The organism is Luteimonas rhizosphaerae (assembly GCF_002849595.1).
In the GTDB taxonomy this organism is placed as follows: Bacteria; Pseudomonadota; Gammaproteobacteria; order Xanthomonadales; family Xanthomonadaceae; genus Luteimonas; species Luteimonas cellulosilyticus.
Map to the genome: position 1 here is coordinate 56,817 of NZ_NRQR01000022.1, position 52,090 is coordinate 108,906.

Annotated in this window: 46 protein-coding genes and 3 pseudogenes (1 of these 49 running past the window's edge); 29 read left to right on the top strand and 20 right to left on the bottom strand. The window is 71.7% G+C overall.

The annotated features are described in order from the left end of the window. Window positions 1-2,189, bottom strand: the 5' portion of a protein-coding gene (locus CJ022_RS11270) for a hypothetical protein (protein WP_101926751.1). Its footprint begins 403 nt before the window's first position; the window shows 2,189 of its 2,592 coding nt (coding positions 1-2,189); the start codon lies at window positions 2,187-2,189; its stop codon lies off the left edge, out of view. Between the two features lie 251 nt (window positions 2,190-2,440). Between CJ022_RS11270 and CJ022_RS11275 the strand changes: the two genes are divergently transcribed. The 6 genes from CJ022_RS11275 (at window position 2,441) to CJ022_RS11300 (ending at window position 6,708) form a co-directional block, all read left to right on the top strand. Further along, window positions 2,441-3,265 carry an ABC transporter ATP-binding protein gene (locus tag CJ022_RS11275; protein WP_101926752.1) on the top strand — a complete coding sequence of 275 codons (825 nt, stop codon included), beginning with the start codon at window positions 2,441-2,443 and terminating at the stop codon, window positions 3,263-3,265. After that, window positions 3,262-4,005 carry an MlaE family lipid ABC transporter permease subunit gene (locus tag CJ022_RS11280; RefSeq protein ID WP_101926753.1) on the top strand — a complete coding sequence of 248 codons (744 nt, stop codon included), beginning with the start codon at window positions 3,262-3,264 and terminating at the stop codon, window positions 4,003-4,005. Before CJ022_RS11275 ends, CJ022_RS11280 begins: the two co-directional genes overlap by 4 nt. 85 nt (window positions 4,006-4,090) lie before the next feature. Continuing rightward, the gene (mlaD, locus tag CJ022_RS11285) at window positions 4,091-4,639 is read left to right on the top strand and encodes an outer membrane lipid asymmetry maintenance protein MlaD (protein ID WP_101926754.1); all 549 of its coding nucleotides are present in this window, start codon (window positions 4,091-4,093) and stop codon (window positions 4,637-4,639) included. A gap of 11 nt (window positions 4,640-4,650) precedes the next feature. Next, window positions 4,651-5,298, top strand: coding sequence for an MlaC/ttg2D family ABC transporter substrate-binding protein (locus tag CJ022_RS11290; RefSeq protein ID WP_425490847.1), 648 nt, complete (start codon window positions 4,651-4,653; stop codon window positions 5,296-5,298). Further along, window positions 5,298-5,585 (top strand): STAS domain-containing protein, encoded by a 288-nt coding sequence (locus CJ022_RS11295; protein WP_101926756.1) that lies wholly within the window; start codon window positions 5,298-5,300, stop codon window positions 5,583-5,585. Before CJ022_RS11290 ends, CJ022_RS11295 begins: the two co-directional genes overlap by 1 nt. Before the next feature lie 40 nt (window positions 5,586-5,625). Next, a complete protein-coding gene (locus CJ022_RS11300) occupies window positions 5,626-6,708 on the top strand; it encodes an MlaA family lipoprotein (RefSeq protein WP_101926757.1) in 1,083 nt (360 codons plus the stop codon). Between the two features lie 139 nt (window positions 6,709-6,847). On the opposite strand, the gene CJ022_RS11305 is transcribed toward CJ022_RS11300, so the two are convergent. Beyond that, window positions 6,848-7,393: a glutathione peroxidase gene (locus CJ022_RS11305; RefSeq protein ID WP_101926758.1), complete on the bottom strand. Its 546-nt coding sequence runs from the start codon at window positions 7,391-7,393 to the stop codon at window positions 6,848-6,850. Window positions 7,394-7,490: 97 nt separating this feature from the next. Continuing rightward, window positions 7,491-8,921 carry a DNA recombination protein RmuC gene (rmuC, locus tag CJ022_RS11310; protein WP_101926759.1) on the bottom strand — a complete coding sequence of 477 codons (1,431 nt, stop codon included), beginning with the start codon at window positions 8,919-8,921 and terminating at the stop codon, window positions 7,491-7,493. Between the two features lie 61 nt (window positions 8,922-8,982). On the opposite strand from rmuC, the gene CJ022_RS16785 reads away from it, so the two are divergent. Genes CJ022_RS16785 through CJ022_RS11320 form a run of 3 tightly spaced genes read left to right on the top strand, consistent with a single transcriptional unit; the run spans window position 8,983 to window position 9,907 of the window. Further along, window positions 8,983-9,240 carry a hypothetical protein gene (locus CJ022_RS16785; RefSeq protein WP_143703944.1) on the top strand — a complete coding sequence of 86 codons (258 nt, stop codon included), beginning with the start codon at window positions 8,983-8,985 and terminating at the stop codon, window positions 9,238-9,240. Window positions 9,241-9,260: 20 nt separating this feature from the next. Then, window positions 9,261-9,509, top strand: coding sequence for a DUF1653 domain-containing protein (locus CJ022_RS11315; RefSeq protein WP_101926792.1), 249 nt, complete (start codon window positions 9,261-9,263; stop codon window positions 9,507-9,509). Further along, window positions 9,509-9,907, top strand: coding sequence for a VOC family protein (locus tag CJ022_RS11320; RefSeq protein WP_101926760.1), 399 nt, complete (start codon window positions 9,509-9,511; stop codon window positions 9,905-9,907). Before CJ022_RS11315 ends, CJ022_RS11320 begins: the two co-directional genes overlap by 1 nt. Before the next feature lie 46 nt (window positions 9,908-9,953). On the opposite strand, the gene CJ022_RS11325 is transcribed toward CJ022_RS11320, so the two are convergent. Next, entirely contained in the window at window positions 9,954-10,736 is a 783-nt protein-coding gene (locus tag CJ022_RS11325; RefSeq protein WP_143703945.1) for a hypothetical protein, read from the bottom strand. 247 nt (window positions 10,737-10,983) lie between these two features. Here CJ022_RS11325 and CJ022_RS11330 point away from each other — a divergent pair, with 247 nt between their 5' ends. Then, window positions 10,984-11,568 (top strand): sigma-70 family RNA polymerase sigma factor, encoded by a 585-nt coding sequence (locus CJ022_RS11330; protein ID WP_101926762.1) that lies wholly within the window; start codon window positions 10,984-10,986, stop codon window positions 11,566-11,568. Next, window positions 11,565-12,230, top strand: a complete 666-nt coding sequence (locus CJ022_RS11335; protein ID WP_101926763.1) for a ChrR family anti-sigma-E factor — start codon at window positions 11,565-11,567, stop codon at window positions 12,228-12,230. The genes CJ022_RS11330 and CJ022_RS11335 overlap by 4 nt, the downstream gene beginning before the upstream one ends. Window positions 12,231-12,242: 12 nt before the next feature. Here the strand turns inward: CJ022_RS11335 and CJ022_RS11340 are convergent, their stop codons facing one another. Continuing rightward, complete coding sequence (locus CJ022_RS11340) at window positions 12,243-13,391, bottom strand: aldo/keto reductase (RefSeq protein WP_101926764.1); 1,149 nt, start codon at window positions 13,389-13,391, stop codon at window positions 12,243-12,245. Between the two features lie 217 nt (window positions 13,392-13,608). Here CJ022_RS11340 and leuE point away from each other — a divergent pair, with 217 nt between their 5' ends. Further along, window positions 13,609-14,217, top strand: a complete 609-nt coding sequence (gene leuE, locus CJ022_RS11345) for a leucine efflux protein LeuE (protein ID WP_233198732.1) — start codon at window positions 13,609-13,611, stop codon at window positions 14,215-14,217. Between the two features lie 185 nt (window positions 14,218-14,402). Here leuE and CJ022_RS17545 read toward each other — a convergent pair whose 3' ends face one another. The 5 genes from CJ022_RS17545 to CJ022_RS11370 all read right to left on the bottom strand — a co-directional run bounded on the left by CJ022_RS17545 (window position 14,403) and on the right by CJ022_RS11370 (window position 21,731). Further along, window positions 14,403-15,530: an alpha/beta hydrolase family protein gene (locus CJ022_RS17545; protein ID WP_233198734.1), complete on the bottom strand. Its 1,128-nt coding sequence runs from the start codon at window positions 15,528-15,530 to the stop codon at window positions 14,403-14,405. Between the two features lie 808 nt (window positions 15,531-16,338). Then, window positions 16,339-17,322, bottom strand: a complete 984-nt coding sequence (locus tag CJ022_RS11355; protein ID WP_101926765.1) for an alpha/beta hydrolase — start codon at window positions 17,320-17,322, stop codon at window positions 16,339-16,341. After that, the gene (locus tag CJ022_RS11360; RefSeq protein WP_101926766.1) at window positions 17,319-17,951 is read right to left on the bottom strand and encodes an FMN-binding negative transcriptional regulator; all 633 of its coding nucleotides are present in this window, start codon (window positions 17,949-17,951) and stop codon (window positions 17,319-17,321) included. The genes CJ022_RS11355 and CJ022_RS11360 overlap by 4 nt, the downstream gene beginning before the upstream one ends. Beyond that, a complete protein-coding gene (locus tag CJ022_RS11365) occupies window positions 17,951-19,411 on the bottom strand; it encodes an amidase family protein (protein ID WP_158238407.1) in 1,461 nt (486 codons plus the stop codon). The genes CJ022_RS11360 and CJ022_RS11365 overlap by 1 nt, the downstream gene beginning before the upstream one ends. A gap of 76 nt (window positions 19,412-19,487) precedes the next feature. Then, window positions 19,488-21,731 carry a TonB-dependent receptor gene (locus CJ022_RS11370; RefSeq protein WP_101926768.1) on the bottom strand — a complete coding sequence of 748 codons (2,244 nt, stop codon included), beginning with the start codon at window positions 21,729-21,731 and terminating at the stop codon, window positions 19,488-19,490. Between the two features lie 305 nt (window positions 21,732-22,036). Here CJ022_RS11370 and CJ022_RS11375 point away from each other — a divergent pair, with 305 nt between their 5' ends. Then, the gene (locus tag CJ022_RS11375; RefSeq protein ID WP_101926769.1) at window positions 22,037-22,528 is read left to right on the top strand and encodes an Lrp/AsnC family transcriptional regulator; all 492 of its coding nucleotides are present in this window, start codon (window positions 22,037-22,039) and stop codon (window positions 22,526-22,528) included. A 113-nt stretch (window positions 22,529-22,641) separates the two neighbouring features. On the opposite strand, the gene CJ022_RS11380 is transcribed toward CJ022_RS11375, so the two are convergent. Both CJ022_RS11380 and CJ022_RS11385 read right to left on the bottom strand, forming a co-directional pair. Then, window positions 22,642-24,756: a gluconolaconase gene (locus tag CJ022_RS11380; RefSeq protein ID WP_101926794.1), complete on the bottom strand. Its 2,115-nt coding sequence runs from the start codon at window positions 24,754-24,756 to the stop codon at window positions 22,642-22,644. 109 nt (window positions 24,757-24,865) lie between these two features. Beyond that, window positions 24,866-26,035 (bottom strand): class I SAM-dependent rRNA methyltransferase, encoded by a 1,170-nt coding sequence (locus tag CJ022_RS11385; RefSeq protein WP_101926770.1) that lies wholly within the window; start codon window positions 26,033-26,035, stop codon window positions 24,866-24,868. 244 nt (window positions 26,036-26,279) lie between these two features. Between CJ022_RS11385 and CJ022_RS11390 the strand changes: the two genes are divergently transcribed. Continuing rightward, complete coding sequence (locus tag CJ022_RS11390; RefSeq protein WP_101926771.1) at window positions 26,280-27,239, top strand: TerC family protein; 960 nt, start codon at window positions 26,280-26,282, stop codon at window positions 27,237-27,239. Window positions 27,240-27,248: 9 nt separating this feature from the next. Here CJ022_RS11390 and CJ022_RS11395 read toward each other — a convergent pair whose 3' ends face one another. Next, window positions 27,249-28,457, bottom strand: a complete 1,209-nt coding sequence (locus CJ022_RS11395) for a GGDEF domain-containing protein (protein ID WP_143703946.1) — start codon at window positions 28,455-28,457, stop codon at window positions 27,249-27,251. Window positions 28,458-28,579: 122 nt separating this feature from the next. Here CJ022_RS11395 and CJ022_RS11400 point away from each other — a divergent pair, with 122 nt between their 5' ends. Together CJ022_RS11400 and CJ022_RS11405 are read left to right on the top strand one after the other, a co-directional pair. Next, window positions 28,580-29,398 (top strand): rhomboid family intramembrane serine protease, encoded by an 819-nt coding sequence (locus CJ022_RS11400; protein ID WP_101926773.1) that lies wholly within the window; start codon window positions 28,580-28,582, stop codon window positions 29,396-29,398. 303 nt (window positions 29,399-29,701) lie between these two features. Further along, a complete protein-coding gene (locus CJ022_RS11405; RefSeq protein WP_101926774.1) occupies window positions 29,702-30,301 on the top strand; it encodes a DUF4234 domain-containing protein in 600 nt (199 codons plus the stop codon). A 6-nt stretch (window positions 30,302-30,307) separates the two neighbouring features. On the opposite strand, the gene CJ022_RS11410 is transcribed toward CJ022_RS11405, so the two are convergent. Next, window positions 30,308-31,765 (bottom strand): glycine betaine ABC transporter substrate-binding protein, encoded by a 1,458-nt coding sequence (locus CJ022_RS11410; protein WP_101926795.1) that lies wholly within the window; start codon window positions 31,763-31,765, stop codon window positions 30,308-30,310. A 17-nt stretch (window positions 31,766-31,782) separates the two neighbouring features. Beyond that, window positions 31,783-32,520, bottom strand: coding sequence for an ATP-binding cassette domain-containing protein (locus CJ022_RS11415; protein WP_101926775.1), 738 nt, complete (start codon window positions 32,518-32,520; stop codon window positions 31,783-31,785). A 100-nt stretch (window positions 32,521-32,620) separates the two neighbouring features. Here CJ022_RS11415 and CJ022_RS11420 point away from each other — a divergent pair, with 100 nt between their 5' ends. The 5 genes from CJ022_RS11420 to CJ022_RS11440 all read left to right on the top strand — a co-directional run bounded on the left by CJ022_RS11420 (window position 32,621) and on the right by CJ022_RS11440 (window position 38,472). Further along, entirely contained in the window at window positions 32,621-34,333 is a 1,713-nt protein-coding gene (locus CJ022_RS11420) for a M28 family metallopeptidase (protein ID WP_101926776.1), read from the top strand. A 13-nt stretch (window positions 34,334-34,346) separates the two neighbouring features. After that, window positions 34,347-35,045, top strand: a complete 699-nt coding sequence (locus CJ022_RS11425; protein WP_101926777.1) for an AzlC family ABC transporter permease — start codon at window positions 34,347-34,349, stop codon at window positions 35,043-35,045. Further along, window positions 35,042-35,353 (top strand): AzlD domain-containing protein, encoded by a 312-nt coding sequence (locus CJ022_RS11430; RefSeq protein WP_101926778.1) that lies wholly within the window; start codon window positions 35,042-35,044, stop codon window positions 35,351-35,353. The genes CJ022_RS11425 and CJ022_RS11430 overlap by 4 nt, the downstream gene beginning before the upstream one ends. Before the next feature lie 83 nt (window positions 35,354-35,436). Continuing rightward, entirely contained in the window at window positions 35,437-36,471 is a 1,035-nt protein-coding gene (locus CJ022_RS11435) for a patatin-like phospholipase family protein (RefSeq protein WP_101926779.1), read from the top strand. A gap of 378 nt (window positions 36,472-36,849) precedes the next feature. Next, window positions 36,850-38,472 (top strand): mechanosensitive ion channel, encoded by a 1,623-nt coding sequence (locus CJ022_RS11440; RefSeq protein WP_101926780.1) that lies wholly within the window; start codon window positions 36,850-36,852, stop codon window positions 38,470-38,472. A gap of 349 nt (window positions 38,473-38,821) precedes the next feature. Here the strand turns inward: CJ022_RS11440 and CJ022_RS11445 are convergent, their stop codons facing one another. The 4 genes and pseudogenes from CJ022_RS11445 to coaBC all read right to left on the bottom strand — a co-directional run bounded on the left by CJ022_RS11445 (window position 38,822) and on the right by coaBC (window position 43,999). Then, window positions 38,822-39,682, bottom strand: a complete 861-nt coding sequence (locus CJ022_RS11445; RefSeq protein WP_101926781.1) for a DNA ligase — start codon at window positions 39,680-39,682, stop codon at window positions 38,822-38,824. A 297-nt stretch (window positions 39,683-39,979) separates the two neighbouring features. Continuing rightward, on the bottom strand, window positions 39,980-42,301 hold the full coding sequence (locus CJ022_RS11450; protein ID WP_101926782.1) for a phosphomannomutase/phosphoglucomutase: 2,322 nt from the start codon (window positions 42,299-42,301) through the stop codon (window positions 39,980-39,982). Between the two features lie 14 nt (window positions 42,302-42,315). Beyond that, window positions 42,316-42,783, bottom strand: a complete 468-nt coding sequence (gene dut, locus CJ022_RS11455) for a dUTP diphosphatase (RefSeq protein ID WP_101926783.1) — start codon at window positions 42,781-42,783, stop codon at window positions 42,316-42,318. Then, window positions 42,780-43,999 (bottom strand): annotated as a pseudogene (gene coaBC / locus CJ022_RS11460) (bifunctional phosphopantothenoylcysteine decarboxylase/phosphopantothenate--cysteine ligase CoaBC). Before coaBC ends, dut begins: the two are co-directional and overlap by 4 nt. 176 nt (window positions 44,000-44,175) lie before the next feature. On the opposite strand from coaBC, the gene radC reads away from it, so the two are divergent. The 8 genes and pseudogenes from radC (at window position 44,176) to CJ022_RS11500 (ending at window position 51,304) form a co-directional block, all read left to right on the top strand. Beyond that, window positions 44,176-44,850, top strand: a complete 675-nt coding sequence (gene radC, locus CJ022_RS11465; protein WP_101926784.1) for a RadC family protein — start codon at window positions 44,176-44,178, stop codon at window positions 44,848-44,850. A gap of 218 nt (window positions 44,851-45,068) precedes the next feature. Further along, window positions 45,069-46,747, top strand: a pseudogene (argS, locus tag CJ022_RS11470) (arginine--tRNA ligase). Next, window positions 46,747-47,481: pseudogene (locus CJ022_RS11475) on the top strand (SPOR domain-containing protein); the annotation flags it as partial. The pseudogenes argS and CJ022_RS11475, both read left to right, overlap by 1 nt. Window positions 47,482-47,992: 511 nt before the next feature. After that, window positions 47,993-48,370 carry a hypothetical protein gene (locus CJ022_RS11480; RefSeq protein WP_101926785.1) on the top strand — a complete coding sequence of 126 codons (378 nt, stop codon included), beginning with the start codon at window positions 47,993-47,995 and terminating at the stop codon, window positions 48,368-48,370. A gap of 42 nt (window positions 48,371-48,412) precedes the next feature. Beyond that, complete coding sequence (locus CJ022_RS11485; RefSeq protein ID WP_101926786.1) at window positions 48,413-48,976, top strand: methyltransferase family protein; 564 nt, start codon at window positions 48,413-48,415, stop codon at window positions 48,974-48,976. A 151-nt stretch (window positions 48,977-49,127) separates the two neighbouring features. Beyond that, window positions 49,128-49,898 carry a UPF0149 family protein gene (locus tag CJ022_RS17550; RefSeq protein ID WP_101926787.1) on the top strand — a complete coding sequence of 257 codons (771 nt, stop codon included), beginning with the start codon at window positions 49,128-49,130 and terminating at the stop codon, window positions 49,896-49,898. A gap of 117 nt (window positions 49,899-50,015) precedes the next feature. Next, on the top strand, window positions 50,016-50,768 hold the full coding sequence (locus CJ022_RS11495) for an SDR family NAD(P)-dependent oxidoreductase (protein ID WP_101926788.1): 753 nt from the start codon (window positions 50,016-50,018) through the stop codon (window positions 50,766-50,768). 83 nt (window positions 50,769-50,851) lie between these two features. Beyond that, window positions 50,852-51,304: an EF-hand domain-containing protein gene (locus CJ022_RS11500; RefSeq protein WP_101926789.1), complete on the top strand. Its 453-nt coding sequence runs from the start codon at window positions 50,852-50,854 to the stop codon at window positions 51,302-51,304. Between the two features lie 60 nt (window positions 51,305-51,364). On the opposite strand, the gene CJ022_RS11505 is transcribed toward CJ022_RS11500, so the two are convergent. Beyond that, window positions 51,365-52,090 (bottom strand): MBL fold metallo-hydrolase (locus CJ022_RS11505; protein ID WP_101926790.1); only part of this gene is annotated, 726 nt, incomplete at its 5' end.

Genomic DNA, 52,090 nt, shown 5'->3' on the forward strand with positions numbered 1-52,090 from the left:
TACGAGGAGATGCCCATCAGGTCCCAGGCGAAATTCGGATTGTCGGCGGCGAGCGCGGCTGCGAAGTCCGCGACGTCGTCGCCACTGATGCCGCAGGCCGCGGCGATGTCGGTGAACTTGCCGGCCAGGCCGGGCGCGCCGCCGATGTCGGGATAGGTCACCAGCAGCGACTGCAGCTGCTCGGGCGTGAGGTCGAGGGTCTCGGCCATCTCGAACAGCTGCGACGAGGAACTGATCATCTCGTCGATGATCGCCGCGTCCACGCCCGCGGCGGTCAGATATTTCTCCAGCGTTTCGCGGCGCTCGTGGCCGTTGATGACTTCGCCGGCGAACGACCCCGCCGCCGAGATCACCGCGCCGATGCCCGAGAGGAGGAAACCGGCGGGCGCGACCGGGGTGAATTCCAGCGCGCTGCCCATCACGCCGAGCACGTCGCCGACCATCGCGATCGCATAGCCGGGATTGCCGTCGGCGGCGTGGTTGAAGCTGTTGGCCAGCGAGGCGGAGTTGGCGATCAGGCCCAGGCCCGGCGCGAGCTTGGCGGCGAATCCGGCGGCGCCGGCGAAGCGTCCGGCGGCCTGTGCGGCCTCGCCGACCGCGGCCGTGCCGCCCATCGTGCCGGCGACCAGACGCGCCGCGTTCTCGCCCGACTGGGCGAAGCCCGCGACCATGTTGACGTAGTCCTCGTTGGTGCCGGCGTTGACCGCGCCGACGGCGCCCAGCAGGACGCCCGCACCGGCCACGGCGCGCATCATCGGCGAGACGGACTCGTACTGGTTGAGGTAGCCCTGCAGGGCCCGGACGTCGCCGGCGGCGGCCGCATCGAGCAGTTGCGAGCCGATGCGGAAATCGTCGACGCCGGCCTTCGCCGGCCACGCCTGGAGGAGGCTCTGGAACGCGGTCTGGAACTGCGCCGAGGCCGCCGACACGTCGCCGTTGTTGCGTTCGAGCAGCTGCGCCATCGCCGAGGACGCCGCGTCCTCGAGCACCGGACCCGAGAGTTCGTCGAAACCGGCGAAGGCTTCGGCCAGCGCCGAGGTCGGGCCGCCGGCGTTGATCTCGGTCAGCAGCGCGAGCACTTCCTCGCCGCGGCCGTCCTTCGCCAGCCCGGTCATCGCCTCGGCCACCTGTTCGGCCACGGCGGGATCGCGCACGGCCGCATCGAGCACGGCGTCGCGGTTCCCGGTGACGTGGTCGGCCAGCGCGGCCGTCGCCTCGGTCAGGCGTTCGTAGGTGCCGGCGTTCTCGGGGTCGGTGCGGAAGGCGGTGACGAAGGCCGCCTGCTGCTCGGGCGTCATCGGGCCGGCCTGTGCCAGCAGCCCGCCGAGCGTTTCGTCGAGCCTGGTGACGTCGTCGGCGGCGGCGGTGTAATCGCCGAGCACGCTGTCGAGATCGGCGGCGGTGGCGCGGGTGGCCTCCGTCGCGCCGACCTGGCCGATGCCGGCCCGTCCGGCGACGTCGGCCCAGCCGGCCGCCTGGTTGCCGAGCGTGCGCACGTCGGTCTCCGACAGCACGCCGCGGTCGACGGCCGCGCCGATCGCCAGCGCGAAGGCCTCGCGGCGGCCGTCGGCATCGAAGGAGGCGTTGGCATTGGTGACGACGTAACCGCCGTTGCCGTCCTGCTCGTAGAGCCCGCCGTACACCGGGCTGACCACCTGTTCGAGCACGCCGTCTTCCTTCGCCAGACGCACCAGTTCGGCGAGATACGCGGGATCGCCGGCGTTGGCGACCATCAGGTCGCCCAGCGCGTGCTGGGACAGGATCGCCTGGCCCTGGACGCGCTCGGCGTAGTCGCCGGCGGCGGCGTCGACCTGCTCGGTGGTGCTGCGGCCCGACGGTTCCGCGGTCGTGGTCGCCGGGCCGGCGCCCGCCTGCTGCTCGTAGGCCTCGCGCACGGTGGCGGGGCTGCGGGTCTGCACCGCCGCCAGCACCTCGTCGGCGCCGAACACCGGATCGAGCCGCTGCAGCTGCTCGGCATCGAGCCCGGCGGCCAGCGTGTTGAGCAGATCGCTGCGCGCGCCGACGCCCAGATCGGCGACCTCCGCCGTCAGCGTCGCCTGCTGCTCGGGCGTCATCGCGTCGATGCTGCGGCCCGCGGTGTAGGCGTCGGCCTGGGCCAGGCTGCTCGGCGTCGGCACGGGCGGAGGCGGCAGGGTGTAGGGATTGGTGGATTCGACCGGCATGCTCATCGCGGACTCCAGGGCGCGTCCGCGACACGCGGCGGCAATGGCGCTATCTAATGCGATGTCGCGGGCCGGCACAGCTGGGGCGCGCCCTAGCCGTGCCGGCCTCGGCGCCTCGCGCTCGCCCCGATCCGCCCGGCATGCAGCATCCCGACCCCGGGACAATTTCTGTACTGACCAGTACACCGTATGAGGTAGGATTCAGCGTGCGCCCGCCATGCTCGGCGGGTTTTCGCGCCTACCGACCTGCGTTGTCCATGACCGACTCCCTCGCCCCCGCCGTGCAGTTGCGCGATGTCCGCCTCGACCGTGGCGGCCGCACGATCGTGTCCGGCATCGATCTGTCGGTGCCGCGCGGCAGCGTGACCGCGGTGCTCGGTCCGTCGGGCAGCGGCAAGTCGACGCTGCTCTCGGCGCTGACCGGCGAACTGGTGCCGGCCACCGGCACGGTGGAGGTCTTCGGCGAGCGCGTGCCGCAACGCCAGCGCGCGCTGCTGACGCTGCGCAAGCGCATCGGCGTGCTCCTGCAGGGCAATGGCCTGCTGACCGACCTGACCGCGGCCGAGAACGTCGCGCTGCCGCTGCGCACGCATACCGACCTGCCGCGTCCGGTCATAGACCGGCTGGTGGCGATGAAGCTGCACGCCGTCGGCCTGCGCACGGCCGGCGACCTGTATCCGCGCGAGCTGTCGGGCGGCATGGCGCGTCGCGTCGCGCTGGCCCGCGCGCTGGCGCTGGATCCGCCGCTGATGATCTACGACGAGCCGCTGACGGGACTGGACCCGATCGCCTCGGGCGTGATCATGAGCCTGATCGGCCGGCTCAATGCGTCGCTCGGGCTGACCAGCATCATCGTCACCCACCATGTCCATGAGACGCTGCCGATCGCCGACCACGCGATCGTCATCGCCAATGGCGGGATCGTGTTCTCCGGCACGCCGGCCGCGCTCGAGGCCAGCACCGATCCCCTGGTGCAGCAGTTCCTGCGCGGCGAGCCGGACGGTCCGATCGCGTTCGACCGCGGCACCTACGACAGCGCCGGCCAGGCCGTCGCCGATCCCGCACTGGAGGCCGCCCGATGAGCGCCGCGATCCGTTCCCTCGGCCGCGCCGGCTTGTTCTCGCTGTCGGTGCTGCGCGCGTCGAAGCCGACCGCCGACCTGTTCTCCGAGCTGGTCCGCGAGATCTACAAGATCGGCGGCCGCAGCCTGCCGATCATCGCGGTCGGCGGTGCCTTCGTCGGCCTGTCGCTGACCCTGCTCGGCTATCGCGCGCTGGAGACCTACGGCGCCAGCAACCAGGTCAGCGTGCTGATCGGCCTGGGCCTGTACCGCGAACTGGCGCCGGTGCTGACCGCGCTGCTGTTCGTCGGCCGCGCCGGCAGCTCGATCGCCGCCGAACTCGGCCTGATGCGCGCGACCGACCAGATCACCGCGCTCGGCCTGATGGCCATCGATCCGGTCGCCAAGACCGTCGCGCCGCGCTTCTGGGCCGCGGTGATCTGCGTGCCGCTGCTGACCGCGCTGTTCTGCAGCCTGGCGCTGTCGGCGAGCTGGTTCCAGGCGGTGCAGGTGCTCGGCGTCGACAACGGCATGTTCTGGCAGACGATGCGCGACGCGGTGGATTTCCGCACCGACTTCATCACCGCGTTCCTGAAATCGGCTGTGTTCGGCGGCACCGCGGCGCTGGTCGCCTCGTACGTCGGGTACCACGCCGAACCGACGATCGAAGGCACCTCGATCGCGACGACCCGCGCGGTGGTCAACGCGTCGCTGCTCGTGCTGATGTTCAATTTCGTGATGTCCGCGTTCCTGTTCCGATGAGCCATCACCGCTGGTTCCGGAACCGGATGCGACGCTTTTCCCTGCAATGCCGCGTCCTGCGCGGTCCGCTCAAAGGTGACACCCCATGACAAGCGCCCGTGGTCCCCGTCTCGAGTTCGCCGTCGGCGCGTTCCTGCTGCTGGCGCTCGCGTCGCTGCTGGTGCTGGCGGTCGCGTCGACCAACGGCAACTTCAGCTTCACCCGCGCGTCGAGCTACGAGCTGACGGCACGTTTCAGCAACCTCGGCCAGCTGCGCCCCAACGCGCCGGTCAAGGTGGGCGGCGTGACCATCGGCCGGGTGTCGGACATCGACCTCGACCCGGTGAAGTTCGACTCGATCGTGTCCATGGCGATCGACGAGCGCTACAACGAGATCCCGGCCGACACCTCGGCGGCGATCCTCACCGGCGGCCTGCTCGGCGAAAGCTACGTCGGCCTGTCGGTCGGCGGCGATCTGGAATCGCTGCAGCCCGGCGAAGAGATCGCGTTCACCTCGCCCGCGGTCGACCTGATGCAGATGGTCGGTCGTTACATGTTCAGCGGTGCCGGCGATGCGGCCGACACCGATTCCTCGACGGATGCAGCCCCCGCGCCCGCCGATGCCCCCGCCCCAGACGAAGGAATGACCCCATGATCCGTACCTCCCTGTTCCGCAGCACCCTGTCGCTGGCGCTCGGCGCCGCGCTGCTCGTCGGCGTGCCGACCCTCGCCAGTGCCCAGCAGACCGCCGCGCCCGCCGCCCAGGCCGGCCAGCCGAGCCAGCTGGTGCTGGCCAACACCGAGCGCGTGCTGCGCACGCTGGAATCGCGCCGCGCCGAGTTCAGCCGCGACCGCGGCGCGCTGCAGACCTTCATCAACAGCGAATTCGACACGATGTTCGACCGCGACTACGCCGCCCGCCAGGTGCTGGGCCGCCACGGTCGCGGCGCGTCGGACGCCGACGTCAAGCTGTTCGGCGATGCGCTGGCCGAGAACCTGATGCGCCGCTACGGTTCGTCGCTGCTCGACTTCAACGCGCAGCTGCGCGTGCGCATCAAGTCCGAAGCACCGCTGCCGCGTGGCCTCGGCGTGCGCGTGTCGAGCGAGCTGCTGCGCAGCGGTGGCGAGCCGATCCCGGTCGACTACCTGATGCGCCAGAGCGGCGGCACCTGGAAGGTGTTCGACGTGATGGTCGAAGGCGTGTCGTTCGTGCGCACCTTCCGCGAGCAGTTCGACGGCGAGCTGCAGCGCAAGTCGATCCCCGAGGTCGCGCAGCAGCTGCGCAGCGGCCAGATCCAGGCGACCGCCGAGTAATGGCGGACGCGGCCGCCACGGTCCGGCGCAGCGGCGACGCCCTGGCGTTCGCCGGCGCCTTGACGCGTGACGCCGTGCGCCGGCTGTGGGCCGAGGCCGGCCCGCTGCGGGCCGGTGCGACGCGCCTCGACCTGACCGCGATCACCGCGATCGACAGCGCCGGCCTGGCCCTGCTCGGCGCCCTGTCCGACGACGGTCGCGTGGCCGTCGACGGCACGCCGCCCGGCCTCGCCGACCTGCGCAGCGCCTACCGGCTCGCCCCCTCGCTGGCCTTCGCGGCGGCGTAATCCACGTTCAATCGCCCGACCCCTACGGGACACCGCGCCAATGTCGACTCCTCTGCTCCTTCGCGTGACCCTGCCGCTGCTGGTGGCCGTGTTCGCGACCGCCTGCGCCGGCAATGGCGCCTCCCGCGACACCGCACCGACGCCGGTCGCGGTGTCGACGCCTGCCGACGTGCCAGCCGACCCGGCGACCGCGCCGGTCGCCGAGGGCGAGGCTGCCGCGATGACGCCGCCCGGACAGGACGCCGCGGTCGTCGAGGCCTTCGACGATGCGGCCCGGGTCGCCGGCGACGCCGCGCCCGCCAACGGCACGCCGACCCAGGAAGAAATGGACTACGCGGCCCTGTACGGCACCGACGTCTACGACCCGATCGCCGATCCCACGCTGCCGGACGCCGCGCGCACGCCACCCAGCTACGACCCGTGGGAGCCGTTGAACCGGCGCGTGTTCGCGTTCAACAGCGCCGTCGACCGCACCATCGCCACCCCACTGGCGCGCGCGTACGCGGCCGTGGTCCCGCGGCCGGTGCGTCTGGGCGTGGGCAACTTCTTCAGCAACCTCGGCCAGCCGGTCAGCGCGCTGAACGCGCTGCTGCAGGGACGGCCGAAGGCGGCGGGCCAGTCGCTCGGCCGCTTCGTCGTCAACAGCACGCTCGGCATCGGGGGCATCTTCGATCCCGCGACCGACGCGAACATTCCCAACCGGAGCGCCGATTTCGGCCAGACGCTCGGGGTCTGGGGCTGGCGCAATTCGCGCTATCTCGAGCTGCCGCTGTTCGGCCCGCGCACGCTGCGCGACGGCTTCGGCCTGGTCGGCGATGCGCCGCTGTCGCCGCTGCGCCAGGTCGGCGACGACGCGTGGCGTTTCGGTCTGCAGGGCCTCCAGCTGGTCGACCTGCGCACGCAGCTGTTCGCGCTCGACAGCATGCGCCAGGGCGCGGCCGACGAGTACGCGCTGATCCGCGATGCGTGGATGCAGCGCCGTGCGTACCAGATCGAATCGGTGCGCCGCCACGACGACGACGACACCGATTCCGATCTGCCGGACTACCTGTTCGAGGACGACGCGATGCCGTCGGTGCCGGTCGACGTGATGCCGATCGTGCCGCTGTCGCCGACGCCGTAACCTGCCGCGCCTCGCGTCCAGTCACGGCGCGGGATCAGAAGAAAAAAAGCCCCGCGGATGCGGGGCTTTTTTTGCGCGGGGTGGCGACGCGATCGGGCTTGCGTGCAGGCGCGCCCTGGCCGACGCCGCGACCGCCCACTCAGCCTGCGAGCGCGTCGTCCACCGCCGCGCGCAGCCGCGGATCGTCGGCGGTGACGTCCGGCGCGAACCGCGCGCGCACCGCGCCGTCGCGGCCGATCAGGAACTTCTCGAAATTCCACAGCACCGCCGGCGGCGGGTTCGGCGTCATGCCGTAGCCGGCCAGCTTCTCGCGCATGGGGCCGTCGCCGGTCGCCTCGGGCTGCGCGGTCGTCAGCGCCGCGTACAGGGGATGGATGTAGGCGCCGGTGACAGCGATCTTCGAGAACATCGGGAAGCTCACGTCGTAGGTCAGGCTGCAGAACTGCTGGATCTCGTCCTCGCTGCCCGGCTCCTGGTCGCCGAAATCGTTGGCCGGAAACCCCAGCACTTCCAGCCCGGCGTCGTGCTTGTCGCGATACAGGGCTTCGAGCCCCGCGTACTGCGGCGTCAGCCCGCACTTGGACGCGACGTTGACGACCAGCAGCACCTTGCCGGCGTGGTCGCGGAGGGTCGCGGGCTTGCCGTCGATGGTCTGCAGCGGAATCGTGGGAAGCGAAGCGGTCATCGTGGCGTGCTCGGTCGGGTGGAGGCCGGAGCATGCCACGCGACGGGTTGCCATCCCGACACGACCCGCGCACGCACGCGGAACACCGCGTTGCGCGTCACGGCGCCGGCGGCTCGTCCGGCAGCGCGTCGTCGAGCAGCGCCTGCGCCGCGTCGCCGGGCAGCGATTCCACGCCGCGCAGCTGGCGCTCGATCGCGCGCGTGCGCACGCCGGCCGCCTTGATGCTGTTCTGCACGGTGTCGAGCTGGCCGGTCGCCTTCTCCAGCACGGTCGCGAACTTGCCGAACTCGCTCTTGACCGCGCCCAGCACCTGCCAGACCTCGCTCGAGCGCTTCTCGATCGCCAGCGTGCGGAAGCCCATCTGCAGGCTGTTGAGCAGCGCGGTGAACGTCGTCGGGCCGGCCAGCACCACGCGGTGTTCGCGCTGCAGCAGGTCGACGAGGCCGGCGCGGCGGATGGTCTCCGCGTACAGGCCTTCGGTCGGCAGGAACATGACCGCGAAATCGGTCGTGTGCGGCGGACAGACGTACTTGTCGCTGATCGACTTGGCCTGCACGCGGATCGCGCGTTCGAGCTGCGCGGCGCAGGTCTTGACCGCGTCGGCGTCGCCCTTGTCCTGCGCGTCGAGCAGGCGCTCGTAATCCTCGCGCGGGAACTTGGCGTCGACCGGCAGCCACACCGGCACGTCGGCATCGCCGCGGCCCGGCAGGCGGATCGCGAAGTCCACGGCCTCACCGCTGCCCGGGCGCACGCGCACGCTCTTGGCGTACTGCTCTTGGGTCAGGGTCTGCTCGAGGATGTTCTCCAGCTGCACCTCGCCCCAGCCGCCGCGGTCCTTGACGTTGGTCAGCACGCGCTTGAGGTCGCCGACGCCGGTGGCCAGCTGCTGCATCTCGCCGAGCCCGCGCTGCACCTGTTCCAGCCGCTCGGACACCAGCTTGAACGACGCGCCGAGGCGCGTTTCCAGCGTCGTCTGCAGTTTCTCGTCGACGGTCGCGCGCATCTGCTCCAGCTTCGCGGCGTTGTCGGCCTGCAGCGCCTGCAGCTGCTGTTCGAGCGTCGCGCGCATCTCGCCGATCTTCTGCTCGTTGCGCTGGGTGAGTTCGTTGAGCCGTGCGCCGAGTGCATCGGCGAAACGCTGCTGCTGCTCCGCGCCTTCGGTGCGCGTCTTGCGCGCGTCTTCGGTCAGCGCTGCGCGCAGCACGTCTAGGCGCTCGTCGGTGGTGCGGGTGAACGCGTCGAGTCGGGCATCGGTGCGCGTGGTGAATTCGTCCAGCCGCTGGTCGGTGCGCGCGGCGACGGCCTGCAGCTGCACACCGAAGGCGTCGATGCGCTGGGCCTGCGAGGCAGCCGAGGCATCGAGTTGCTGGCGCAGTTCGCCGCGGCCGTCGCGCTGCTCCTCGCGCAGCACGCGCTCCAGCGCGTCGCTGCCCTGGCCGGGCCGGCGCAGCAGCAGGACGACGAGCAGCCCGGTCGCGATGGCGACGAGCAGGAGGATCAGGGCGAGCAGGACGAGCGTGGTATCCATCCGGTGATTCTAGCGGGCGCCGTCTCAGCGGCTGCGTCTGCATGCGAAACTCGCGTGCGGGATGGAACGACGACGCTGCGGCGCAACCGGTCGATCGACGAGGCGAAGCGCCGGCTCACCGCCCGATGGTGACGCTGGTCGCTGCCTGCTGCTGGTCGGCGCGGGCGTGCTGGCCGCGATCCATCTGTCCGCCACCGAGGGCGAGGCGCTCGATCTCGGCCGCATCGTCGGCGGCGCCGTGGTGGTGGTCGGTCTGCTCGTCTACGGTTTTGGCCTGCTGGTTTCAACGAACAGTCGCGCGCCGCGCGAACGCCGCTGATCTACCCTTGGGAGATGCCGATGTCCGATCTGCCTGCATTGCCCGTACTCGCGCCGGGCCGCTACCGTCATTACAAGGGGCGGGATTACGACGTCATCGGCGTGGCGTGGCACAGCGAGACGCTGGAACCGGTGGTCGTTTACCGGCCGCTGTATGGCGAAGGCGCGTTGTGGGTGCGGCCGCATGCGATGTTCGTCGGCGCCGTCGATGTCGACGGCGTCGAGGTGCCGCGCTTCGCGCCGGTCGCCCTCTCCACGGAGCGCACCTGATGCACGCCATGCCTTCGATCGCACTTCGCCAGGTCGCCGTGACCGTCTCGGACGTCGACGCGGTGCTCGGCTTCTATCGCGACGTGCTGGGACTCGACTTCCTGTTCCGCGCCGGACCCGGGCTCGCGTTCCTCGATGCGGGCGGTGTGCGCCTGATGCTCAGCACGCCGCAGGGCGCTGGCGAGGTCGGGCGCAACTCGGTGCTGTATTTCGGCGTGCACGACATCGTCGCGACGTTCGAGGCGTGCGTGACCCGCGGTGCGACTGCGGAACGCGTGCCCGCGCTCGCCGCGCAGAGGCCCGACCACGCGCTGTGGATCGGTTTCCTGCGTGATCCCGACGGCAACCTGGTCGGGTTGATGGAAGAAGTGCGCGGGAGCGTCCCGTCCGGCGGCTGACGCCCCGTCCTGCCAGCGCGCCGTGCGCGCTGGCAGGACGTCGACGTCAGAAGTCCCAGCGCGCCGAAAGGGTGAGCGGCACGGAGAACCGGCTGCCGGTGTCGTTGATCGACGCCAGGCCGAGCCCACCGATCGCGCTGTCGTCGTCCTTCAGATCGGCGATGTAGCGCACGCCGCTGGCCAGGGTGACGCTGAAGCGCTCGCTGACCGGCATGATCACGCCCGCATCCAGGCCGCCGGTGGCGACCCAGCCCGACTCGTAGAACGGGGCATCGGCGATGGTGATGCCCGCATCCGGGATCGAGAACGTCGCGCGGATCTCGTCGACGCGGACGGCGCCCGCGCGCGCGCCGACGAACGGGCGTGCATAGCCGGGCGTGCCGAAGTAGTAGCGGTACCCGAGCTCGGCCGACACCGCCATGTAGTCGCTGAAGGTGCCGAAGACCGGGAGCTCGGTGGCCAGCGCCGGCACGAAGGCCCCGCCCACCTGCACCGTCCCGTCGTCGGCCTCGGTCCGGCGCACCTGTCCGAACAGCTCGGAGCGGTCGTCGAACGCGTAGGCGAATTCCACGCCCACCGTGGGGGCCAGGTCGTAGATGCGGTCGTGCCCGCGGTCGCCGATGCGCAGTTCGGCATCGATGCCGGCCAGGGCGGGATTCAGCGGACCGAGGTCGGGGACCGCGGCGACGGCGCCGTCATGGACGTCGCCGCTCAGGGGCGCATCGACGCCCCCCAGCAGCGACAGCGAGAAGCGGCCGGCCTCGGGGCCGGCGGCGTGGGCCGAGCTGGCAACCAGTGCCACGACAGGAACAATGAGCCAAGTGCGCATTGGAATCTCCGGACAGGATGGGAGCGGGGGATACCGGCGTCCGACGACGTCGGTGATGGCTCTACGGCCGACGAACGGAATCGGATTCCGCAGACGCTGCCGCGCGCCCGGGGATCCAGCCGGCCCCGGACGGCGTAGATATCTGGGCGCCCTCCCGCGCCGCCATCCCGGTCCCGACACCGCCGCCATGACTCGCCTGCCGCGTCCCGCTCCCACGAAGGTCACGCCATTGCGCGACACTGTGCGTATGTCCTCTCCGAGCGAAGCCCAGCGGGATCTCCAGTACTGGTCCGACCAGATGGCGCAGGTGGCGGCCACCCAGGACCAGGACAGCTTCCTGCGCATCTACGACCACTTCGCGCCGCGCCTGAAGCGTTATCTGCTCGGCCTGGGCGCGAACTCGAACAAGGCCGAGGATCTGGTGCAGGACGCCATGCTGCGGGCGTGGCGCGGGGCGCGGCAGTTCGATGCCTCGCGTGCCTGCCTGGCGACGTGGCTGTTCCGCATCACCCGCAACCTCTACATCGACAGCGTGCGGCGCCGGGCCACGGTGGCCTATGGCGACGGCCTGCCCGAGGATTTCGAACTGGCGCTCGACCGGGAGGTGGACGAAGCCAGCGCCCCGGAGAGCTATGTCGACGAGGTGAGTCTGGGCCGGGCGATCGACGCGCTGCCCGCCACCCAGGCGCGCCTGGTGCGGATGTCCTTTCTCGAGGCGCGCAGCCACAGCGAGATCGCCCACGAACTGGGCATGCCGCTGGGCTCGGTGAAATCGACCCTGCGCCGCGCCTTCGCACGGTTGCGCAACCGGCTGTTGGAGGCCGATGCATGAGATCGCTACAGCACCACCCGGATCCGACCACCCTGCTCGCCTATGCCGCCGGGACCAGCCCGACCGCCTTCGCGGTCGTGGTGGCGGCCCACCTCGCGGCCTGCGCCGCGTGCCGGACCGCGGTGCGCGACGCCGAACGCACCGGGGCATGCCTGGTCGAGCAGCAGGAGGGCGCCGCGCTGTCGCCGGGCGCGCGCGACGCCCTCCGCGCACGCCTGGGCGATGCGCCGATGCTGCCGCGCCCGGCCGTGCGTGATGTCGCGCCGGCCCACGATCCCGATCTGCTGCCGGTCTCGCTGCAACCCTTCTTCGGCCCGCGCTACAGCACGCTGCGCTGGCGCCGCGTGGTGCCCGGCGTGCATTACCTGCGCGCCGAGTCGCCGGGCGAAGGCGGTGGGCTGATGCTGCTGCGTACCGCGCCGGGCCAGGGCATTCCCATGCACAGCCACGCCGGTCACGAAGTCACGATGATCCTGCGTGGCGCCTACGACGACGCACTCGGCCGTTTCGGCGCCGGCGACGTCGCCGACCTCGACGAGAGCGTCGAGCACCAGCCGGTCACCGCGCCTGGGGAGGCCTGCATCTGCGTGGCCGCCACGGAAGCGCCGATGCGCTTCCACGGCTGGATGGCGCGCGCGCTGCAGTCCGTGCTGCGGCTCTGACGCCGGGGCGGTTCAGGCCGCCGTCGGTACCGGCGCGTTCGCGGCGAGGATGCCGGCCTCGCGCAGGTCGGACCACACGCCGGCCGGGATCGCGACCGACATCGATTCGATGTTCGCGGCCACCTGCTCGGCATTGCGCGATCCCGGCACGATCGCCGAGACCACGTCCGGCGCGTTGGCGAACTGCAGTGCGACGGTGCGCAGGTCGACGCCGTGCGCGCGCACGATCTCCTGCGCCTTCGCACGCTTGGCCTCGGAATCCGGCGGCACCGGCTGCGCACCGTAGAGATAGCGGTCGCGGCCGGCGAGGAAGCCGGCCAGCAACGGCGAGCCGACGATGACCGAGATGTCCTTCGCGGCGAGCTTCGGGAAGGTGTCGTCGAGCGCGCGATGGTGGTCGAGCAGCGAGTACTGGCAGGCCAGCAGGAAGATGTCCGGATCGCTGACCTCGATCGCGCGCAGCGCCGGGTCCGGTGTGTTGACGCCCATGCCCCAGGCCTTGATCAGCCCTTCCTCGCGCATCCTGGTCAGCTCGACGAACGCGCCGGTGCGCGCGGTCTCGAAATACTCGGTCCAGTTCTCGCCCATGTCCGCGTTGTCGGGCGACAGGTCGTGGATCAGCACGATGTCGATCGCGTCGATGCCGAGACGCTGCAGGCTGTCCTCGATCGAGCGGCGCGTGCCCGCGGCGCTGTAGTCGTAGCGGTAGTCGAACGGCGGCGGATCCTTCCAGCTGACCTGGGGCGTGTCCTTCGTCGCGGTCAGCAGACGGCCGACCTTGGTCGAGATGACGTACTCGTCGCGCGGCTGCCGGTTGAGCACATGGCCGAAGCGGCGCTCGGAACGTCCGAGACCGTACCAGGGCGAGGTGTCGAACAGGCGCATGCCACCGTCCCACGCCGCCTGCAGCGTGGCCTCCGCATCCTCTTCGGACACCACCGCCCAGTTGTTGCCGAGCGGCGCACCGCCGAGGCCGACGCGGCCGGTCGGGCGCCAGCGGGGCCCACCGGACGGATTGGTCGGCAGGGGTGTGCGTCGGGTCGGGCCGCGTGTCGGCAGCACGTCGCCGGGCGTGGTCTGGGTGCGCGCGAGCAGCGGCGCGGCGGCCAGGGTCGCGGCGCCGAGCGCGGCGGCGGACAGGAAGGTGCGGCGTGAATGCATGGCGGCTCTCTTATCGGCGTGGGTGTGGGCGCGGACACCGAATCGCGACCGGCAACCGGTCCGCCTCGATGTCGCGAGGGTCCACCCTGCCAGCGGCTGCGGCTGGAGACCGTGAATCCTGGCGATGTGGATGCGCCGCAATACCGGACACTGCGTTGCGGCCTCGGCCCGCGCGTATCATCCGCGCTCGCTCGCAATGGGGACCGGCATGGCGTGGATGGGGATTTCCGATGTGCCCACGTTCGTGGTGTCGGTGCTGGTCTTTCTGGCGATTCCCGGTCCGGGCACCTTCGCGCTGCTGACGGCGACTGCGCGCGGTGGCGTGCGCGCCGGCTATGCGGCGTTCCTCGGCCTCGCACTCGGCGACCAGGTGCTGCTGTGGCTGGCCGCCGGTGGCGTGGCCGCCCTGCTCGCGGCCAATCCGATGCTGTTCCGCGGCGTGCAGTGGCTCGGCGCGGCGTATCTGGTGTGGATCGGCGTGCAACTGCTGCGCAGTCGCGGTGACGGCGCCGGCATGGTCGCCATGGGCCGCGGCCACTGGTTCCGCCAGGGCATGCTCATCACCCTGCTCAATCCGAAGGCCGTGCTGTTCTACATGGCGTTCTTTCCGCTGTTCATCGATCCGGCCCGGCACCGCGGCCTCGTGACGTTCGCGGCGATGTCGGTACTGATCTGCGTGCTCGCCCTGCTGTACTGCTCGCTGCTGATCCTCACCGGCCACGCGCTGCGCGCCCGCGTCGCGCGCGATCCGCGCATCGCGACCTGGCTGCGGCGGATCGCCGGCGCGTGCCTGGTCGGATTCGGCGTGCGGCTCGCGTTCAATTGAAACCGGCGCGGTGCAGCGATGTATCGACTCGCCATGCGGGGCCGCGCGCGAGCGCGCTGCTACAAAAGCCGGACGATCACGCAGGATCGAGCCTGTCGGAGCGCGCGCGATGCGTGCGGACGCTGACTCTGGTGAATTGCGCGGCAGGGTGATGCAGCCTGCCGCGTGATCTGCGCTGGACGCGTTCAACGCAAGCGGTGATCGAGCCAGTCGACGACGCGCTGCTGCAGGTCGATCCCGTGCGCCTGCTCGTGGAACCAGTGCGGCCCGCGCGGATACGTCACCAGTTCGACCGGCGTGCCGTTGAAGCGCAAGGCGCGATGGAACATCTGTGCCTGCGACAACGGCACGCGTGCATCGGCCTCGCCGTGCAGCAACAGCACCGGCACGCGCACATCCGCGGCGTGATGCACCGGCGACTGCGCGTCGTAGGTCCTGCGTTCGCGCAGCGGATCGCCGAAGTAGCCGGGCAGGTAATCCGGCACGTCGTTGGTCAGCGCCGCGCTGGCGAGGTCGAGCACGCCGGCACCGACGATCGCCGTGCGGAACCGGTCACTGCGCGCGACCGCCCACGCCGACAGATAACCGCCGTAACTCCAGCCGCCGATCGCGAGGCGCTTCGGGTCGACGACGCCTTCGGCTTCCAGCACGTCGACACCGTCGAGCACGTCCTGCAGCGGGCCGTCGCCCCAGTCGCCGCGGGCGAGTTCGGCGAACGCAGTGCCGTGGCCTTCGGAGCCGCGCGGATTCGGCAGCAGCACGGCGTACCCGCGCGAGGCGAGCAGCTGCGCCCACTCGTGCCACGAACCCTGCCAGCCCGACCACCACGCCCACGCCGGTCCGCCGTGGATCTGCACCAGCGTCGGCAATGGCGTCTGGCCGTCCCAGTCGGAAGGCGTGACCAGCAGGCCGCTGATCGCGCGGCCATCGCGCGACGACGCCCATTCGAGTTCGCGCACGCGGCCGAGCGCCCAGTCCGCGACCTGCGGCTGGTGATCGCTGCGCTGCGCGAGCCGGGTGCCATCCCAGGTCCAGACGTTGCCCGGGCTGTCGTCGCGCAAGCCGAGGTAGGCGACGCGGCCATCGGCGGATGCGGTGAAGCTGCGATACGGAATCTGCGGCTGCGCGAGTTCGATGGCCGTGCCGCTCGACGCATCGAGCCGCAACAGCGCACCGCGGATGCCGCGCTGGCCCTGGCCGAGCAGCGTGGTGTCGGTCTGCCAGCGCGCGAGCCACAACGTGCCGGGCCAGCTCTCGCCGAGCGCCACCTGCGTGCCGCGCGCGATGTCGTGGGCGATCGGCGTCGCGACCATGCCGTGCGTACCGAGCCGGCCGTACAGCAGCCGCGTGCCATCCGGCGACCCCTGCAGCGGATGCGCCGACTGTCGACATCCAGCAGCACCACCGCCGAGTCGTACCAGAAGTCGTTGAGCGTGGTGCCGGTCGAGCGGCGCAGCGCGAGCGTGCGGCCATCGGGCGACCAGGCGAGATCGTGGACCTGCAGCCCGGTCGGCGTCAGCACGCGCGCCGCGCCAGTTTCGAGGTCCTGCACCCAGACGCGCGAGAAGCGCGTGGGCTGTTCGACGACGACCGCATCGTCCTTGGCCGCCATGCGAGCGGCGTCTGCGTGCGACGGCGCGTCGGTCGCCAGCCAGGCGATGCGGCGGCCGTCGGCGGACAGATCGAACGTGGCGACATCGGTCGCGGCGCGGGTCAGCAGCGTGGCCGTATCGCCGTCGGCGTCGACGCGCCAGACCTGGGTCAGGCCGGGCGACTGACCGCCCGGCATCGGACGATCCGACAGGAACAGCAGCTGGCGGCCGTCGCGCGACCAGCGCGGTTGCCGGTCGCTGGCCTCGGCGGGCGCGGGGATCGCCCGCGGGGCTGCATCACCGTCGAATGCGACGCGCCACAACTGGGTGCGCGGCGGTTTGCCGTCCGCGCGCGGCGTGCCGACGGTGTAGGCGATCCGGCGGCCATCGGGGCTGATCTGCGGATCGTCGACTGCAAGCAGCGCGGCGATGTCCTGCGGCGTCGGCACATGCGCGCGCGTTGCGGGCACCTGCGCGGACGCGAGCGGCGCCAGCGACAGCAGGGCGCAGGACAGCAGCAGGGGGCGGATCATGCGGAAGCGTCCTGCGTCACGGCGAGATGGGTGCGCAGCCAGCGTGCGCCCCGCGCGAGCGCATCGGTGGCGATGTCCGAGATCGACATCGCCTCGATGAAGCTGTGCGGCGTGCGCGGGTAGGCATGCGCGTCGACCTCGACGCCGGCCGCGCGCAGCCGCGCCGTCATCGCCGCGCTCTGCGCCGCGAGCACGTCGCGCTCGCCCCACAGCAGCAGCGTCGGCGGCAGGTCGTGCATCGCGGCGTGTGCGGGCACGGCGTAGCCATCGCGGCAGGTGGCCGCGTCGGGCCCGAGATACGCGGTCCAGTAGGCCGCCATTTCGTCGGCGCTGAGCATGTCGTCGGCGGTGCCGAGTGTGCGCACCGAGTCGGCGTCGAGCGCGGTATCGAAGGCGCCGTAGAGCAGCAGCAGCGCCTCGATACCATCATGCGCGCCGACATCGCGCAGGCGCAGGGCGGTCGCGAGCGCGAGATTCGCACCGGCCGAATCGCCGCCCAGCGCCAGGCGTGACGCATCGATGCCGAAGGTGTCGGGCTGCTCCCGAAGTGCGCGGATCGCGGCGAGGCACTGCTCCAGCGCGACCGGATACGGATGCTCGGGGGCCAGCGCGTAGTCCACGCCGATGACGACCACGCCGGCGCGTTCGGCGAGTTCGCGCATCAGCCGGTCGTGCGTATCGAGACTGAAAAGACACCAGCCGCCGCCGTGCAGGTACACCAGCGCCGGCGCCTGCGCGGCGATCCCCTGCGGCCGATGCACGCGCACGTCGAAGCCGTCCGCGCCATGGGCGATCCGGTGCGTCGTGGTCGCTGCCATCTGCGGTCCGCCCGCGCGCCACGGCGTGCGCACAGTCTCCGCGATCGCGCGCTGCTGTGGCCAGTCGAGGCGGCGGCCGTCTGCGAGGCGCGCGCCCTCGCTGCAGACCGTGTGCACGAACGTGCGCAGCGCCGGATCCAATGCGTCGAGACTCGCGCTCATGCAGGGCGGTCCGCGTCGAAATCGCGCATCCAGGCGACGAGATCGTGTTCGCCGCCGCGGACCAGACCCGCGACCAGTTGCGCGAAATCGTGCGGGGCTTCGTCCTGGCCCAGTTTGAACGTGGCGCGGGTTTCGAGGATCCGACCCCGCAATGCGGTGACACCCTGCGCGAGCCGCGCGTAGCGTTCGCCCATTTCCGGCAGCGCCCACGCGTTCGGACGCCCGGCTTCCATCGACGTGACCAGGGCATCGAGTTCGTCGGCGATGTCGGCCTCGGTCTCGCTGCAGTCGACGTGCAGGGTGAACGCGGCGGCGGCGTAGTTCCAGCTCGGCGCCTGGGTGCGATCGTCGAGCCAGCTCGGCGACACATAGGCATGCGGTCCGATCACCAGCGCGTAGGCGATGGGATCGCGACGCAGACGCGCGATATGCGGATTGCGACGCGCGACGTGTCCGCGCAACGCGACCAGACGACCCTCGGCATCGATCTCGGTGCGCAACGGCAGCGGCGTGAACGCGGCATCGTCGCCGCCGGCGGAGACCAGCCATGCGAACGGCTGCGCGTCGATCAGGCGCCGCACGTCGCCGTCGTGGCGCGGGGCGTATCGGGAATCGCGGGCGTGGCCCATCAGCGTGTGTCCTGTGTGGCGGCCACCGAGACCGGCGGCCAACGGTCGCACCACGGCGCGGCCGTTTCCAGCTCGAAGGCGAGTGCGAGCAGCATGGCTTCGCGTCCGCGATCGGCGGCGAACTGCAGACCGATCGGCAGGCCGTCGCGGCTGTGCGCGAGCGGCAGCGAGATCGCCGGCGTGCCGGCCAGATTCTGCAGCGGTGTGTAGGAGATCCATTCGAACATCGCCGGCATCAGCGCATCGAAGTCGCGATCGGGCGCGAGCGTGCCGAGCGTCGGCGGCGGCGTGCGCAGCGTCGGGCACAGCAGCACGTCGTGGCGTGCGTGGAAGTCGGCGAACGCGGCAGGCAACGCCGCGACGGTCGCCCAGGCCTGTTCGAGTTCGGGCACGCCGCAGTGCGTGTCGTGCCAGTGCGCGAGGCCGCGCGTCCACGGCTCGAGCGCGCGTTCGGCGAAGGCCGCGCCGCCCTGCGCGACCGCGAGTTCGACCGCGTCCGCACCGAGCCGCGACCACAAGGTGTACAGCGCCGCCCACACCGCCTCGCCCGGCAGTGGCCAGGCGACCGGCTCGACGTGGTGGCCGAGCGATTCGCACAGACGCGCCGTGGCATCGAGCGCGGCGGCGACCTCGGGATCGGGCGCGAGCCCTGGCAACGCATCGACGACCAGACCGATGCGCAGGCGGCGCGCGTCCGGCCCGGTCACCGCGATGGGCGAATCCGGGTGCGCGGCGGCGAAGGCCCACGCGGTGTCGCGCACGCTGCGTGACATCAGGCTGTCGGCGACGATCAGATCCTCGATCGCATGACGCCCGCGCACCGGCACGCAGGCCCCGCGTCCGGGCTTGAGGCCGACGACGCCGCAGGCCGATGCGGGAATCCGGATCGACCCCGCCCCGTCACTGCCATGCGCCAGCGGTACGATGCCGGCCGCGAGCGCCGCGCCGGCGCCGCCGCTGGAACCGCCCGGTGAATGCGTCAGCGCCCACGGATTCGCGGTGACCGGGCCGAGCAGGGACTCGGTGGACCCCATCAGGCCGAATTCGGGCATCGCGCTCTTGCCGATCGCGACGAGACCGGCGGCCTCGAAACGGCGGACGAAGGGCGAGGCCTCATCCGCGGTCGCCAGCGTGCCGGTCCGGCTGCGCGAACCGCCACGCGTCGGCATGCCGGGCACGCGCAGCGAATCCTTCGGCAGCCACGGCACGCCGGCCAGCGGCGTGGCGGGATCGACGCCGGCAGCATCGAGCGCGCGCGCATGCTGCCGGGCCGCATCGAACGCGGCGTGGCTCAGCGCGCCGAGCACGGGATCGAAATGGCGGGCGCGGAGAATCGCCGCGTCGGTGAGGTCCAGCGCGCCCAGCTCGCCGCGGGCGCGCAGCGTGGCCTGGGCGTGGGCGTCCAGCTGGCCGAGCGCGAGCGCATCGGCGAGGCCGGCCGGGGAATCGAACACGGTCATGGGAACAGGCATCTCCGGCCGCAATGGCGGTCGTGGTCGGGCAGCCGGCGCGGGCCGGCGTGGGGATCGCGCGTCGTCAGTAGTGCCAGTGCACGGTCACGCCGACGGTGCGCGGCCGCACGATGCCCTGGCCGATGCCGTTGACCTCGGACACGCTGCGGGTGATGCCGCGGGTGTCACCGAGATTGCTGCCGAACAGGGTCAGGTCGGTGTTGCCGAACGACATGCGGTAGCGCAGGTCGACGGTGTTGTAGTTGCCCTGTTCGTTGCGCACCGCGCCCGGCACGGCGGAATTGAGATCGCTGATGCCGCTGCCGATGTACTGGTGGGCCAGCGTCAGCGTCGGCGAAAAGCGCGTGTCGAAGCGGTAGCTCAGCACGTTGCTGACGGTCCAGTCGGCCGAGCCCGGCAACTGCGAACCGGCGGGCGCGGTGCCGGCGAACAGGATGTCGAGATCCTCGTCGAGGCGCGCCTGCTGCCAGGTCGCGGCCAGCGTCCAGTCGAAGCTGTCGACCGGGCGCCAGGTGGTCGCCAGTTCGATGCCGCGGCTGTAGGCCTTGCCGCCGTTGCTGGCGTAGTTGAAGAAGTCCGGGGTCTGCAGGCGCAGCTGGATGTCGCTCCAGTCGACGTAGAACAGCGTGGCGTCGACCAGCCAGCGGCCGTCCGCCCAGCTGGTGCGCGTGCCGAGCTCGTAGTTGACCAGACTGTCGCTGGCGGAGCCGGCAGGAATCGGGAACGCACTGAGCCCGGGCGTGTTGGGTTCGCCGAAGCGGAAGCCTTCCGACACCAGCGCGTAGAGCATCAGATCCGCCGACGGCGTCCAGGTCAGCGAGACCTTGGGATTGAAGCCGTCCTCGTCGGTGCGCGAGCGGGTGACGATGGGATCGCCGGGATACGTCGAGAAGCCGACCTGGGTGGTCTGCGCTTCGACGCTGGTGCGGAAGAAGCGGCCGCCGAATGTGGCCTTCCATTGCTCGTTGAAATGGAAGGTGCCTTCGCCGAACACCGCGAGTTCCGAACCGTCGAGATGGCTGTAGAAGGCGTTGAACGTCGAGCCGTCGGGCGCGATGACCGCGCCGCTGCCCGGGCCGAACAGCGACGAGCGATCGAACGCACCTGCAGCGCCGGCGGCGCCGATGGTTTCGTAGAGATCCTTGTCGGTCTGGAACGCCATGCCGCCGACCAGCCACTCCAGGCGCTGGTCACGAGGCGAGGCCAGACGCAGTTCGAGGCTGCGGCCGGTGCTTTCGCCGCCGGACGCAATGAACAGCGGCGTGTCGAGATCGAGGTCGAGATCGGCGTTGTAGGCGCCGCGGATCGGGGTGAAATCGAACTGCCAGTCCTGCTGCTTGTGCTGCTGCGACAGCAGCGCGGTCAGCGTGGCGAAGCCCACATCCTGATCGAGCCGCAGGCTGTGCACGGCGACTTTCGTGTCGGTGAATTCGGGAATCGCCGTGTCGCGTTCGAACTCGCCGAGCCCGGCGATGCGGTAGCTGTTGTCGTCGGCATCGGTGTTCTGCCACAGGCTCAACCAGCTCAGCGTGGTCGCCTCCGACGGCGTCAGCGTCACCGACAGGCGGCCGCCCGCGGTGCGGCTGTCATTGCTGCCTTCGCGGCCGATGCCGATGTTGTCGAGATAACCGGGATCGTCGCGGTACTGCGCGACGGCGCGCACGGCGAGGATGTCGTCGGCGATCGGCAGGTTGACCATCGCCTTGCCGCCGAAGCCGATGTCGGCGTTGCGGGTCTGGCTGGCGGTGGCTTCGACGGCCGCGTCGAAGCCGGTTGGGTCGGCGACATTCGCGACGTAGTTGATCGCGCCGCCCATCGAGGCCGAACCGAACAGCGTGCCCTGCGGCCCGCGCAGCACTTCGACGCGGTTGATGTCGAAGGCGTCGATGTCGGGGATGACGATGCTGAAACCCGGTTCGGTCAGCGGCACTTCGTTGAGGAAATAGCCGGTCGTCGTCTGGCCCTGCACGTTGCCCGAGCTGGTCGCGATGCCGCGCATGACCACATGCGAGACGCCCGGCTGATAACTGTTGAACACCACGCCCGGCGTGCGCTGGATGTAATCGGCCAGCGACTGCGCACCCAGATCCTCGAGTTGCTGACCGGTGACGGCCGAGACCGAGCCCGCGATCTCCCGCACCGATTCGTTGGTCTTGCCAGCGGTGACGACGATGGTCTCGAGTTCGGTCGGCGTCGCATCGGCGTCTGCGGGCGCCTGCTGGGCGAACGCGGGCGCTGCGGCCAGCGGCAGGCACAGGCAGGCGAGGCGGATGGCGTGGGCCAGTCGTGCGGTGGTGAGCGGTTGCATGGCGATCCCCGGATGGCAGTGGCTGGAGGCGGTGCAGGCCGGTGCGGCGTCGGGCTCTCCCTTCCCGCGCCGCGGCGCTGTCGATCGAGTAATAGAAGACGGGCGCCACCACGTCCAGCAGAATCCACGGGGTCCAACGTTTCATCAAACTATTGATTTAAAATGATTTATGACTGCCATTCGCCGCACATGCCACGGAATCTCGTAGCGAATTACGCAGGATCTGCGTCGGCGGCCCGGAAATTCGATACGTTGTACCGCCGGCCGCGCCGCCGGTCGCCGCCCGCCACGCTCAGGAGCGCGCCATGTCCGTCCGTCCGCCCGACCGTACCGACCTCAAGATCCTCGACGTGCTGCAGCAGGATGCACGGATCACCAACCACGGCCTCGCCGCGCGGGTCGCGCTGTCGCCCAGTGCCTGCCTCGCCCGGGTGCGGGCGCTGGAGCAGCGCGGCCTGATCCGCAGCTACCGCGCGCACGTCGCCGTCGACCGCATCCGCTCGGTGACCGTCGTCATGGCGCAGATCAGTTTCCAGAAGCACGCGCTCGACGCGTTCACCGCGTTCGATCGCTGCATCCTCGCGTTGCCGGAAGTCGTGGAAGCGAGCCGCGTCTCCGGTGCCTACGACTACATGCTGCGGGTCATGGTGCGCGACGTGCACCACTGGAAGGACATCGCACGCGAACTGCTCAGCGGCGACTATGGCGTGGAGAAGATCGTCTCCCACTTCCTGATGGACGAAGTCAAATCCTTCGCCGGTTATCCGCTGACCGACGACGAACCGGCGCGTCGCTGACGCAGCGTGGTCGACGCGGGTCGCCGATACGGCGATCACCCACGGACGCGGGTACAGGAGCGCGGCTTGCGCGCGCATCGCACGCCATCCGCGATCGGGCGCAGCCGGCGCCGCTATTGCAGCGTGATCGGCAGATCGCGGTTCGCGAGCGCCGCGTTGCCGCTGGCATCGCGCGCGGTGATGCGCACCCGGTAATCGCCGGCGGGCAGCGTATCGGGGGTCCACAGCCCGGGTTCGAGCCGGCCGTCGCGGACGGTGTTGGTGACGACGTAGAGGAAGCGCGTGCGCGCGGCGCCGTGGACGGTGATGCCGCTGTCGCCGGCGTAGGCGACGCGCACCGCCTCGCGGTGCGGCGGCATGCGGTCGAACACGAGGGTCATCCGCGGCGCGTCGAAGCCCGGCGCCGGCGTGCCGTCGGCGTGTAGCAGCTGGTAGCCCAGCGCGTGCAGACCGAGCCGGCGCCGGGCGAGATTGCCGTCGACCTGGTCCCAGGCCTCGACGACGATCTGCAGGCCGCCGCGGTCGCGCGGCACGACGACACGGCCGGCCTCGCGCACGGTCAGCGGCACGTCGTGCGCGTCGCGCAGCTCGATCGCATCGATGCGTGGCGCGACCGTGTCGACATAGCCCGCGAATCCGAGCCCGACCGCGTTGCGCTGGTAGCCGCCCGGGCCGACGATCAGGTGCACGTGGGCCTGCGGATTGATCGTGCCGAGCGGCTCGCCCGCGGCGATGCGGGTGCCGCGCGAGATCCGGATCCGCGACAGCCGGCCGTCCGCATCGCGCAGCTGGCGGAAACGCGGATCCAGCGCGCGCCCCTGCGCATCGCGGCCGACGCGGATGTGCATGTAGGTCAGCCGGTCGATGGCGACGTGTTCCGCTTGGTCGCCGAAACGGCTCGCGGCCAGCGGGCTCGCCACCTTGGCGTCGGCGATCGCGAGCACCGGCGTGCCGACATCGGCGCGGATGTCGAAACCGTCGTGCAGATGGCTGCGACTTTCGCCGCTGAAGTTGCCGCGCACCTCGCCCATCGTGCCGACGACCTCGTGCCAGCCGGTCTGCGGCGCCAGCGGCCAGCGCCCCTGCGTCTGTGGCAGCGGCGCGTCGGGTGCCGGGCCGACGACGGCGTTGCGCAGGGCCTGCTTCGCCCCGGCGCGCGGCACTTCGACAATGCGATGCACGCGGGATGCGGCGGCGTCGGCGACGTGCAGGCGGCCGCGCGCGTCGCGTGCCAGCCCGGCGACGCGCGCCAGCCGCTGGGCCATGTCGCGCCCGGTCAGCACGTGCACGCGGCCGTCGGCCGCGATCTGCAGCACACGGCCGCTGGCGAGCTCGCCGACGAACAGCACGCCGTCGTGGGCAACGGCCAGCGACAGCGGCGCGCGCGGCGCATCGTCCGGATCCGCCGGTCGCGGCACCCGTGTGCGCACGCCGGCGGCGTCGACGGACCGCAAGGCGTGATTGCCGGTATCGGCGATCCACAGGCGGCCCGCGGGATCGAGCGCGAGCCCGGTCGGCGTGTCGAAGCGTGCGTCCGCACCGGCGCCGTCGAGAAAACCGGGGCCGTCGCCGCCGGCCAGGGTCGAGACGCGGCCGTCGCGGATCACGCGGATGCGGTCGTTGTCGGTATCGGCGACGAACACCTGGCCGGCCGCATCGACGGCGATGCCGACCGGCGCACGGAAGCGCGCCTGCGCGGCCGGCCCGTCGACGAAGCCGGGTTCGCCGGTGCCGGCGAGCGTCGTCACCTCGCCCTGCGGCGTGACCTTGCGGATCGCGTGGTTGCCGGTGTCGGCGACGTAGAGGTTGCCGGCGACATCGATCGCCAGGCCCGACGGCGTGTGGAACCGCGCCGCGCTGCCCGACCCGTCGGCGAACCCCTCGACGCCGCCGGCCAGCGTCGTGACGCGCCCGTCGGGATGCAGGCTGCGGATGCGGTTGCTGTCGCCGGCATCGGCGATGTGCAGCACGCCGTGGTCGCCGACGACCCGGCCGAAGGGATCGTCGAAGCGCGCCTGCCGCGCATCGCCATCGCGGGTGCCGCGGACGCCGTCACCGGCCAGCAGGTCGACGCGTGCGGGTTGGCCGAACGGCGTCGCCACCGGCGCGCGGGGCGCGTCGTCGCGCTCGCCGAACTCGAACAGGAACGTGGCCGCCAACGCGACCAGCAGCAACGCCGCGATGCCCCACAGCGCCCGGCGCGCGCCGGGCTGCAACCGCCGGGTCATGCCCCCGTGGAAGCGCGCTTGCGCGCGATGGAACATTCGCAACGCGACCCGATCGCGCGTCCCCGGGCCGGGAATGCGGGCAGGCGCGCCGCGCCCCCGGGGTGCCGCATCAGTCGACCACGCGGCAGAAGACCGCCTTCAGATACCGCGATTCCTGCACGTGCGCCATGAACGGATGATCCGCGCCCGCGCCCGAGACCTTGAGGATCTGGATCGTGCGGTTGGCGTAGAACGCCGCGCGCCGCAGCATGTCGAGGAACTGTTCCTCGCTGACCAGGCCCGTGCACGAGAACGTCGCCAGCAGGCCGCCGGGCTTGACCACGCCGAGCGCGAGCTTGTTCATGTCGAGGTACTTCTTCAGCGCCGGAATCACCTGCTCGCGGTCGCGGGTCATCTTGGCCGGGTCGAGCACGACGACATCAAAGGCATCGCCCGCGTTCGATGCATCGCGCAGCCACGGGAAGATGTCGGCCTGCACGAACTTGATGCGCGCATCGTTGAGCTTCGCGTTGCCCTTGGCGATCTCGATGACGTCCTCGTCGATGTCGATGCCGACGACTTCGCTGGCGCCGCGCACCGCCGCGTAAACACCGAAGCCGCCGGTGTTGCAGCACAGGTCGAGCACCCGTTTGCCCTCGACCTGGCGACTGAGCCACTCGCGGTTCTCACGCTGGTCCGCGAAGAAACCGGTCTTGTGCGCGCCGGCGGGATCGGCGCGGAAACGCACGCCGTACTCGGTGATGATCGCCGGATCGGCGGGCACGCTGCCGCGGTAGTCGAAGCTTTCCTGCTTCTGCACGTGTTCGTCGGCGAAGCTGTGGAAGCGGCAGCCGGGGAACTGTTCGGTCAGCGCTTCGTAGATCCATTCGCGATGGCGGAACATGCCGGCGCTGAAGAATTCGACGACCAGCAGATCGCCGTAACGATCGACCACGAGGCCCGACAGGCCGTCGCCTTCGCTGTGCACGACGCGCCAGGCATTGGAGACTTCGTCGAGCTTCAGCACCTCGCGACGCAGCGACACGGCCTCGGCGATCTTGCGCGAGAACCAGCCGGCATCGACCGGCACGTCGGGATGCGTTTCGAGGATGCGCACGGCGATGCGTGAATGGCCGTTGTAGAAGCCGCGGCCGATCCACTCGCCCTCGACGCCGACGACATCGACGATGCTGCCCGGCTTGGGGCGCTGCGCCGGCTTTTCGACGAGGCGCTGGAAGATCCACGGATGGCTGGAACGCCAAGCGTTCTTCAGGTGTACGGTCGGGACAGGTGTGTTCATCGCGGCATTTTACCCGCCCGCTTGATTGTGCCGCGCGTCCTGCGCACAATCCGCCCCCGAAGGGGAGTAGCTCCCAGCGTGCAGGCCGTCATTTCGAGCAGCGATGCTCCGGTCGCACGGCAGTCCAAGCGGGCTGTGAGCAAGACCTTCGCCGCAATGGCGAAGGCACGTCCCCGGATTCCGGTTCCCGGTTCCCGACGATGTCCGCGCCCTGCGGACCTCCTCCACACGCTCGGGAATCTCGATGGAAACGATTGGCAATGTCTGGTTATGGGCCGGCTTCGGCGGCCTGGTGGTGATCGCGCTGCTCGTCGACCTGGTGCTGATGCGCCACGGCGGCGCGCACAAGGTCACGTTCAAGGAAGCGCTGTGGTGGAGCCTGGGCTGGGTGGCCCTGGCGCTGCTGTTCAACGCTGGCCTGTGGTGGTACCTGCACGAAACCGCGGGCGCTGCACTCGCCAACCGCGTGGGCCTGGAATTCCTGACCGGCTATCTGGTCGAGAAGTCGCTCGCGGTCGACAACATCTTCGTCTTCCTGCTGCTCTTCACCTTCTTCGGCGTGCCCGAAGAGCAGCGCCAGCGCGTGCTGATCATCGGCATCCTGCTGGCGCTGGTGCTGCGCGCGATCCTGATCTTCGTCGGCGCGGCGCTGCTGGCCCAGTTCCACTGGCTGCTGTACGTGTTCGGCGCGTTCCTGCTGCTGACCGGCTTCAAGATGTGGTTCGCCGCCGGCAAGGAACCGGATCTGGAGAACAACGTGGTGCTGCGCTGGATGCGCGGGCATCTGCGGCTCACCGACGGCTACCGCGGCGATGCGCTGCGCGTGCGCGAAGGCGGTGCCTGGGCCTACACGCCTCTGTTCGTGGTGCTGGTGCTGATCGGCGTGATCGACGTGATCTTCGCGGTCGACAGCATCCCGGCGATCTTCGCGATCACCACCGATCCCTTCATCGTGCTGACCTCCAACGTCTTTGCGGTGCTGGGCCTGCGCGCGATGTTCTTCATGCTCGCCGGCATGGCCGACCGCTTCCACCTGCTGCCCTACGGCCTGGCCGTGGTGCTGGTCTTCATCGGCGCCAAGATGCTGCTGATCGATGTCTACAAGATCCCGGTGCTGTGGTCGCTGGGCGTGGTGGCGGTGATCCTGGCGGTGACGGTGGCGCTGAGCCTGGCGCGGCCGCCCAAACCCCTGCCCGGTGCCTGACGCGCGACGTCAGGACGTGGCCGGCATCGCGACTTCGACGTCGCGATCGATCACGCGGTTGCGGCCCGCGCGCTTGGCCAGGTACAGGCGCCGGTCGGCCATCGCCAGCAGCGCGTCGAGATCGGGCGTGCGGCCCTCGCGGGCGTGGACGATGCCGATCGACAGCGTGACCGTGACCGCGCGGCCGGCGACGTCCAGCGGATAGTGCGCGACCTGCGTGCGCAGGCGCTCGGCGCGCACTGCCGCGTCGCCGACGCCGCCACCGGTCAGCAGCATGCAGAACTCGTCGCCGCCGAAGCGTCCGACGAGTTCGCCGTCCTGGATGGCGGCGCGCAGGCGCGTCGCCACCATCGCCAGCACCTGGTCGCCGGCGGCGTGGCCGTGCGCGTCGTTGACCGCCTTGAAACCGTCGACGTCGATCATCAACAGGGCGGCCATGCCGGCGTCGGGCGCCCGCGCCAGCCGGCGCTGTGCGAGCTCGAAGAACGCGCGGCGGTTGTGCACGCCGGTCAGCGCGTCCTCGGCGGCCAGTCCTTCGAGCCAGCGCTGCTGGCGTTCGAGCTGCAGCAGCAGGAAGGCGAACGTGGCGAACACCGGCGCGACCAGGAAGTACGCCAGGGCGATCTGCTGCGCGGGGGTGATGCCGGCGTCGAACGCGGGCCCGGACTGCGGCTGCCAGCCCTGCTCGGCCAGCCGGTAGACGCAGACCAGCGCGGCGCCGACGAACAGCAGCACCAGCGCGCGTTCCGGCCACGGGCGGCGGCCGCGCCGGCGCAGCGGGGCGCGCACGGCCAGCAGCACGGTCGCCAGCGCCGCGATCCAGAACAGCGTGATCCGTTGCGCGGCGTCTTGACCCGGCCACAGCAGCACCAGCAACAGCAGCACCGCCGGCAGGTACACCACCGACCACGACAGCGTGGTGCGCGCCGGCACGCGCGGCAGGCTGCGCAGCAGGGCGCGCAGCATCGCCGCGTACCCGGCCACCAGCAGTGCGCAGGCGATGGCCTGCACGGTGCCCTGCAGGACCGTCGACGGCACCGCGAACAGCGGCCAGGCCGTGGTCTGCAGCGCCAGGCCCACGGCCCATTCGCGCAGGCCGGCGCGTTCGCGGATGCGCTGCTCGCGCAGCACCAGCCACGTCAGTGCCGCCAGCGACACCGCCAGCAGGACGAACATCGCCAGCAATGTGACCTGCCAGGCATCCACCGTGGCGCGCACCCGTGTCGAATCCAGCCGGGCACGGTACCCCGCGCAGCGCGTCCGATCCGGAACGGAGGATGAAACCGCGATCCCCGTCACGTCGATCTTGCAACGGCGGCAACCGTCGCCATGCTGGGGACATGCATCTCGACAGCCCCGACGACGCGCCCGATACCGAGGCCCAACGCCAGCACGACAAGCGCCGGCTCTCCAATGCCCTGAAAGCGAGCGTCGCGTTCGTGCTGCTGCTGTGCATCGCGTTCGGCGTGCAGGGCGCGATCGACTGGCGCTTCCTCGCGGTGCAGCCGGGCGACTGGGCCGGTCTGCTCGGCCTGCTGACCGCGCCGCTGCTGCACGGCTCGCCCGAGCATCTGATCGCGAATGCCAGCGCCCTGCTGCTGCTCGGCTCGCTGGCGCTGGCGGTGTATCCGCGCGCCACGCTGCGCGGGCTGCCGCTGATGTGGCTGGGGTCGGGCCTGGGCGCGTGGCTGCTCGGCACGCCCGGCTCGCATCACCTCGGCGCCAGCGGCGTCACCCACGGCCTGATGTTCCTGGTGTTCGTGCTCGGCCTGCTGCGGCGCGACCGGCCGTCGATCGCGGCCGGCATGATCGCGTTCCTGTTCTACGGCGGCATGCTGCTGACGATCCTGCCGCAGGAACCCGGCGTGTCGTGGCAGTCGCACATGGGCGGCGCACTCGGCGGCGTGCTGGCCGCGTTCTGGTTCCGCGCCGCCGATCCGATCCCGCCGCGTCGCCGCTACAGCTGGGAACTCGAGGAAGAAGAAGCCGAGCGGGCCGCACTCGAGGCGCGGGACACCTTCGAGCCGCCGGCGCCGACGCGCGTGCCGGTGCTGTGGGACCGGCCGCAGGACGCACGCGGCGTGGTGCTGGAATTTCCGCGCCGCCGGGTCGACGACGGCACGTCGCAGGACGAGGCACCGGACGCGCGGCGCGACTGAGGTCGCAAGGCGTAGGCGTCCGGCCGGCGGCGGATCGGGCCTGTCGTCCGCGGCCGGCCACCGCGACCGGTGTGTATGCCGGCAGGCGCACGTCGGTCGTCACGCACTGCACGACGTTCGATCGGTGCGCGCTTCGCAACGGACCGTTGCGGGGCATTCGGTACGATCGCGCGTCCTTCCAGCGGAATCTTCCATGGCCCGTCCGGTGACCGCCTGCACCCATCGCACCGACGCGGCGTTGCCCCGCGCGCGTCCTGTCGCACGGCCGCGACGCGCTGCACGCCCCGCACCGGGCCGTTCCGCATGAGCAATCCCTACGCGCCGCCGTCGGCACCCGTGCGCGTGCCGACGTCCGACGACGCGGCGCCGTTCTTCGTCGTGTCGCCGGCCAAGCTGGTGGTGCTCTATCTCGTGACCTTCGGGCTGTATCCGCTGTACTGGTTCTACATGCACTGGTCGCGCGCGCGCGTCGGTCGCGAGGAGACGATCTGGCCGGTCGCGCGCGCGGTGTTCGCGGTCTTCTTCGTGCATGCACTGGCGCGGCGCATCGACGGCCGCCTGCGCGCGGTGGGCCTGCCGCGGCGCTGGTGGCCGATGACGCTCGCCACCGTGTACGTCGCGCTCGAAGTGCTGAACTACGGCAGCGCGATCGCGTGGCCGTGGCTGGTGTTCCACCTGCCCAACCGGTGGCTGTGGCTGGAATGGCTGGGCTTGCTGGTGTTGCCCTTCAGCGCCGCCTGCCTGGTGCGGTTGCAGATCGCGGCGAATGCCGCGAGCGGCGATCCGCTCGCGACGTCCAATCGCCGGTTCACCGCGTTCAATCTCGCGTGGATCGCGCTCGGCGGCGGCGCGACGTGCTGGACGCTCTACGAAGCCTTCCGCAGCGGCAGCGCGGGGTTCTAGCGCCGCTCAGCGGCGCGCCGCGAGCCGCAGGCCGCGCGGCGTCAGCGCGCGCTCGACGCCTTCGAACGCGCCCTGCACCAGCAGCGCGAGCACCGCGGCCGGCACCGCGCCTTCCAGGATCAGACCGAGGTCGTCGAGGCGGATGCCGGTCAGGATCGGCTGGCCGTAGCCACCCGCGCCGATCAGCGCGCCCAGCGTCGCGGTGCCGACGTTGATGACCGCCGCGGTCTTGATGCCGGCGAGGATCATGCCCAGCGCCAGCGGCAGTTCCACCCTCCACAGCCGCGTCGCCGGCGGCAGGCCGATCGCCGATGCCGTCTCGCGCAGGTCGCGTGGAATACCGGTCAGGCCCGCATGCGTATTGCGCACGATCGGCAGCAGGCTGTAGAGGAACAGCGCGGCGATCGCCGGCCAGGCACCGATGCCGAACACCGGGATCATGAAGACGAAGACCGCCAGCGACGGCAGGGTCTGCAGCAGGCCGGTCAGGGTCAGCACGCCCTGGCCCAGCCGCGGCCGGCGCGCGGCGACGATGCCCAGCGGCAGCGCGACCAGCAGGGCCAGCCCGAGCGAGATGCCGACCAGCGACAGATGCTCGCGCGTGCGCTGCCAGATGCGCGCGGCGCGGCCGGTCGCTGCCGGCGCCTCGACCTGCAACCAGTGCGCGGCGACGACGGCCTCGCTGTCGCGTTCGAGCTTCACCTGCGCGTTGAGCCGCTGCATCGTCGCCGCGTCGATGCGGCCTTCCAGGCCCTGCAGCGCGGCGAGCCACGCGGGTGCGGTATCGGCGAGCTCCGCGCGGTAGAGGAACACCGCCGCGTACGTGGGAAAGTAGTCGCGGTCGTCGTCGAGCACGACGAGGTCGTAGTACGGGATCTCGGCATCGGTGCCGTAGAGATCGGTCGCGTCGATCGCGCCGTCGGCCAGCGCGCGGTACGCGAGATCGTGGTCCAGCCCGTCGGGCCGCTGCGGCAGCGCGTAGGCCCGGCGCAGGCCGGGCCAGCCGTCGGCGCGCGACATGAACTCGTTGCTGAGGCCGATCGCGAGCTGCGGATGCGCGCGCAGGTCCGACAGCGTGGCGATGCCCAGCGCGGCCGCGCGCGCGCGTCGCATGCCGATCGCATAGCTGTTGTCGAACCCCAGCGGCGCCGTCATCGCCAGCCCGCGCTCGGCCAGTGCGGCGTCGAGCGCCGCGCGCTCCGCGCCGGGCATGCCGAGCAGCTCGTCGGCGAGTGTGCCCGTGTATTCGGCGTAGGCGTCGATGTCGCCTTCGAGCAGCGCGCGCCAGAGGATGCGGGTGCCGCCGAGCTGGCGCCGATGGGTCACCGCGACGCCGGCGTCGCGGCCGGCGAGCAGGGCGATCTCGCCGAGGATGACCGCCTCGGTGAAATTCTTCGACCCGACCGTCGCGGTCTCCGCGGCACGCGCGTCGGCGCCGACGCCGAGCAGCACGCAGGCCAGCAGCCAGCCGCGCCAGCCGCTCACGCGACGGCCTCGAGACTGCGCTGCGCGGTCATGAAGTCGCGCACGAATTCGTCCGCCGGTGCATCGAGCAGCTGCCGCGCACGGCCCTGCTGGACCACGCGTCCGTCGCGCAGCAGCACGACGGTGTCGGCGAGATACGCGGCCTCGGCGACATCGTGGGTCACCAGCACGACGGTCTTGCCGAGCGCGGCGAACAGCGCGCGCATCTGGGTCTGCAGGTCGTGGCGGACGATCGGGTCGAGTGCGCCCAGCGGTTCGTCGAGCAGCAGCACGTCGGGATCGAGCATCAGCGCGCGGATCAGGCCGACGCGCTGGCGCTGGCCGCCGGACAGTTCGGCCGGATACCGCCGCAGCGCATCGTCCGGCAGCTGGCACAGCGCCGCGAGCTCGGCGATGCGGGCATCGATGCGCACCCGCGGCCAGCCGAGCGTGCGCGCGAGCAGGGCGATGTTGCCGGTCGCATCGAGATGCGGGAACAGGCCGCCTTCCTGGATCACGTAGCCGATGCGCCGCCGCTGCGCGAGCAGCGTGGCGCGCCGCAGCGGCGCGCCATGGAAGCGCACGCTGCCGGCGTCCGGCCACTCCAGGCCGATCAGCATCCGCAGCACCGTCGACTTGCCCGCGCCGCTCGGGCCGATCAGTGCGGTCGTGCGCCCGGCGGCGATCGTCAGGTCCACGCGGTCGAGGGCGACGTGGGCGCCGTAGCGGCGGGTGACCTGGTCGAGTTCGAACATCGCGGCACCTTAGCGCAAGGCATGGCGCAGGCGTCGAGACGCTCGCCGGACCGCGCCGCGCGCGTGCTAACGTCGCCCGCGCCCCGCACCGGATCCGACCATGCACCGCCTCCTGCCGCTCGCCTGCTCGCTGTCGCTGCTCGTCGCCTGCGGGGGCGAGCCGGATGCGTCGACCCCCGCTGCGCAGGCCGCGGCCACCGAGGCCGCGACCGCGCCGGGCGCACCGATGCCGCCGACGCCGCCGGTGCCGAACGAGACCCCGGCCGGCCAACGCATCGAGGCCGACGTGCGGGCGCTGGCGGACGACGCGCTGGCCGGACGCGAAACCGGCACGCCGGGCTTCGATCTCGCCGCCGACCATGTCGCGCAACGCTTCGCGGCGATCGGCCTGGAACCGGCCGGCGACGACGGCAGCTGGTTCCAGCGCGTGCCGCTGGTACGCGCGGTCGCCGAGCAGGCGGGCGCGGTGCTGACGGTCGCGCGCAACGGCCGCACCATCGACCTGCGCGTCGGCGACCAGTTCCTGCCGTTGCCGAACTTCAACGCAGCCGACGCGCGCGTCACCGCTGAAGCCGTCTTCGTCGGCCAGGCGATCCACGCACCGGAACTGCAACACGACGACTTCGAGGGCGTCGACCTGCAGGGCCGGATCGCGGTGGTGTTCGGCGGCGCGCCGCAAGGTTTCGGCGACCATCCGCGCGCCTACCACGGCAGCCTGCGGACCAAGATCGAACAGCTGGTCGCGCGCGGTGCGGTCGCGCTGGTGCTGGTCAATACGGTGGACGACGAAGCCGGCCAGCCCTGGGCGCGCACGGTCGCGCAGTCGGGCCGGCCCGCGATGCGCCTGCGCGGCGACGACGGCCAGCCGGTCGATGCGCCGGCGCAGCTGCAGGCGATGGCGCGCGTCGGCGCGACCGCCGCGGACCTGGTGTTCGCCGATGGCCCGCAGACCGCGGCGCAGCTGTTCGAGGCCGCCCGCGCCGGCACGCTGCGGCCGTTCGTGCTGCCGGGCACGCTGACGCTCGCCGGCCGCAGCCGCATCGACACGCTGGAGTCGCGCAACGTCGTCGGCCTGCTGCGCGGACGCGATCCCGCGCGCGCCGGCGAGTCGATCGTGCACACCGCGCACCTCGACCACATCGGCACCGGCGCGCCGGTCGATGGCGATGCGATCTACAACGGCGCGCTCGACAACGCGCTCGGCGTCGCGATCCTGACCGAAGCGGCGCACATGCTGGCCAGTGGCGACGCCGCGCCCGCACGCAGCACGCTGTTCGCCGCGCTGACCGCCGAGGAGCAGGGCCTGCTCGGCGCGGAATGGCTGGCGACGCATCCCCCCGCAGGCGCCGGCACGCTGGTCGCCAACCTCAACATCGACATGCCGATCCTGACCGCACCGACGCGCGACATCGTCGCCATTGGCAGCGAGCACTCGACGCTGCAGGCGGCGGTCGCGCAGGCGGCGTCCGCGGCCGGCGTCGACGTGTCGCCCGATCTTTTCCCCGAGGAGGTCGCGTTCGTGCGCAGCGACCAGTACGCCTTCGTGCGCGCCGGCATTCCCGCGGTCTACCTCGATGCGGGCACGACTGGCGCCAACGCCAGCCAGAACCCGAAGCTCGCGGCGACCTGGTTCCTGCGCAACTGCTACCACCAGCCCTGCGACCAGGTCGACCTGCCGATCCAGTACGGCGACGCGGCGCGGATGGCCGACGTCAGCGCGCGCATCACCCGCCTCGTCGGCGATGCGGCGACGGCGCCGCGCTGGAACGACGGCGATTTCTTCGGCACGCGCTTCGGCGCGGCGGCGCGCTGACGGGCGACGCGGCATGCCTGCGCTGACGCCGGCGACGCGCATCGGCCTGTCGATCGCGGTGGCGACCGGGCTCTACGGCATCTCCTTCGGCGCGCTCGGCGTCGCCTCCGGCCTGTCGGTCTGGCAGACGATGGCGCTGAGCCTGCTGATGTTCACCGGTGGCTCGCAGTTCGCCTTCATCGGCGTGATCGGCGGCGGCGGCAGCGGCGCGGCGGCGTTCGGCGCGGCCACGCTGCTGGGTGCGCGCAATGCGGTCTACGGCATGCAGATCAACCGGCTGCTGCGGCCGCGCGGCTGGCGCCGGCTCCTCGCGGCGCAGGTCACGATCGACGAGTCCACCGCGACCGCGGTCGGGCAGTTCGAGAGCGGCGAACAGCGGCGTGGCTTCTGGACCGCGGGGCTCGGCGTGTTCGCGCTGTGGAACCTGTTCACCGCCTTCGGTGCGCTGCTCGGCGACGCGCTCGGCGATCCGCGCCAGTGGGGTCTCGACGGCGCTGCGGTCGCGGCCTTCCTCGGTCTGCTGTGGCCGCGCCTGCGTGGCCGCGAGCCGGTTGCGATCGCCGTGGTATGCGCGCTGGCGACGGTGATCGCGGTGCCGTGGACGCCGCCGGGCGTGCCGATCCTCGTCGCGGCACTGGTCGCGGTGGGCTGGAGCCTGTGGGCGCCGGTCCGTGCACCGGTCGATGCCGACGACACGGCGGCGCGCCCATGACGCTGTGGGCCTGGTTGCTGCTGGCGAGCGCGGCGGCGTTCGCGATCAAGCTGGTCGGCTATCTGGTGCCGGCGGCGTGGCTGGAGCGGCCGCGGATGTTGCGCGTCACGGCGGCGGTGACGGTCGGTCTGCTGGCGTCGCTGACCGCGCTCAACTCCGTCGCCAGCGGCCAGGGGCTGATGCTCGACGCCCGCCTCGGCGCGCTGGTCGGCGCGGCCATCGCGCTGGCGCTGCGCGTGCCGTTCCTCGGCGTCGTCGTGATCGGCGCGGCGACGGCGGCGCTGCTGCGGCTCGCCGGCCTGCCTTGATCGACGCGCACTTCAGCCGCCGACAGGCAGGCCGCGGGTATCCTCGCTCCCTCGTTCCGCCTGCCACGTCCACCGGGATCGCCATGACGCTCCGTACCGCACGCACCGCCCTGCTCGCCGCCTGCCTGGTCGTCGGCATCGCCGCGTGCGGCGGGTCGCGCGAGGTGAAGCCGGCCGCGCCCGTCGCGACGACGCCGACCGCGCCGGCACCGGTCGCGCCCGCGGTCCGCCCGGCGCGCATCGGGCTCGCGCTCGGCGGCGGCGCGGCGAAGGGCTTCGCGCACATCGGCGTCATCAAGATGCTCGAGGCCAACGGCATCCAGGCCGATGTCGTGGCCGGCACCAGCGCCGGCAGCGTGGTCGGTGCGCTGTACGCCAGCGGCATGGATCCCTTCCGGATGCAGGAACGCGCGGTCGCGCTCGACGAATCCAGCATCCGCGACGTGCGCCTGTTCTCCGGGGGCCTGGTGCAGGGCGTCGCGCTGCAGGACTACGTCAACCGCGAAGTCGACAACCGCACGCTGGACCGCATGCGCATTCCGTTCGCGGCGGTGGCGACGCGGCTGGAGACCGGTGATCGCGTGGTGTTCGTGCGCGGCAACACCGGCCAGGCGGTGCGCGCGTCGAGCAGCGTGCCCGGTGTGTTCGAACCGGTGAAGATCGGCGATCGCCACTACGTCGACGGCGGCGTGGTCAGCCCGGTGCCGGTCGATGCGGCGCGCCAGCTCGGCGCCGACCTCGTCATCGCCGTCGACATCTCCAGCAAGGCCAGCGGCGTGATGCCCGGCAGCATGCTCGGCATCGTCAACCAGTCGATCGCGATCATGGGCCAGAACCTCGGCCGCCAGGAACTCGCCCGCGCCGATGTCGTCATCCGCCCGCAGGTCGCCGACATCGGGCCGGCCAGTTTCGAACAGCGCAACGCCGCGATCCTGCAGGGCGAACGCGCGGCGCTTGCGGCGATGCCGCAGATCCGCGCGGCGATCGCCGAGTTCGAGCGTGCGCGCATCGCGGCCCGCACGCCGCCGCCGGTCGAAGCACCGGCACCGGTCGATATCGACTGCGGCGGCAGCTGGGTGCGCCGGCTCAATCCGTTCGCGAAGGATCCCGCCTGCTGACGGTGTGAGACGGCCGCGACGCATCGACCGGATGGCGTCGCCGCACACGAGACGTGATTTACGCGCGAGTCGTCGGGAGACGCAAAAAATGCCGCGCAGACAGGCTGATGAACACGCACGCGATGCGGTTGCATTCACCGTGGCGCGACGTGCGCGCATGCCACGATGTCTGCGAACCGGACACGATGTCCGCTGCGTGATCCGCGGCATCGTCGATCGCAGACCTCCTTTCCGACCTCCGCCAGGCGCCGTGCTGCGTGCCTGGCGATCGGCCTGCGACAGTCCGGTCGCCGCCACCGCGCGGGGCCCGCAACGGGTGCCGCTTGACCGTCGAACCGGCGCGCATTGCGCGTGCACCCCCTGCGAGGAGAGAGATCCATGCCACCCACCACTCTGGGCCGACAGCTCGAAATGAGCCTCGGCACCTACCTGCCCAGCGTGCTCGGCGCCGTCGCGATCCTGATCGTCGGCCTGATCATCGCGCTGTTCGTCCGCGGCGCGATCCGCAACGGCCTGCACCGCCTGCGCGTCAACGAGCGCGTCAACAGCCAGACCGCGTCGCATCTGGATGTCGCGAAGATCGGCGCGTCGATCGGGTTCTGGTTCGTCCTCATCATCACCCTCATCGGCGTCTTCAGCGTCCTGCGCTTCGACGGGCTCTACGGGCCGTTCTCCGCGCTGGTCACCGAGGTGATGCTGTATCTGCCGCGCATCCTGCTGGCCGGCATCCTCGCGCTGGTCGCCTGGATCGTCGCCACCGTGCTGCGCGCCGGCATCAACCGCCTGATGGCCGCCGGCCACTGGGACGAGAAGCTGTCGGCCTCGGCCGGCGTCAAGCCGATCTCGGCCGTGCTCGGCAACGTCGTCTACTGGCTGGTGCTGCTGCTGTTCCTGCCGGCGATCGTCGGCGCGCTGCGCATCGAAGGCCTGATGCTGCCGCTGTCGGACATGACCGCGCAATTCACCGCCGCGCTGCCGAACATCTTCGCCGCGATCGTCATCGGCCTCGTCGGCTGGCTGGTCGCCAAGGTGCTGCAGGGCCTGGTGACGAACCTGCTGGCCGCGTCGGGCGTCGACCGCTACAGCAACCGCGAGCACCTGACCGAAGGCGTGAAGCTGTCGCAGCTCGGCGGCACGCTGGTGTTCATCCTCGTCATCGTACCGACGCTGATCGCGGCGCTGGACGCGCTGGCGATCCGTGCGATCTCCGCGCCGGCGAGCGAGATGCTGGGGCTGTTCCTGACCGCGGTGCCGAACATCCTGGCCGCGGCGCTGATCCTGATCGTCGCCTGGTTCCTCGGCCGCTTCGTCGCGGGCCTGCTGACGCGCCTGCTGGAGAACCTCGGCGTGGACGGCATTCCCGCGCGTCTCGGCCTGGGCCATCTGTTCGCGTCGACGCCGGCCCCCGCCACCGTGTCGCCGGTCGACAGCGGGCTCGCGAGCGCCGATCCGGTCGCCGCTGCCGGCACGCCCGAACCCGGTCTGCCGATCGGTGCCGATCCGATCGCGCCCGCCCAGGTCGTGACGCCGCGGCCCGCGGGCCTGGCCGCGTTCGTCGGCCGCGTCGCGCTGTTCTTCATCCTGCTGTTCGCGACCGTGGAAGCCGCGCATCGCCTGGGCTTCACCGGCGTGCGCGATCTGCTGGCGACGTTCATCGCGTTCGGCGGCGACATCCTGCTCGGCGCGGTGATCCTGGTCGTCGGCTACTGGCTGGCGGATCTGGCGGCGCGTGCGATCCAGCGCGCGAATCCGGACGGCACGCCGGGACTGGCGCGCATCGCACGCGTGGCGATCATCGGCCTGGTGCTGGCGATGGGGCTGCGCGCGATGGGCATCGCCGACGACATCGTCAACCTCGCCTTCGGCCTGGTGCTGGGCGCCGTCGCGATCGCGGTCGCGCTGGCCTTCGGCCTCGGCGGACGCGATGCGGCGGGCAAGGTCACCGACCGCTGGGCGAAGGACTACCTGGACCGTCGCGAGCGCGACGACCGCCTGCCCTGACGCCGACGCGCGTCGCCCTGTCATGACGCACGGGCCCGCCCTCTGGCGGGCCCGTTGCGTTTGCGCCGGGCGGTGCCAGATACGTGAGACCGTCGTGCCCGCGGACCCTTCGCCATGCGCGGTCGGATTCGCAGTCCGGCACGCGCGGCGAGGTCGTGCGTTGCGGCAGCGCGGGTCGCCGCAGCGACGGTCGGTGGCAGCCGGCAGCCCGGACGACGTGTGCGTTCCCGCCGAAGGGTCGCGCCGGCCTGCGTGACGTCTCCGGACGACGGCGCGCGCCTCGTGTCGCAGCTTCGGATCGCGTCACGCCGCGACACCGCATCGCGCCGCGCGCGGCGCAGCCCGCGCCTCACTCCGGCGGCAGGTCCTCGCGTACGCGCAGGAAGCGCGCGAACCGTGGCAGGCCGGTCGCGGTCAGGCCGTTGTAGCGATAGGTCACCCAGCTGCCGATGGACGGTGGCGCCGCACGCTGGGCGTCGGTGAAGCCGCTGCCGAGCCGGAAACGACGGCCGTCGCGCTGTTCGACGACCAGTGCGCCGAGCAGGCCGCTGTACTTGCCCTTGCCCGGCGTGTGCCCGACGACGCGGGCCTCGGCATCGTCGTGCGGTTTGTACTTCAGCAACGCATCGCTGCGCCCGATGCGGTAGTGCGCGTCGCGGTGATGCAGCATCAAGCCTTCGCCGCCAGCGGCGACGACCTCGCGCAGATGCGCGTCGAGCTGCTCGCGGCTGGCGAAGCGACGCTGCGCCGCGACCTGCAGCGACGGGTTGCGCGCGTCCGCGACCAGCGCCCGCATCGCATCGACACGTTCGGCGAACGGGCCTGCATGCCCCGGTAGATCGAACACCAGGAAGCGCACCTCTCGCCACAGCGGATCGTCGGCGCGCTGCGTGCGCGACAGCACGCTGACCGCCTCGAAGCGGCCGCGCGCGAGCCACAGTTCCCCATCCAGTGGCGTGGCCGGCCAGCCACGGACGAAGGCCGCCGGCACGTCGATGCGATGGCCGCCCCGGGTCCACAGCGCGCGTCCATCCCAGCGCCCGCGCACGCCGTCGTATTTCTCGCTGACCAGGTAGGCGGGCACGTCGATGGCATCGTGCGCACTCGAGGCCAGCATCAACCGTGGCGGCGTGGCCGGCTGGGCGGACACGGGCAGCGCACCGCTCCAGGCGGCGCACCACAGCAGCAGGACGACGAGGTGCAGGCGCATGCGCGGACTCCGGAGCACGGGACCCGCAGCGTCGCGCGGCACGGCACGCGCCGGTATCGGAAGAGCGCAGACGGTGGCGTCGGAATCCGCCCGCGCGGGCCCGGGCGTTCGCCGCCGGTGCACGCGCACCCGGCCGCGTCGCCATCGTGTGCGCCGCGGCAAACGTCGGTGCGCTCGTCGCGACGCGCGGCCGCTCGTGCGCACTGGAGCGCTGCCCGCGCAGGACATCGCGTGCGTCGGCCCCCGACACGACGACGCCGGCACGGGGCCGGCGTCGGTCGCATCACGTGGCGGCCGTCAGAACGGCAGCTTGAGCGCCGGGTCGAGGGCGAGCAGCTGCTCGCGGAACAGCGCCTGGATGCGCTGCAGCGCCTCGCGCGTATCGGCGTCGAAGCGCAGCACCAGCACCGGCGTGGTGTTGGATGCGCGCACCAGGCCCCAGCCGTCCGGCCAGTCGGCGCGCACGCCGTCGATGTCGGACAGGCGCGCACCCTCGAACGCGGCATTGGCCTGCACCCGAGCGACGAAGCTGTGCGGGTCGCCATTGGGCGCGTCGACCTTGATCTCCGGCGTCGAGATGCCGTTCGGCAGCGCCTTCAGCACCGCGGACGGATCGTCGTCGACGGCCAGGATCTCGAGCAGGCGCGCAGCGGCGTAAATGCCGTCGTCGAAGCCGTACCAGCGCTCGGCGAAGAAGAAGTGGCCGCTCATCTCGCCGGCCAGCTCGGCGCCGGTCTCGCGCATCTTGGCCTTGATCAGCGAATGCCCCGTCTTCCACATCAGCGGGCTGCCGCCGTGGCGCAGCACGTGGCCCGGCAGGCGCCCGGTGCACTTCACGTCGAACACGATCATCGCGCCGGGGTTGCGCTCCAGCACGTCGGCCGCGAACAGCATCAGCAGGCGGTCGGGATAGATGTTCTCGCCATCCCGGGTGACCACGCCGAGGCGGTCGCCGTCGCCGTCGAAGGCGATGCCGAGGTCCGCGTCGAAGCGCGCGACGGTCTGGATCAGGTCTTCGAGGTTGTGCGCGTCGCTGGGATCGGGATGGTGGTTCGGGAAGGTGCCGTCGATCTCGCAGAACAGCGGGATGACCTCGGCGCCGATCGCCTCGAGCACGCGCGGCCCGAGCTCGCCGGCGACACCGTTGCCGGCATCGACGACGATCTTCAGCGGCCGCGCGATCTGGATGTCGCCGGCGATGCGCTCGACGTAGTCGGCGCTGATGTCGCGTTCGCTCAGGCCGCCCGGTTGCGGCGCGGTGTGCAGGCGGTCGTCGGCGACGCGCGCATGCAGGTCCATGATCGCGTCGCCCGACAGCGTCTCGCCGCCGACGACGATCTTGAAGCCGTTGTAGTCCGGCGGGTTGTGGCTGCCGGTCAGCGAGATGCAGCAACCGGTACGCAGGTGGTAGGCGCCGAAATAGATCAGCGGCGTCGGCGCCATGCCGATGTCGATGACGTTGCGGCCGGCCTTGCGCAGGCCGGCGATGAGGCCGGCGCTCAGGTCCGGACCGGACAGGCGACCGTCGCGGCCGACGACGATGTCGGTCAGGTCCTGCTCGCGCATCAGCGAGCCCACCGACTGGCCGATCAGTTCGGCCACGCCGGCATCGAGGGTCTGGCCGACGATGCCGCGGATGTCGTAGGCACGGAAAATATCGCGATCGAGCATGACGTTCGAAACCTTCTTCTTCGGGGGATCGGCGGCCGCCACCACCGGCAACGGCGGGGGTGCGCCGTCTTCGGGGGCCGGCGCCTGCAGCGATTCGGCGAACGTCGGCGAGGCATCGTCGCTGGCGCGTGCCGGTTGCAGGCGGGCGGGCAACCGCCACGCAAGGTACGCAAGCACGAGTAACAGCAGCGCGAAACCGAACAGCGGCATGACCCCGAGGCCAAGCGGCGCGGCCGCGACCGACGGCACCGCGGCGACGATGCGCAGGCCGGTGCCCGGCACCGGCGCGCCGAGGCGTTCGGCGACGTTGACCAGCTCGGTGTTGCCGCGCGCGAGCAGGGTCACGTTGCTCTGGCGCAGGCCGAGGAAGATCGCCTCGTCGACGTCGACGCCCGCCAGGCCCGCGGTCGCGCGCGTCAGCGGCAGCCGCACCAGGGCCACGCCGGCCAGCGTCTCACCGGCGCGCGCGGGCGCCGCCAGCGCGACGCGCGGGGCGCCTTCGTGCTGCACCACCCGCAGCACCGGCGCGTTCTCGATCAGCGCCGCTTCCAGCGCGGCGAGCTCGCCGAAACCGCCGTCGTCGAGCGCCGCGTAGCGCGTGCGCAGATCCGCCGGCACCACCTGCACCGCTTCGGCCTGGGCCCAGTCGGTGCCGAGCGCACGCGCGGCCGCCGCGAGGTCGCCGGCGCCGAGCGCGGCCTGGACCGGCGCGGAGGCGAGCCGCGTGTCCAGTTGCGCGAGATCGCCGGCCAGCAGTTGCCGGGTCGAGGCCACGGCGGCGTCGCGCGTGGTCTGGGCGCTGCTCACGCGCTGCTCGTACTGCATCTGCCGCCAGCCGCTCCAGGCCAGCCACGCGGCCAGCAGCACCAGCGCGGCGGCCAGCAGCGGGGCGAACGGGCGCAGCTGCGCCAGCAGGGCGCGCGTCTTGCGCGGTTCGGTGTCGCTCATCGTGTGCTCCCCTGTCAGCGGACGCCGGTATGGCCGAACCCCCCGGCCCCGCGCGACGTGTCGGCGAAAGTATCCACCACATTCAGGGTCGCACGCACGACCGGCAACACGACCAGTTGCGCGATCCGGTCGCCGGGTTCGACGGTGAAGGCGTCCTTGCCGCGGTTCCACACGCTGATCAGCAGCGGACCCTGGTAATCGGCATCGATCAGGCCGGTGCCGTTGCCCAGCACGATGCCGTGCTTGTGGCCCAGGCCCGAACGCGGCAGCACGACCGCGCACAGATCGGGCGCGCCGATATGGATCGCCAGACCCGACGGCACCAGCGCGGTGTCGCCCGGCAGCAGGGTCAGCGCCTCGTCGAGCGCGGCGCGCAGGTCGAGCCCGGCGCTGGCCTCGGTCGCATAGGCCGGCAGGGGCCATTGCTGGCCGAAGCGGGCATCGAGGACGCGGACATCGAGCACGTGGGCGCGGGCGGTCATGGGCGAAGCTCCGGAGCGAGGTGTTCGGCGATCAGCGCGATCAGGTCGGCGGCGACGGCGGTCTTCGGCCCCGGCCCCAGCGTGCGCACGCCGGCGGCGCCGTGCACGGCGAGCAGGTTGTCGTCGGACTCGAAGCCGCCGCCGGGCGCGCCGACCCGGTTGGCGGCGATGAGGTCGACGCCCTTGGCGAGGCGCTTGGCCTGGGCGTTGGCATCGACGTCCTCGGTCTCGGCGGCGAAGCCGACGACCAGGCGCGGCCGGTGCGCGGCGCGCGCGACGTCCGCGAGCACGTCGGCGGTGCGCACCAGCTGCAGGGTCAGGCCGTCCTCGCCCGGCACTTTCTTGATCTTGTGCGCGGCGACGCGCTGCGGGGTGAAGTCGGCGATCGCGGCGGCGCCGACGTAGACATCGGCCGGCAGGGCGGCGAACACCGCGGCATGCATCTGCGCGGCGGAACGCACGTCGACGCGCTGCACGCCCGGTGGCGTCGCCAACGCCACCGGACCGGCGACCAGCACGACCTCGGCGCCGGCGGCGACGGCCGCGGCGGCGACCGCGAACCCCATCTTGCCGCTGCTGCGGTTGCCGAGAAACCGGACCGGATCGAGGTCTTCGAAGGTCGGCCCGGCGCTGACGACGACGCGGCGGCCGGCGAGCGCTGCGGTCATGCCGGCAGGGCCGCGACGATCGCGTCCGGCTCGGCCAGGCGGCCGGGACCGGATTCGCCTTCGGCCAGCGGCCCGTCGTCGGGGCCGATGATCTGGGCACCGCGCGCGCGCAGCAGCGCGATGTTGGCCTGCGTCGCCGGATGCAGCCACATGCGGTGGTTCATCGCCGGACACACGGTCAGCGGCGCGGTCGTCGCCAGGCACAGCGTGGTCACGAGATTGTCGGCGAACCCGTGCGCGAGCTTGGCCAGGGTGTTCGCGGTCGCCGGCGCGACGACGACGCGCGTCGCCCAGCGCGCGAGCTCGATGTGACCCATCGCGGCCTCGGCGTTCGCGTCCCACAGCGACGTGCGCACCGCCGCACCCGAGACCGCCTGGAACGTCGCCGTGGACACGAAGCGCTGCGCGCTGTCGGTCATCGCCACCTGCACCTCGGCGCCGGCGTCGCGCAGCCGGCGCACCAGGTCGGCGGCCTTGTACGCGGCGATACCGCCACAGACGCACAACAGGAGGCGCTGCCCCTGCAGCGGGGTCGGGCGAGCCGTCATCTGGGGAAATTCCTACCGCCAATCCGGCCGCCAGCTTACCCGAAGCCACGCCCCGGCCCGGCTGTTTGAGCGCCGCGACGACGCTGCAATGAACGCTTCCGCCGGCATCCCGGCGTGCGCGACGCCCTTCCCCTGCGACGGCGCCGCCGCGATGCCGGCATTCCCCGGAATGCGCCATGCACATCCGCGAATGGCCGGTCGACGAACGCCCCCGCGAGAAGCTGCTCGGCCGCGGCGCCGCGGCGCTGTCAGACGCGGAACTGCTCGCGATCTTCCTCGGCTCGGGCCTGCGCGGCCAGGACGCGGTGTCGACGGCCCGCCAGCTGCTGGCGGCACACGGGCCACTGCGCGCCCTGCTCGACCGGGGTCCCGAGGGCCTGGCGGCGTTGCCCGGGCTCGGCCCCGCGCGCGCCTGCGCGCTGACCGCCGCGCTGGAACTCGGCAACCGGGTGCTGGCCTCGGATCTGCAGCGCGGCGACGCGATGACCGATCCGGCCGCCGCCGGTCGCTACTTCTCGCAGCGCCTGCGCGCGTTCCCGCACGAGGTGTTCGCCGTGCTGTTCCTCGATACCCGCCACCGCGCGCTCGGCTTCGAGGAGCTGTTCCGCGGCACCATCGACGGCGCCGAGGTGCACGCGCGCGAAGTCGTCCGCCGCGCGCTGGCGCACAACGCCGCGGCGGTGATCGTCGGTCACAACCACCCCAGCGGCAGCCGCGAGCCCAGCGCCGCCGACCGCGCGGTGACCGCGCAGCTCAAGCAGGCGCTGGCGCTGGTCGACGTGCGCCTGCTCGACCATTTCGTCGTCGGCGACGGCGCGGCGGTCTCGCTGGCGGCGCGCGGGTGGGTGTAGCGCGTTGAGCGGGCGTCGCTGCGCGCCAGCGTGACGTCCCCGCGAACCGCCACGCGTCGCGCTGATCGTGCGGCAGGGGCCGTATCCCGGCGATCGAGGGTATGCCGCTGCGGACCGCCACGCACCGCGGCCCGCAGCGTCCCGTACAGTCCGCTCGCGTACAATGGCCGGCCGTTGAATCGCGACACCATCCGCCCGTGAAATCCCAGCTCCGCGCCCTGATCGAGCCCCGCATCGAGCAGGCGATTGCCGCCCTGCGCGACCAGGGCATCCTGCCCGCCGACTTTGTCACGCCCGACTTCGTCGTCGAGCGTCCGAAGGACCGCAGCCATGGCGACGCGTCGACCAATGCCGCGATGCTGCTGGCGCGTCACGCGACCCAGAACGGCGCGCGCAGCAATCCGCGTGCGGTGGCGCAGGCACTGGTCGCGGCGATCCCGGCCGACGACGACATCGCCTCGATCGAGATCGCGGGCCCGGGTTTCCTGAATTTCCGGCTGACCCCGGCCGCCTGGCAACGCCAGCTGGTCGCCGCAGCTACGGCCGCAATGCCAGCGGCGGCGCGCGCACGGCGGGCGTCGAGTACGTGTCGGCCAACCCGACCGGTCCGCTGCATGTCGGCCACGGCCGCGCGGCGGTGATCGGCGACTGCATCGCGCGGGTGCTCGATGCCAACGGCTGGCACGTCAAACGCGAGTTCTACTACAACGATGCCGGCGTGCAGATCGAGAATCTCGCCCTGTCGGTGCAGGCGCGCGCGAAGGGCCTGACGCCCGACGACGCCGGCTGGCCGGAAGCGGGCTATCGCGGCGATTACATCGGCGATGTCGCCCGCGCGTATCTCGATGGCGCGGTCGTCGACATCGAAGGCCACACGATCACCGGCGCCGGCGATGCCGACGACCTCGACGCGATCCGCCGTTTCTCGGTCGCGTGGCTGCGCCGCGAACAGAACGGCGACCTCGCCGCGTTCGGCGTGGCGTTCGACGTCTATTTCCTCGAGTCGTCGCTGTACGCCGACGGCAAGGTGGAGGAAACCGTGCGCGAGCTCGTCGCCCACGGCCACACCTACGAGGAAGGCGGCGCGCTGTGGCTGCGCAGCACCGACTACGGTGATGACAAGGACCGCGTGATGCGCAAGTCCGACGGCACCTACACCTACTTCGTGCCCGACGTCGCCTATCACCTCAGCAAGTGGCAGCGCGGCTATGCGCGCGCGATCACCGAGCTCGGCGCCGACCACCACGGCTCGCTGGCCCGCGTGCGCGCCGGCCTGCAGGCGCTCGATGCCGGCATCCCGGCCGGTTATCCCGAGTACGTGCTGCACCAGATGGTCACGGTGATGCGCGGCGGCGAGGAAGTGAAGCTGTCCAAGCGCGCCGGCAGCTACCTCACGCTGCGCGACCTGATCGACGAGGCCGGGCGCGATGCGACGCGCTGGTTCCTGGTCGCGCGCAAGCCGGATTCGCAGCTGGTGTTCGACATCGACCTGGCGCGCAGCCAGTCGCTCGACAACCCGGTCTACTACGTGCAGCTGTCGCATGCGCGCATCTGCGGCCTGCTGCGCCAGCTGACCGAGCGCGGCCTCGCGTTCGACCTGCAGAACGGCATGGCGCAGCCGCTGGACATGGACGACGTCGCGATGCGCGACGTGCTGATCGACCTGTCGCGCTGGCCCGAGATCGTCGCCGTCGCCGGCGCCCAGCTCGAGCCGCACCTGGTCGCGACCTATCTGCTGGAACTGGCCCAGGCGTTCCAGACCTACTACAACGACCACCAGTTCCTGGTCGACGATGCCGACGTGCGCGATGCGCGTCTGGCGCTGGCACTGGCGGTCCGCCAGGTGCTTGCCAACGGCCTGGCCCTGCTCGGCGTCCACGCCCCGGAGGCGATGTAATGGCAGCACGACGCGGTAAATCGCAGGCCCGCCGCAGCGGCGGCAGTTCCGGCGGCCTCCCCGGCTGGGCGTGGATGATCATCGGCATCGTCATCGCGCTGGTCGTGGTGCTGGCCGCGCCGCGGCTGCTCAAGCCCGACAGCGAGGACGGTTTCTTCCGTCCGCGGCCGAATCCCGATGCGCAGCCGCAGGCCGGCGCGCTGGACGAAGCGGACATGGACGCGCCCGCGGCGACGCCCGAACCGCAGCCGCGCCCCGCCGGCCAGGCACCGGCCGCCGCGTCGACCGACTACGATTTCTACACGATGCTGCCCGAGCAGGAAGTCGCGATGAGCGACGCCGAACTCGCCGCCAGCGCCCGCGCCGAAGCCGAACGCCAGCAGCGCGCCGAGCAGCAGCAGGCCGCCTTGCAGGCGCGCAATCCCGACGCGGCGGATCTCGCCAGCGACGCCCCGGCCGACGGCCCGCGCCCGCTGTCCGAAACGCCAGCGACGCCGCCGCGCACGACGGCCGCCGCGTCGACCACGCCGGGCGCAGCCGCCACAGGCGATGCCCGCTATCTGCTGCAGGCCGGCTCGTTCAGCGGCTCCGGCGATGCCGAAGCGCTGAAGGCGCGGATCGCCCTGCTCGGCCTGAGCGCGCGCGTCGAGTCCGGCCAGGCCAACGGCCGCACGGTCTACCGCGTGCGCATGGGGCCCTACGGCACCGCGACCGAGCTCGCCGAGGCCAAGCAGGGCGGAGCGCGCCGTGGCGCTCGCCCACGTCAGCGGGAGCCTCCGCGCAGGCTGGTGTGGGCGACGGGCGTTCGCAAAGTGCCCGCTGCCGCTGTCGTTCCGCAGCTCGACATCGCGTGCTCGTCCCGGCGCAATCGGTGGGGCAAGGACCGCACGTCCACCGTCTACCGGGCAGCACCGCCCCACCCGCAGAGTGAGAACGGGCACGCTGCACGCGTCGTCATGAGGACCGCGGGCCGCGCGTGCGCCTGCCAGCGCCGGAGCAGGAAATCGGCGATGTTCCGGCGGCCTTGCCGCGCCGTGCGCTCGACGCGCCGGATCCACGGCGTCGGCCCGGGCGCGTCGCATCACCTGTTCATCGGTCGCACGCACCATCCCGGCGCACCGCCCGGGAGTTCGCCGACGAGAACGCCAGGCGTTTCAGCCTGCCCGTTCCGTGCGGCGCGTCGCAGCGGTGTCGCAGCCCGCGCGATGCCCCGGCCGGACACTGGCGTCCTACCGGAGACCTCCCATGGTGATCGAAGCCGCCCTCGTCAAACCCGTCGTCGACGCGCTGCTGGTGCTGTTCCAGCAGGGCAGCGACCTGAAACTCAAACACAACGCGCAGGCCGCCGTCCGCGAGGCGATCCGCGAACTGCTGCAGGCCAATCCCGACGAGAACAAGGCGGCCGCGCGCATCGCGGTCGCGCGGGCGGCGGGCATCCTGTCGGAAGACGTGGTGCTGGCGGAGGACATGCTGCAGAAGCATCGCGCCACCCGCGCCCGGACCACCGGCAAGGGCGCGACCGGGCGCCGCCGGCACGCCGCGTCCGACCCCCCGGACGCGGAGGCGCCCCCGCCGCGCAAGGCCACGCGCAAACCCGTATCGGCGACCGGCGCCTCACGCTGAGCCTGCGACCGTGGTCGCCCTGCCGCCGCGGATGCAACCGACATGATCGACGTCATCGTGTTCACCGCCTCGACCGCCCTGTGGGCCCTCAGCGAAGCGTGGATCGGCCTGCGCCGGCGCGCGCCGGACCGCAGCCGCGATGCGGGCACCCTGTCGCGCCTGGTGCTGGTGATCGGCGGCTGCGTGGCGCTGGCCGCGGCCGTGTCGCTGTGGCCGCCGGCGCGCGCCCCGGACGACTGGCATCCCGTGCTGCGCTGGCTCGGCAGCGCGGTGATGCTGACCGGCATGGGGTTCCGCTGGTGGTCGATCCGTGTGCTGGCCGAGCACTTCACCGTCGATGTCGCGATCGCCGCCGACCATCGGCTGATCCGCAGCGGCCCCTACCGCCGGCTGCGGCATCCCTCGTACACCGGCCTGCTTCTCACGGTCGCAGGCTTCCTGTGCGCGCTCGGCAGCGGGCTGGCGCCGCTGGTGATCGCCTGGCCGTTGTGGGCCGCGCTGCGCCAGCGCATCCGTATCGAGGAAGCCGCGCTGTCGGAGGCGTTTCCGGTCGACTATCCCGCCTACGCGCGCACCACGCGGCGCCTGGTGCCGGGCGTCTGGTGATGGAATGCGGGCCGGTCCGCGCGGGCCGGGACCGCGGCCCAGCGGTTAAGCTGTCGCCCCCTGCCGCCCGCCGCATGGCCTGCACCGGTCGAAGCCGGCGGCGCTGTGCGATGCGGGCATCCGCTCCCGTCACGCCACTTCGAGACCGCCCATGACGACCTCCCCCACGACGCCGCTCAGCGACGCCGAGCTCGACCGGCTCGACGTGCTGCTCGACCGCTGCACGCATCCCGAGACCGGCCTCGGCAACCTGGAGATGCTCGATGGTTTCCTGTCGGCGCTCGCGGTCGGCCCGCTCGACGCGGCGCTGGACACGATGCTGCCGCTGGTCTGGGGCGAGGGCGACGTGCCGCGGCGCGATGCGCGGCAGACCCGCGAGGCCGAGGCGCTGATCGCGCGGCTGGCGGTCGAGGTCGAACACCGGATCCGCCACGATCCCGAGGACAGCACCGATCGCGAAGCGCTGATGCCGCTGCTGGGGTTGCCCGAGGTTGAGGGCGACGACACACCGGGCGCCGACGACGAGGCGCTGGACGACATCCCGGCCGACTTCCCGTTCGCGGCGGCCTGGGCCGCCGGCTTCCTGCGCGCCGCGGCCCAGCACGAGGACGCATGGGCCGCGTGGATGGAGGAGCACGAGACGATCGGCGACGATCTGGGTGCGATCACGCGACTGGCCCTCGTCGACACCGCCCAGCTCGACGATCCCGAACTGGCCGCCGAAGGCCTGCTGTCGCTCGACGAGCGGTTCGATCTGGCCTACGACCTGCCCGACGTGCTGCACGCCATGTACCTGCAGCGGCTGCACGACCGTCGGCCGGAGCCGGCGCGTCGCGCGGACGTGCCGGGACGCAACGATCCCTGCAGCTGCGGCAGCGGGAAGAAGTACAAGAAGTGCTGCGCGGACCAGACGCTGCATTGACCGCAACCGGAACCGTGCGCGCGCCGCGTGTGCGGCACACGGCGACCGGCACCGCGATGCCCACGCTTGCATGACCCACGAGACGCCGCGCGGACGCGCGACGCAGGAGATTCCGCGATGACCCGCACCATCCTCATCACTGGCGGCACGTCGGGCTTCGGCGCGGCCACCGTCGCGCGTTTCCTCGCCGGCGGCTGGCGCGTGATCGCGACCGGCCGCCGCGCCGAACGCCTGCAGGCGCTGGTCGAGGCGCACGGCAGCGAGCGCCTGCACACCGCCGCGTTCGACGTCCGCGACGACGCCGCGATGCATGCCGCGCTCGACGCGATTCCGACGGACTTCCGCGCCATCGACGCGCTGGTCAACAACGCCGGCCTCGCGCTCGGCACGGCGCCGGCGCAGCGCGCGGACCTGGCGCAATGGCGGCAGATGATCGACACCAACGTCACCGCGCTGGTCACGCTGACGCACGCGTTGCTGCCGACGTTGATCGAACGCCGCGGCGCGATCCTCAACGTCAGCTCGATCGCCGGCAGCTATCCCTACCCCGGCGGCAACACCTACGGCGGCACCAAGGCTTTCGTCACCCAGTTTTCGCTGGGCCTGCGCAGCGACCTGCACGGCACCGGCGTGCGCGTGACCTCGATCGAACCGGGCCTGGCCGAAACCGAGTTCACCCTCGTGCGCACCAGCGGCGACCAGGACGCGTCCGACTCGCTGTACACCGGTGCGCAGCCGATCGTCGCCGACGACATCGCCGACACCCTGTGGTGGGTCGCGAACCTGCCGCCGCACCTCAACATCAACCGGCTCGAAGTGATGCCGGTCAGCCAGTCGTTCGCGGGCTTCCAGATCCATCGCGACAAGTGATGCAACGCACGGCCGCGTGCGGGCGCGGCGTTGCTATATTGCGAATGCGCACTGACGCGCGCCCTGCCCGACAAGGCGTCGTTATGGTCCGGACCGCCTGCACCACTGCCCTTCTCATCCCGCTGCTGGCGGTGTCCACGACCGCGTGGGCCAACCCCGAGGTGGACCGCATGTTCGCCAGGCAGGACACCAATCGTGATGGTGTGATCGACCCGGCCGAAGCCCGTGCGGAGGCGGCCCGGGTGTTCCAAGAACTCGATGCGAACCGGAACGAGGTCCTGGCGATCGCCGAACTCGACCCGCAGATCGCCAAAGGCAGCCCGGGTGACGTCGGATTTCCACCTGACATCCACGTCGTGCTGCGACAGACGACGATGCAGCGCTGGGATGCCAATGGCGATGGCGGGGTCACGCTCGCAGAACTGCAACAGGCCTTCGTGCGGGACCTGCTGACGGCGGACCACGACGGCGACGGCAAGGTCACGCGGGCGGAACTGGTCCGCATGCACCAGGGCGTCGTCGCGCCGACGCGCTGACGCCGCTGCGGACGGTGAATCGTCCGCAGCGGGACGGGCCGCCTGCGTCGACGTTCCCGCTTACTGCTGCGGCGCCCAGACGAACCCGTCGTCGCGCCGCGTGATCTGGCCCAGACCCGGGAACGGGAAATGCGGCGAGGCGACGATGATTCCGCTGTCGGCCGCGCGCGCCAGCAGCGCCTCGCGGCTGGCTTCCGCCACCGGCGCATCGCCGTCGAACGCGATCGTCCATTGCGGGCGCTGCACCGACACCGCGAAATGGTGCGCGGCGTCGCCGATGTAGAGCAGGCGTGCGTCGCCATCGACGATCTCGTAGGCGCTGTGGCCGGGCGTATGTCCGTCGACGGCGATCGCGGTCACGCCCGGCACGACCTCGGCGCCGGGCGCGAAGGCGTCGACCTGCGCGGTGATCGCCGTCGCCAGCGCGGCGCGCTCGGTGTCGGCCTGCAACGCCTGCCACTCGGGCGCCGACATGCGGATACGCGCGTTGGGGAAGGCCGGGGCACCGGACGCGTCGAGCAGGCCGCCGATGTGGTCGGGATGCGCATGGCTGATCAGGATGTCGGTCACCTCGCCCGGTTCGACGCCGGCCGCACGCAGCGCCTGCGGCAGCCGGCCCGCGTCCGCGAACGCGGCGTCGCCGGCGCCGGTGTCGAACAGCAGCACGCGCGCGCCGCTGCGCACCAGCAGGGCCTGCACGCCGAGATGCACGGTGTCGGTCGGCGCGCCGGCCGCGGCGAGGACCGCGTCGACATCGGCCTTCGGTTCGCCGACCGCGAGCGTCGT

Bases quoted from the DNA above. Each gene is read 5' to 3' on its own strand.
- CJ022_RS11405 (WP_101926774.1), top strand. From the start codon at position 29,702: ATGAGCAATCCCTACGCGCCGCCGTCGGCACCCGTGCGCGTGCCGACG.
- CJ022_RS11500 (WP_101926789.1), top strand. From the start codon at position 50,852: ATGGTCCGGACCGCCTGCACCACTGCCCTTCTCATCCCGCTGCTGGCG.
- CJ022_RS11435 (WP_101926779.1), top strand. From the start codon at position 35,437: ATGACGCTCCGTACCGCACGCACCGCCCTGCTCGCCGCCTGCCTGGTC.
- CJ022_RS11365 (WP_158238407.1), bottom strand. From the start codon at position 19,411: ATGACCGTGTTCGATTCCCCGGCCGGCCTCGCCGATGCGCTCGCGCTC.
- CJ022_RS11320 (WP_101926760.1), top strand. From the start codon at position 9,509: ATGCACGCCATGCCTTCGATCGCACTTCGCCAGGTCGCCGTGACCGTC.
- CJ022_RS11420 (WP_101926776.1), top strand. From the start codon at position 32,621: ATGCACCGCCTCCTGCCGCTCGCCTGCTCGCTGTCGCTGCTCGTCGCC.
- CJ022_RS11370 (WP_101926768.1), bottom strand. From the start codon at position 21,731: ATGCAACCGCTCACCACCGCACGACTGGCCCACGCCATCCGCCTCGCC.
- CJ022_RS11440 (WP_101926780.1), top strand. From the start codon at position 36,850: ATGCCACCCACCACTCTGGGCCGACAGCTCGAAATGAGCCTCGGCACC.
- CJ022_RS11315 (WP_101926792.1), top strand. From the start codon at position 9,261: ATGTCCGATCTGCCTGCATTGCCCGTACTCGCGCCGGGCCGCTACCGT.
- CJ022_RS11480 (WP_101926785.1), top strand. From the start codon at position 47,993: ATGGTGATCGAAGCCGCCCTCGTCAAACCCGTCGTCGACGCGCTGCTG.
- CJ022_RS11335 (WP_101926763.1), top strand. From the start codon at position 11,565: ATGAGATCGCTACAGCACCACCCGGATCCGACCACCCTGCTCGCCTAT.
- CJ022_RS17550 (WP_101926787.1), top strand. From the start codon at position 49,128: ATGACGACCTCCCCCACGACGCCGCTCAGCGACGCCGAGCTCGACCGG.
- CJ022_RS11355 (WP_101926765.1), bottom strand. From the start codon at position 17,322: ATGAGCGCGAGTCTCGACGCATTGGATCCGGCGCTGCGCACGTTCGTG.
- CJ022_RS11295 (WP_101926756.1), top strand. From the start codon at position 5,298: ATGGCGGACGCGGCCGCCACGGTCCGGCGCAGCGGCGACGCCCTGGCG.
- CJ022_RS11360 (WP_101926766.1), bottom strand. From the start codon at position 17,951: ATGGGCCACGCCCGCGATTCCCGATACGCCCCGCGCCACGACGGCGAC.
- CJ022_RS11330 (WP_101926762.1), top strand. From the start codon at position 10,984: ATGTCCTCTCCGAGCGAAGCCCAGCGGGATCTCCAGTACTGGTCCGAC.
- CJ022_RS11390 (WP_101926771.1), top strand. From the start codon at position 26,280: ATGGAAACGATTGGCAATGTCTGGTTATGGGCCGGCTTCGGCGGCCTG.
- CJ022_RS17545 (WP_233198734.1), bottom strand. From the start codon at position 15,530: ATGGTCGCGACGCCGATCGCCCACGACATCGCGCGCGGCACGCAGGTG.
- dut (WP_101926783.1), bottom strand. From the start codon at position 42,783: ATGACCGCCCGCGCCCACGTGCTCGATGTCCGCGTCCTCGATGCCCGC.
- CJ022_RS11325 (WP_143703945.1), bottom strand. From the start codon at position 10,736: ATGCGCACTTGGCTCATTGTTCCTGTCGTGGCACTGGTTGCCAGCTCG.
- CJ022_RS11280 (WP_101926753.1), top strand. From the start codon at position 3,262: ATGAGCGCCGCGATCCGTTCCCTCGGCCGCGCCGGCTTGTTCTCGCTG.
- CJ022_RS11275 (WP_101926752.1), top strand. From the start codon at position 2,441: ATGACCGACTCCCTCGCCCCCGCCGTGCAGTTGCGCGATGTCCGCCTC.
- CJ022_RS11385 (WP_101926770.1), bottom strand. From the start codon at position 26,035: ATGAACACACCTGTCCCGACCGTACACCTGAAGAACGCTTGGCGTTCC.
- rmuC (WP_101926759.1), bottom strand. From the start codon at position 8,921: ATGGATACCACGCTCGTCCTGCTCGCCCTGATCCTCCTGCTCGTCGCC.
- CJ022_RS11445 (WP_101926781.1), bottom strand. From the start codon at position 39,682: ATGCGCCTGCACCTCGTCGTCCTGCTGCTGTGGTGCGCCGCCTGGAGC.
- CJ022_RS11425 (WP_101926777.1), top strand. From the start codon at position 34,347: ATGCCTGCGCTGACGCCGGCGACGCGCATCGGCCTGTCGATCGCGGTG.
- CJ022_RS11375 (WP_101926769.1), top strand. From the start codon at position 22,037: ATGTCCGTCCGTCCGCCCGACCGTACCGACCTCAAGATCCTCGACGTG.
- CJ022_RS11400 (WP_101926773.1), top strand. From the start codon at position 28,580: ATGCATCTCGACAGCCCCGACGACGCGCCCGATACCGAGGCCCAACGC.
- CJ022_RS11430 (WP_101926778.1), top strand. From the start codon at position 35,042: ATGACGCTGTGGGCCTGGTTGCTGCTGGCGAGCGCGGCGGCGTTCGCG.
- CJ022_RS11450 (WP_101926782.1), bottom strand. From the start codon at position 42,301: ATGAGCGACACCGAACCGCGCAAGACGCGCGCCCTGCTGGCGCAGCTG.
- mlaD (WP_101926754.1), top strand. From the start codon at position 4,091: ATGACAAGCGCCCGTGGTCCCCGTCTCGAGTTCGCCGTCGGCGCGTTC.
- radC (WP_101926784.1), top strand. From the start codon at position 44,176: ATGCACATCCGCGAATGGCCGGTCGACGAACGCCCCCGCGAGAAGCTG.
- CJ022_RS11305 (WP_101926758.1), bottom strand. From the start codon at position 7,393: ATGACCGCTTCGCTTCCCACGATTCCGCTGCAGACCATCGACGGCAAG.
- leuE (WP_233198732.1), top strand. From the start codon at position 13,609: ATGGGGATTTCCGATGTGCCCACGTTCGTGGTGTCGGTGCTGGTCTTT.
- CJ022_RS11415 (WP_101926775.1), bottom strand. From the start codon at position 32,520: ATGTTCGAACTCGACCAGGTCACCCGCCGCTACGGCGCCCACGTCGCC.
- CJ022_RS11485 (WP_101926786.1), top strand. From the start codon at position 48,413: ATGATCGACGTCATCGTGTTCACCGCCTCGACCGCCCTGTGGGCCCTC.
- CJ022_RS11340 (WP_101926764.1), bottom strand. From the start codon at position 13,391: ATGCATTCACGCCGCACCTTCCTGTCCGCCGCCGCGCTCGGCGCCGCG.
- CJ022_RS11300 (WP_101926757.1), top strand. From the start codon at position 5,626: ATGTCGACTCCTCTGCTCCTTCGCGTGACCCTGCCGCTGCTGGTGGCC.
- CJ022_RS11380 (WP_101926794.1), bottom strand. From the start codon at position 24,756: ATGACCCGGCGGTTGCAGCCCGGCGCGCGCCGGGCGCTGTGGGGCATC.
- CJ022_RS11495 (WP_101926788.1), top strand. From the start codon at position 50,016: ATGACCCGCACCATCCTCATCACTGGCGGCACGTCGGGCTTCGGCGCG.
- CJ022_RS16785 (WP_143703944.1), top strand. From the start codon at position 8,983: ATGGAACGACGACGCTGCGGCGCAACCGGTCGATCGACGAGGCGAAGC.